A 57,671-nucleotide genomic window follows, 5' to 3' on the forward strand; every position below is an offset into this window, starting at 1 on the left:
CCACGGGGCAATCGGGCGGGCGGGCGGGAAAGGCCTGTTCGGTACAGGCAAGGCCACGGGGCAATCGGGCGGGCGGGCGGGAAAGGCCTGTTCGGTACAGGCAAGGCCACGGGGCAATCGGGCGGGCGGGCGGGAAAGGCCTGTTCGGCACAGGCAAGGCCGCCGGGCAATCGGGCGGGTGGGTGGGGAGGGCCCTTCGGAACGGGCAAAGCCGCGGGGATCAGGAAAGGCACAGCGCCAGCGCCCAGCGGCGGCAAGAAACAAGGACCGCCCAGCCCGCCGCAGGCGCCCCTCAGCTGTCTCCCCCCTCATCGATCAACCGCCGCACCTCCCGATCGACAAGCCCCAGCCGCGCCTCCGCCACAAGAGGAACCGCACGCCGCTGCCGGCGGGCCTCATGGACGTCGATGTCGATCGTCACCAGGCCCGGCTCCCACTTCGGCGCCTGCGCCACCACCGTCCCCCGCGGGTCCACCACCCGCGAACCGCCCCAGAACGAAGCCCCGTTCTCGTTCCCGACCCGGTTCACGAAGACCACCCAGCACTGGAGCATGCGGGCCGTGTAGGACAGCAGCGTGTCCCAGTACAGGCCCGTGTCCATCGCCTCGGGATCCAGGCTCGCCGCGCTGTTCGTGGGGATGACGATGACCTCGGCACCGTCCTGCACCGCAAGCCACGGCAGCACCGGCTGCCACGCGTCGTTGCAGACGAGGGTCGCCGCCCTCCCGTGCCCGCCCGGCAGGTCGTACGCACGCAGGTGCTGACCGGGGCTAACGTGCTTGCGCTCCTCCCAGGCCAGGTAGTTGGGGAGGTACAACTTCCGGTGTCCGTGCAGGAGTTGGCCGTTCGCGTAGTACGCGGACGTGTTGTACGCGCGCAAGCTCGTGTGTTCGTGCAGGCCGACGATCACGTCGGGGCCGAACGTCGAGAGCTCAAGGAGGCGGATGTCCGTCACGTCAAGCGACGTGTCCCGCTTCAGGCCGCCCAGGTGGTAGCCGTGCAGACTCAGCTCGGGGAAGACGACGAGGTCGGCGCCCTGCGCCGCCGCCTGGCCGATCTGGTCGCGCGCCACGGCGAGGTTCTCGTCCACCTCGCCGAGGACACAGTCGGTCTGCGCAAGGGCCACTCTCATGGCTCCGAGCCTCGCAGCGCCCGGCATCCCCCGCATGTCGGGGAATCCACCTGGCCCCGGGCCGTGGCAAGGTCACCCCCCTGGAGCCCTCCGCGAAGGCGCTCCGCAAAAGCCCTCCGCGGGATTGTCAGTGGCTGGTGACAGACTCGGCCGTATGACCGAAAGGTGGGCCGTCGCCGCCACCGAGGCCGGTGGCGCCACCCTCGCCCCCCTCGGGGATGACGGCCTGCCCTCGGGGCCCGTCCTGCACGAGCCGCACCTCGCGAAAGCCGTGCGCGACAGACCCGACGCGAGCCGCTGGGTCTGGCGGTCCACCGCCGAGATCTATCCCGCGCTGCTCGCGGCGGGCGTCCGGGTCGACAGGTGTTACGACGTCGAGGACGCCGAGCTCCTCCTCCTAGGTCACGAGGGCCGCCTCGGCGAGCCCCGCTCGGCAGCCGCCGCCTGGGCCCGGCTGCACAATGCCCCGGTGCCGAACGACCCGCCCCCCAGAGCCGCGTCCCCCGGCGCCCAGGACTCCCTCTTCGAGCCCTCCCCCGTCACCTCCCTCCCCTTCGAGGCCCTCCTGGAGGTGTATGCCGACCAGCAGCGAAGACATGGGGCCGCCGAGCACCCCGGCAGGATGCGGCTGCTCACGGCGGCCGAGTCGGCGGGGATGCTGGTGGCCGCCGAGATGAACGTCGCGGGCCTCCCCTGGCGCGCCGACGTCCACCACGCCCTGCTCACCGAGCTGCTCGGCGAGCGCTATGCGGGAGGCGGCAGGAACGCGGGAGCGGCCGAGCCCCGCCGTCTCGCCGAGCTCGCCGACGAGATCTCCGCCGCCTTCGGCCGCCGCGTCCGCCCCGACCTGCCGAACGACGTCATCAAGGCCTTCGCGCAGGCAGGGATCAGGGTCAAGTCCACCCGGCGCTGGGAGCTGGAGGAGATCGACCACCCTGCCGTACGGCCCCTCGTCGAGTACAAAAAGCTGTACCGGATCTGGACGGCGCACGGCTGGAGCTGGCTCCAGGACTGGGTGCGCGACGGCCGCTTCCGGGCCGAGTACACGCCGGGCGGCACCGTCAGCGGACGCTGGACGACGAACGGCGGCGGTGCGCTGCAGATCCCGAAGATCATCCGGCGGGCGGTCGTCGCCGACCCCGGCTGGCGGCTCGTCGTCGCCGACGCCGACCAGATGGAGCCGCGGGTCCTCGCCGCGATCTCCCGCGACCGGGGCCTGATGGAGGTGGCCGGCAGCCACGAGGATCTCTACACGCGCCTCTCGGACCGCGCGTTCTCCGGCGACCGCGACCACGCCAAGATCGCGCTCCTCGGGGCCGTCTACGGCCAGACGTCGGGCGACGGCCTGAAGAACCTGGCGGCGCTGCGCCGCAGATTCCCCGCCGCGGTCGCGTACGTGGACGACGCGGCGAAGGCGGGCGAGGAGGGCCGCCTCGTACGTACCTGGCTGGGCCGCACGAGCCCGCCCGCGGCCGGCGCGGAGGACTTCGACGAGGCGGGCATCCCCCAGGAGGCCCCGGCCGAACTCCCCTCCCAGGACGGCGAGTTCACCCCCGGCTACGCCTCGTCCAACACCCGGGCCCGTGGCCGCTTCACCCGTAACTTCGTCGTCCAGGGCAGCGCTGCCGACTGGGCCCTGCTGATGCTGGCCGCCCTTCGCCAGTCCATAGCCGCGGCCGGTCTCCGCGCCGAGCTCGTCTTCTTCCAGCACGACGAGGTCATCGTGCACTGCCCGCAGGAGGAGGCCGAGGCGATCACGGAAGCGATCCGCGCGGCCGGGGATCTCGCGGGACGCATCGCGTTCGGCGAGACGCCGGTGCGCTTCCCGTTCTCCGTGGCCGTGGTGGAGTGCTACGCGGACGCGAAGTAGACCGCGGAAGCCGAAAGGCGCAGAGGCCGTACAGGCCATACGGACCATACAAGCCATACAGACCGTGGACCTGACCCGGACGCCTTCAGCCCGCCAGCAAGTTCTTCAGCTCGCCGACGACCTCGCTGCTGTCCGTGCCGTCCAGCGCCGCCAGCGCCGACCGCCACTGCGCGTACGCCTCTTCGGCGCACCCCTGCGCGTACAGCAGGAGTCCGTGCTGGTGGCGGGCCAGCCCCGCCATGTGCGCGTCGGCCCGCTGCTCCGCACGCTCCAGGAGATCGGCGCACTCGCGCGTCGCGTCCTGGGTCCGGCACAGCTCGCGCAGGGCGCGGACGACGCCGAGGCGCACCTTGGACTCGTTGTGCCAGTCCTCGGCCTCGCCGTGGATGCGCAGGCTCTCCTCGAAGTGCGTGAGCGCGACGGCCGGTTCGCCGAGGAGGAGGTGGGCGTGGCCGATGTCGCAGTGGGCTTCCTGGCGGACGCCCGCGTGGGCGAGCGTCTCGCCGATCGCCAGGCTCCGCTCGTGGTAGTCGAGCGCGGTGCGCACGTCGCTGTGTTCGTAGATGTTGCCGAGGTGGCTGAGGGCGAAGGCCTCGCTCAAGGGGTCGTCCAGGTCCTTGGCCAGTTCCAGGCTCTGGTGCAGCGCCTGGGCCGATTCCTCGAAGCGGCCCAGCGCTTCGAGGAGGAGGCTGCGGTTGAGGACGGCGCGGTGCACGAACGAGACGAGGTCGAGCTCGCGCCAGAGTGTCAGGGCCTCGTCGATCAGGGCGAGCGCCGTGTCGCTGTGCCCCGACACGTAGTTGAGGCCCGCGAGGTCGGTGAGGGCCTGCGCCTCGCTCGCGGTGTCGCTCCAGCGTCGGGCGGCGGTGACGGCCAGGCGGTTCAGGAGGTCCGCCTCGGCCAGCCGGCCACGGCGCTTGAGGTAGGAGAAGAAGCAGCGGACCAGCACGGGCAGGAGGACGGATTCGCGGCCGTGGCGGTCGGCGAGGGCGATGACGTTGGTGAGTTCCGTGTCGCCCCAGGCGAAGGCGTCATCGGTGGACATGGCGGGTACGGCGGGCACGGCGGGTACGGCAGAGGCGAGAGAGCCATCTGCCGCCCTGTCTGCACGCCGCCGGGGCGGCAGCCGCTCGTCGACTCCCCGCAGCCGGTCGTCACGGTCGAGGCCCTCCGGCATGATCGCCAGCACGGTTTGGCGCGCCGCCTCCGCGTACCACTGGAGCGCGGATTCCACGACGTCCACCGCCGCCGCCCCCGGCCCGCCCTGGTGGGCCGCCTCCCTCGCGAAGTCGCGTACGAGATCGTGCGGGGCGTAGCGGCCGTAGGCCGTCTCGTCGAGAAGCGCGACGTCGACGAGCCGGTCGAGTGCGGCGCCCGCGCGCCACTCCTCCACCTCCAACAGGCTTGCTAAGAGAGGGACTCCGTACGCCGGAAGGTCGAGCGCGCCGATCGCGGCGAGGGCGGCGGCCGCGTCCCGGTCGGACTCGCGCTCCGAGGTACGCAGCGCGTCCAGGGCCACGGCGAGCGAGCGCCGCACGCTCAAGTCGTCGTGCTCCAGGTGATGCAGGCGCCCGCCGCTGACGGTGAGGAGTTCGGCGAGGGCGTCCGGGGTGAGCGCGCGGCGGGCGGCGAGGCGGGCGGCGATGATGCGCAGGGCCAGCGGGAGGCGCCCCGCGAGCTCGACCAACGGGTGCCCCGCGTCGAGCCCCGCGCGTCCGGAGGCGGCGCGCAGCAGGGCGACGCTGTCCCCTTCGGAGAGCGGTTCGAGCGGGAAACGCCCCGCGCCGTCGAGCGCGGTGAGCGGAGAACGGCTGGTGACGATGACCGCGCAGCCGGAGCCCGCGGGCAGCAGCGGCCGTAGCTGGGCGGCGGTGGCCGCGTCGTCCAGGACCAGCAGGGTACGGGTGGGCGCGAGCAGCGAACGGAGCAACGCGGCTGCGGCGTCCGGGTGTTCGGGACTGTTGCTCGACTCGACCCCGAGGTCGCGGAGCAGGGCGGCGAGGGCCTGATCGGAGGTGAGGGGCGTCATCCCCGGGGTGGCCCCGCGCAGATTGACGTAGAGCTGCCCATCGGGAAAGTGCTCCCGCAGCCGATGCGCCACATGCAGGGCAAGCGCACTCTTCCCCACGCCTGCCATGCCGGACAGGACGGCTACGGGAGGCGCGGATCCGGCCACCTTCCCGAGCACGCCACCGCTGCCGCCCGCCCCCGTGGGGAGCGGCCCTGCGAGGAGCTGTGCGAGGGAGCGGACTACTTCCTCGCGCCCGGTGAAGTGGGGCGGGGAGGGCGGGAGTTGAGCGGGGCGGATGGGGGTGGGGGTGAGGGTGGCTGTGGGTGGAGGAGGGGACGCGGGCGGGGCGTGGGCCGCGGGGGTCGCTGCGTCGGGCCCTGGCGCGGGGGGTTCTTCGGGGGCCGGGGCGGCGGGCGTTGCGGGGACGGGGCTGGCGGGTGCCGCGACCCCTGGTCCGGCGGAGGCTGCGGGCGACGGGCCGACGGGAGTTGCGGGCCCCTGGCCGACGGGAGCTGCGGGCGACGAACTGACAGGAGCTGCGCCTCCCGGGCCTGCGTGCACCGCGGGCGACGGACTGGCGGCTGCTGCGGACACCGCGAGCCCGGGAGTTGCGGGCCCCTGGCCGACGGGAGCTGCGGGCGACGAACTGACAGGAGCTGCAACTCCCGAGCCTGCGTGCACCGCGGGCGACGGGCTAGCTGCTGCTGCGGACACCGCGAGCCCCGGCCCAGCTCCTGCTTCGGGCCCAGGGCCAGAACCCGCGGTAGACCCCAAACCGGAACCCAAACCGGAACCCGGACCGGGCCCCGCAACTGCGGCCAGATCACGCCCCGCCGACCCCGCAAGGCCCGCAAGGCCCGACTCACGCCCCGCCGACCCCGCAGGGCTCGCAGGGCCCAACTCACGCCCCGCCGACCCCACACCAACCGAACCCACCACCGGAGCCACCGCACCCGCAGAAGCCGCGGGAGCGACAGGAGCCGCAGGAGCCACCCCACCCACAGCAGCGACAGCTACAACAGGAGCCGCAGCACCCACCCCACCCACAGCAGCAACAGGAGCCGCAGCACCCACAGCACCCCCACCAACAGCACCCGCCAACCCCACCCCCGCAGGCTCCCGCAGTACCTCGCGATGCGCGGCCCGTACCGAGGCGCCCGGCTCCACGCCCAGTTCCTCCACCAGTCTGCGCCGCAGCTCGCGGTGGACGGCGAGTGCCTCTGCCTGGCGGCCCGTGCGGTGCAGCACCAGCATCAGTTGCCGGTGGAAGGTCTCCCGCAAGGGATACTCGGCGACCAGTTCCGCCAGCTCCGGAACGAGCCCACCCCCGCCCCCGGCCCCGATCGCCAGCTCCGCGTCGTAACGCAGTTCGAGGGCGAGGAGCCGCGCCTCCTCCAGGCGCGGCACCAGCGCGTGCCCCGTAGCGTCCGCGGGCAGCCCGCCCAGCGGAGTACCGCGCCACAGGGAGAGCGCGCCGGCCGCGGCAGCCGCACAGCCGTCCCAGTCCCGTTCCGCGTAAGCGGCCCGTGCCTGCGCGACCAACTGCTCGAAGACCCGCACGTCCAGCTCGCCGTCGGCCACCCGCAGCCGGTACCCCGGAGGCACCGCCCGCAGCCGTTCCGGATCGTCGAGGAGGCGGCGCAGCCGCGTCACGTGGTTCTGCAGCGAGGCATGCGCGGACGCGGGCGGCGCGCCGCCCCACAGTGCGTCCTTGAGGGCGTCGACGGAGACCGCCCGCCCCGGTTCGAGCAGCAGCGCGGCCAGCAGGGCCCGGCCCTTGGCGCTCTGCACGGGCTGGGGCTCGCCCTCGGCGTCGTACACGGCAGGCGCGCCCAGGAGTCCGAACCGCAACCCGTCGCACCGCACGTCCACGCCATCTCCCGCCAACCGTTGGCCACATGTTAGCGATCGGTTGGCGGAACCTGATGGAATCAACACATCGGGCCCGGCCCCGCCGGTACTCGCGCCAAGCGGCGTAACTCGGGGGAGTGTCACCGTTGCGGCCGGGCCCGCTCAGTTTCTGCGAGGCATTCTCAACTTCCGTACGGGGAGGAGAAGTTGAGGTGCCCGCGGAATCGAGGCAGCGGTGCACGAGTTACCGCACGCGCGTACAAGTCACCAAACGAGCGCACAAGTCACCGTACGTACGCACGTGCGCGCACGTCACCGTACCCACGCGCACGCGAGAGCCACGCCCCACGGCCCCCGGCCACACGCACCAACCACCGGATTCCGGCACCAGGTGCTCACCGATCGACCACCCTTCGCCCACCCTTCGCCCACCCTTCGCCCACGTCGACCATCTCCCATCCCCACCCGCACGCCCACCGGCGATAGCCCCCTCACTCCGCCGGCACCCGCACCGTGAACACCGCTCCCTCCCCCGGCGTACTCCGTGCCGTCACCGTCCCCCCATGCCCCTCCACGAGCTGGCGGACGATCGCGAGGCCGAGCCCGCTGCCGCCGGTCGACCGCGTACGTGACTTGTCCGCGCGCCAGAAGCGGTCGAAGACGTGGGGCAGATCGTCGGGGTCGATGCCGGTACCCGTATCGGCGACCTCCACCACCACCGCGTCGAGCGTGGCGCGGCAGCCGATCGTGACGCTGCCGCCCTCCGGGGTGTGCCGGATCGCGTTGGAGACCAGGTTGCCGATGGCCTGCCGGAGCCGGAGCGGGTCGGCCGTGAAGCAGGGATCGCCGTGCGTCGTCGCGCTCAGCCGTACGCCCGCCGCCTCGGCCCCCGCCTGGTGCGCCGCCGCGACCTGGTCCACGACGTCGGAGGCGTGCACGGGCTCGCGGTGCAGCCGGAGCGTACCGGCGTCGGCGGCGGCCAGATCTTGGAGGTCGTTGACGATGTGCTGGAGCAGCAGGGCCTCTTCGAGGAGCGATCCGACGAGCTCCGGGTCGGTGGCGACCACCCCGTCCTCGGCCGCCTCCAGCCAGCCGCGGATGTTCGAAAGCGGCGTACGCAACTCGTGCGCGACGTCGCTCACCATCGCCTGGCGCTGGTCCTCAAGGGCCTTGCGGTGCGCGGCCATGTCGTTGAAGGCGTCGGCGAGCTGGCGGATCTCCCCCGCCGATCCCGCCGAACGCGCCGTGACGGGTTCGGCCGCCTCGCCCGTCTTCATGCGCTGGGTCGCGGCGGTCAGCGCGCGCAGCGGCCGGGTCAGCCGGGTCGCGGCGAACGCGGTCACGGCGACCGTCACCGCGAGGATGCCCGCCGAGAGGCCCGCGAGCCGGAAGGTGTTGGCCCCGGAGAGGCTGAACCGCGAGCTCTCGACCGCGCGGGCCGCCGCCGTGCGCGAACCGTCGGAGCTGGTGACGAAGAGGAGCGCGGGCTCGGAGACGTACAACCCGAGCTGCTCGCGCCGGGCGCTGCCCACGCAGGCGGCGGTCTTGGTGTCGTACTCATTGCCGACGCTGCTGACACCGCCCGCCGGTTCGGGCGGGTACGGCGATTCCGACGGGGTGCTGGTGGGCGTCCTGCTCGCAGGCGCCCTGCCCGGCTCCTTCGAAGGCGCACCCGGCCCCGGCGCGGCATCCGCCCCGCCCGACGCACCCGCACCCCCGGCCACCGGCTTCTCCGTATCCGTCTCCGTCTCCGTCTCCGTGGGGATGTAACGCCCGGAGTCACGGTCGAACACGCCCACCGACTGCCACCACGTCAGATCGAGCCCGACCTTCACGGGCGGGGCGTCCCCGCGCCGCAGACAGGCGTTGGTGAGCTCGTTGAGCCGGTCCAGCGCCTTGCTCTCGGCACGGGTGGGCATGTCGAGCCGGTAGTCGTGGCAGCTGGAGTCGAGGATCTGGGACGGATCGTTGGGTGCCTCGACGCGTGGACGCCCGCTCGGCCCTTGGACGACACGGGCGGAAACCCCGAGGCCGTGCATGCAGCCCACGACGCCCGCGGCCACCTTCGCCAGCTCTTTCCGCTCCGCGGCCGGCAGCCGGAAGGGCCCGACCGCCCGCGGATCGATGCGGTCCTGCCCCCCGGCCTCCGCGTCCGCGCTGCCCGCCCCCGCGGTCAGCGCCCCGTCGACGGCGAGCGGATCGACGACGGCCGAGGCCTTGGACGGCAGCCCGACCCCGGCGGCCCCCTTGCCGCCTCCCCCGCCACCCTTGCCTCGCGAGTCGGCGATGACGACACGGTCCTGCGTGGTCAGGGTGATACGCCGCCCGGTCTTGCGGGCCAGCTCCCGCACGGTCTTCTCGGCGCCCTGCCACCCGGGCGCACCGGCCGCCAGGGCCAGCAGTTCGTCGTAGACACGGGCATCGTCGGCAAGCACCTGCCCCTGTTCCTGCCGGATCGCGCCGGACGTGGTCTGCGCGGCGAGCCAGGCGGTGGCGGCGATCGAGACCACGGAGACGAGCACGGACACGGCGAGCAGCCGGGGCAGCAGACTCTTGCGGAACGGTATGTCACGCACCACGACGGGCCGCCGCCCCGAGGGCCGCGCCCGTGAGCTTGTACCCGACGCCGAAGACGGTCACGAGATGACGCGGCCTGCGCGGATCGACCTCGATCTTCTTGCGCAGATTGAGAATATGTACGTCGACGGTGCGCACCGATATATACCCCGACGACCCGTGGATACGATCAAGCAGCTGGGGCCGCGTGAACGCCCGCTCAGGCTCCGCCGCCAGCGTCGCAAGGAGCTCGAACTCCCCCGGAGTGCACTCCACGAGCCGCCCGTCGACGGTCACCTCGTGCCGCACGGGATCAACGGAGAGCCCACCCACCCGCAGCACCCGCGAACCGGCCTCGGCCCCCTCGACGACCGGATGGTGCGTGCCCTGGGAGCGCCGCAGCAGCGTACGGACACGGGCCATCAGCTCGCGCGGGCTGTACGGCTTCGTCAGATAGTCGTCGGCCCCGAGATCGAGCCCGAGCAGCAGATCGTCCTCGGTCGTCCGGGCGGTCAGCATCAGAATCGGAATCCCGGCCACGGGCCCGTTCCCACCCCGCAGGACGCGCGTGACACCGAGCCCGTCGACCCGCGGCATCATCACGTCGAGCACGAGCAGATCCGGCGTCCTGCTCCGCACCTCGTCGATCGCGGCGCGCCCGTCGTGGACGACGGCGACCGTGTGGCCCTCACGCTCCAGATAGCGGCGGACCAGCTCGGCCTGTTTCTCGTCGTCCTCCGCGACCAGGACAAATGCGCACATGGTCTGGAGCATAAGCGGGGCGGACCGGGCCTGACGGAATCCGGACAGCGGCCTGACAGGATCCACATAACTCCCCGCCCCGCCCCTTGGGCCCCGCCCTACCCCTCGTCGTACGGCACGACCACGACCTGAAACTCGTCCTCGTACACGACCCGCCCAGGATCCGACGACCGCACCACCCGGCACTCGATGCCGTGCGCGTCGAGGATCTCCAGATAGCCGGGTACGCGCTCGATGAGATGAGTGGCGGTGACCTTGAACCAGGCGACGGCGCGGGGGTTCACGTCGTGGTCGTAGATGGTGGGATCAACGGTCGAGGGGTCTGGATAAGCGTTGTCGTACCAATCGTTGTTGGTACGCCGGAACCGCTCCTGCTCAGCCGTCAACCGCCCGTTCCTGGCAAGGCCGTTGACCAGACCGAACACCCCGGTGAAATGCCCGCGCTGGTGGCGCGAGGGGGACTGAAACCGAACGTACGACTCAGCATCTCCACTCATCGCGGCATCCTCGCATCCCCTTGCACGGACACGGCACCGGCCCTCCCCGCCCCTCCGATCACCCCGCCAGCAACCAGCGATCGGCCGCAGTCGGCATCGAGACGCGAGGGGACGTGCCGGTATGTCTGCCCGGAGCACGGTTCGCTGGACTCCCCCGCCGAAGAACCCCCGCGGCCACCGGACGATAGCGAGGACGGACATACCGGCGCGGCCCCGCCCCCAAGACACACCCGCACCGCAGCACACCCCGCGCCCCCGCAGACGGGACGACCCAGAGCCCATACGGCCGCCCCACCTCGCACCCAAGCCCCACCACCCCGAAGGTGGTCCGCATGACCCACACCCGAGCCACCCGCCTCGCCACCACCGCCACCACCGCCACCACCGCCACGGCCATCGCGGCCATCGCCGCCCTCCTCGCCCTCACCACCACCGCCTGCTCCGACAGCGACGTGGACAAGGCCAAGGACAGAGCCGCCTCCGCGACGGCAAAGGCGGGCGAAGCCGTCTCCTCCGCCACAGAAGCCGCCGCCTCCAAGATGGCCGAGGTGAAGGACGGCGTGGACGCGAAGGCCGACGTGAAGGTCGACGGCCCCACCACGTCCGACGACGACCGGGCAACGGCAAAGATCACGGCCACCAACAGCACGGACAAGAAGGCGGACTACACCGTCTCCGTCAACTTCCGCGACAGCGACGGCAACCTCCTGGACACGGCCGTCCTCAACATCACCGACGTGGACGCCGCCCGGTCGAAGTCCGCGACGGCCCGCAGCAACCGCTCCCTGTCAGGCACCCCGAAGGCAGAGATCAGCAAGGCCCTACGCCACTGACCACCCCCCCTCACTCCCCCCACCCCTCCCCGGGACCAGAGCCTCAGGGACTGATCGACCGCATAATCCGCTCGGGCAAAAGCCGCGCGGCCTGATCAAGGTCGACGTCATCGAACCCGGCGAGCCACCGCCGCGCCGTCGCGACGACGGGCCCCAGGACGAGCCCCTCGATCATGGACATGGGCAGCGGAGCGACCTCACCCGAGTCGACGTGCTGCTGCATCCACGCGGTCAACGGGGACAGCCTGGCTTCCTGGGCGTCACGGAGCTGCCGGGCCTGAGCCATCCCGAGCCGGTCGGCGTACGAGGAGTGCAGGAGCCGGGCGCCGTCCGGGTTCTCCTTGATGAACTTCAGATAGGCCCGTACGAGGGCGCGAACCCCGGTCCGCGCCGTACGGGACCGCTCCACGGAAGTCCCGAGATCGGCGAGGAGAAGTCCGAGCCAGCGCAGCAGCAGCGCGTTCATGAGACCGTCCACGCTGCCGAAGTGGTGGTAGAGACTGCCGAGGCTGACACCGCTGGCCTTGGTGAGCGCACCGACGGTGACGCCCTGCTCTCCGGCCTCGGCGTAGACCTGGAGCGCAGCATCCAGGAGTCGGTCGGCGGTCTCTTCACCGCGTTGTTGCTTGGGGCTCATGGTGCCACCAGCGTAGAGCACACCACTTCCACCGAACTGCGGCAGAATTTCTAAAGTGTCTTTCTAGAAAAGCACTCCACTAAAACGCCCGGCTGAATCATACTGACCCCGTGTCTGAACCCATATCGCCAGCGCCGCGGCCTGGCTCCGCACCCGGCTCCACCGCCCGCGGCTGCCTGGCGGCACTCGGCGCCATCGGCGCCGTACTCGTCGTCATCCTGCTGCTGAACCAGGGGGAGGACGACAGCGACACCGCCGCTCCGGGCTCCTCGACGAGCCAGGGATCGTACGACCCGTCCACCGGCACCCCGTACACCAGCGACCCCTTCACGGACACCCCGTCCACCGGCGATCCGTACGAGACCGCGACCGGCACCGCCACCGACGCCGCCCCCGCCCCCGCGGCCACCCCCACGAGCGAGGCCCCCACCCCCTTCGAGTCGGGCACCTGCCTCAACGGCACCCTGCCGGACTCGACGACCGCGCAGGAGGTCAACGACGTGGAGGAGGTCTCCTGCTCGGCGTCCGACGCGCACTACGAGGTGATCCAGACGATCCCCCTGACGTCGGAGATGAGCCGCTGCGACGACAACCCCAAGACGCAGTACGCCTTCTCGTACCGCTACACCCTCAACGGCTCGACCATCAACGAGTACGTCTACTGCCTGGTTGGCCTGGGCTCATACGCACGCTGAAAAAAGCGCGGCGCCCCAGCATCCACACGTACCGCACCCGCGCCCTCGTGCATTACAACTTTCTAGAAACATCTTCCAATCTGGGCACCCAGAGGTCCAGACTGAACCCCTGGCCGGACCCGCGTCCGCCCGTGCGGACGAGGGGGTCGCACGGCCGAACCCGGACCCGGCCACACTCTCGAGGACCACCTAGCGCTACATGGCACCACCTGGCACCGCTTGGCACCGCTTGGCGTCACCTCGCGCTCCACAAGACACAAGAACGCATCCGGCGCCAACATGACTCACACCCGGCACCCGACGTCTCCGCAGGTCAAGGGCTTGGCGCGCGCACCCACCCCCCACCCGACGCCACCACCCCTTGCACATGGCGCCAAACTGGTGCCATGATGGCGTCATGGACCTCACGCCGTATGTCGACACCCTCCGCCGCGAACTCGCGGTGGCCGCCGAAGCAGGCGGCCAGGACGCCCGCGAACTGGCCGAGCGCCTCACCGCCCCGCTGGAGTCGGCGACCCGTCTGACCATGCTCAACGTGCTCTCCGCCGCGATGGACGAGATCACCCGCGAGCTCGCCCCCGGCTCGGTCGACGTACGACTGCGCGGCCTCGACCCCGACTTCGTGGTGGTGCTCCCGCAGCACGAGGACCGCACCGAGCAGCTCGACGCACCGGCACCGCCTCCGGCCCCGGCGCCCACCCCGGCCGACGCCGACGAGGGCGGCACCGCCCGCGTCAATCTCCGCCTGCCGGCCCACCTCAAGGCCCGCGCCGAGGAGGCAGCGACCCGCGAGGGCCTCTCGGTCAACGCGTGGCTGACCCGAGCCGTATCGGCCGCGGTCGACACGGGCGGCGCCGCTCCCCGTCCCCCTGCGAAGACAAGGGCCATCGGTCAGAGCTTCACGGGCTGGGTGAGCTGACCAGCAGCCGCGAACCAGCCGGCCAACACCACGCCACCACAACACCACGCCACCACGTTCCCTCCCCTCCCAGCGGGGACGCCACGAACATTCAAGAGGGCCCAAGAGGACCCAAGAGGACGGGACAGCCATGCCTTCTTTCGACACTCCCCAGCCGATCTCGGTCAACGCCCAGGTGGACGCGGGCTCGATCCAGTTCGCCGCGGCCGACCGCGCCGACACCGTCGTGGAAGTAGCCCCCCGCGACCCGAAGAAGCGCCAGGACGTCCGGGCCGCCGAGCAGACCGAAGTCACGTACTCGAACGGCAAGCTGCACATCAAGACGCCCAAGCAGCGCTACCTCGTCGGCCCCACCGGAACGGTGGACGTGACGGTCGAACTGCCCACGGACTCCGGCGTCGAACTGAACGGTGCCTGGACCCAGGTGCTCGGCGAGGGCCGGCTCGGCGAGGTCCGCGTGAAGACGTCGTCCGGCGACGTCCGCCTCGACACGACGGGCCCCCTGAAGCTGACCGCCGCCCACGGCTCGATCACCGTCGACCGGGTCGAGGGCTCCGCCGAGATCACCACCAGCTCCGGCAGCCTGCGCGTCGGCATCCTGGACGGAGCCGCGGTCCTGAAGAACTCGCACGGTTCCACGACCGTCGGCACGGCGCTCGGTGACCTGCGCGTGAGCGGCGCGAACGGCGACATCAGCATTGAGCGCGCCGAGGGCTCGGTCACCGCCACCACCGCACACGGCACCCTGCGGGTCGCCGAAGTGGCCCGCGGGACGGTCCAGTTGGAGACGAGCTACGGCGCCATCGACGTCGGCATCCGCGAGGGCACCGCGGCCTGGCTGGACGTCAGCTCGGGCCGCGGACAGGTGCGCAACACCCTCACCGCGTCCGAGACCCCGGAGAAGACCGAGGACACCATCGAGGTCCGCGCCCGTACCCGCTGGGGAAACATCGACATCCGCCGCGCCCGAGCCTGACCACGACACCAGCGTCTCCCCCTCCCCTCCTCTCCACACCCCCCACCCCACCCCATCCCCACTCCACTCCCCCATCCCCACCTCCACCCTTCGATCGGGAGGACCCCATGCCTTCATCTGTCATGCCCACGTCTAATCAAACAGCCGCCGTAGCCGACCCTCCACGCCCCGCCGCCATCTCCACCGTCGACCTGCGCAAGACCTACGGCGACAAGGTCGTGCTGGACGGCATCGACCTGCACATCCCGGCCGGCTCCGTATTCGCACTGCTGGGCCCGAACGGCGCGGGCAAGACCACGGCAGTGAAGATCCTCTCCACGCTCATCACGGCAGACGGCGGTCAGGCCCAGGTCGCGGGCCACGACCTGGCCGCCGACCCGCAGGCGGTACGCGCGGCGATCGGAGTCACCGGACAGTTCTCCGCCGTGGACGGGCTGATCACCGGCGAGGAGAACATGCTGCTCATGGCGGACCTGCACCACCTGCCCAAGCGCGAAGGCCGCAAGGTCACCGCGGAGTTGCTGGAGCGCTTCGACCTCACCGAGGCCGCGAAGAAGCCCGCATCCACCTACTCCGGCGGCATGAAACGCCGCCTGGACATCGCCATGACCCTGGTCGGCAACCCCCGCATCATCTTCCTGGACGAACCGACCACCGGCCTCGACCCCCGCAGCCGCCACAACATGTGGGCCATCATCCGCGAGCTGGTGGCGGACGGCGTAACGGTCTTCCTCACCACTCAATATCTCGAAGAAGCCGACGAACTCGCCGACCGCATCGCCGTGTTGAACGACGGCAAGATCGCCGCCGAAGGCACGGCGGAAGAGCTGAAGCGACTGATCCCCGGCGGACACGTACGACTGCGCTTCACGGACCCCACCACGTACAAGTCCGCCGCCTCCACGTTGCGCGAAGCCACCCGCGACGACGAGGCGCTGTCGCTCCAGATCCCCAGCGACGGCACCCAGCGCGAGCTCCGTTCGATCCTCGACTGGCTCGACTCGGAGGGCATCGAAGCGGACGAACTGACGGTCCACACCCCCGACCTCGACGACGTGTTCTTCGCCCTGACCAGCAGCAGCACAACCCCCACCACCGCCCCCAACCCCAACCTCAACCCCCCAAAGGAGACAGCCCGATGAGCACGTACTCCCTCGCCCTGCGCGACTCGTCCACGATGCTGCGCCGCAACCTCCTGCACGCCCGCCGCTACCCCTCCCTCACCCTCAATCTCCTCCTCACCCCGATCATGCTGCTCCTGCTCTTCGTCTACCTCTTCGGCGACGTGATGAGCGCGGGCATCGGCGACGGCGGCGCCAACCGCTCCGAATACATCGCCTACATCGTCCCCGGCATCCTGCTCATGACGATCGGCGGCACCACGGTCGGCACCGCCGTCTCCGTCTCGACCGACATGGCCGAAGGCATCATCGCCCGCTTCCGTACGATGGCCATCCACCGCGGCTCAGTGATCATCGGCCACGTCATCGGCAGCGTCCTGCAAGCCGTCATCAGCGTCACCCTGGTCGGCGCCGTAGGGGTGGCCATCGGCTTCCGCTCCACCGACGCCACACTCCTGGAATGGCTCGCCGCCTACGGCCTGCTCATCCTCTTCGCCACCGCACTGACCTGGGTCGCCGTAGGCATGGGCCTCATCAGCCCCAACGCCGAAGCCGCCAGCAACAACGCCATGCCCATGATCCTGCTGCCCCTCTTCTCCAGCGCCTTCGTCCCCATCGACGCCATGCCCGGCTGGTTCCAGCCCATCGCCGAATACCAGCCGTTCACACCGGCCATCGAAACCCTCCGAGGCCTGCTCCTGGGCACCGAGATCGGCCACAACGGCTGGCTCACCCTCACCTGGACCCTCGCCCTGACCCTGCTCGGCTACTACTGGTCCAAGGCAAAATTCAACAACGACCCGAAGTAAGCAACCGCCATCGCCACCACCCCGCAAGAAGAGCAAGCCGCTATCGGGATTCGAACCCCAGACTTACGCAATAGAGTTGTCGGGTTCAGGTTCGGGAACGTCCACATTCATTCGGAAGCTACGGACCTCTCACGCTGCCCCGGAAAAGCGATGTGTAGCTTTTTGAGACCGCACGTCGCAGCGTGGAACGCAGCCCCGATCTCGCGTGCCCTCTTCTCCGTCTCGATCGGCCACATGGAGATGTAGTCAGCCCCAATGTTGGCCTACACCACCGTGCCATCCAGTACCAACGCTCCAACCGCGGACTGCAGGACAGTCAACGACTGGACCGGGACATAGGGCTTGCTGCTGTTCATAGCATCAAGCTCCACCTTCAAACGGCGCACATGCCGAGCGATGCACACAAAGATCGCGTAATTGGCGTTGGCGTCTCTATAGGCCGCATGGTGGTCTTCCGGCTTGGTGCAGTCGGGGATGAGTGCAGCTTGAAGGGAATTTCAAGGCACCGACATGCCCACATCGCCGCTGGCAGTCACGCAATGAATCACGTGAACACCCATCATCGCAGCCGCCCCCGCATCATCCGACAGCTCCCCCCCTACGTCACTGGTGAGTCCGGCTCGTCCCTTTTGGACACGGGACTATTTTGACTCTGGATCATCCTGCCGATCCTCGTCGGATACGTCCACGCGCGAGAAATCAAGCTCCACCGGCGCTGCAGGCGGGGCTGCGGTCAAGGAATTCAGGCCGACCGTGAGGCGCATTCGTGGGCTCAGATCGACAGCTACCGAACCCTTTGTAGCACCCGCAACACTTCGCAGCATCTCCAACGCCGGACTGGGTACAACCAAGCGCTCGGGGTGATTTGGCAATGAGAACGCCTCAACCCCGTGGTGAGACCGCGCCTTTGGGTTTGCGGATCGCCGAAGGCCGCGAAGCGGCCTACGCACTCCCGGATACAGCTCTGCATACAAACCGGAAAAGCTGGCAACGTGGGCCACGCCGTTCATGGTCAACCTGCAGATGGGGACAGTTTCGAGGCTCCGATGTTCAACCAAGTGAGCTGGCAGAAGAGCGTAGTCGTCTGAGAGAAGTCTCGCTACAGCCCAGAAGCTGGGTTCACCTCGTTGAGACGCGGCCGCATCCGCGTCGTGAAGGTCAACAAGTAACTGCCAGATATTCGACGGCTGCGCATTGCGGTGAAACTTCTCAAGGCGGAGCGGTATCTGACTCAGCTTCCGCTCGTACATCTCGCCCCACCGATGGAGTGCGAGCCGTGCGTTAGCTTGGCGGTCGCGGTCCGTATCGTAGTCAGCGATCACCCGCTCGCGCTCGGCCCGGACTTGCCTCTGCCGCAGCTCTCCCAGCTCATAGGTAAGTACCCGCCGGGTGCGCTGCACAGGTCGGCCATAGGCTGCCGCCAGCTCTATCAGCTCTCGGTCATCGGATGCTGGTCCCTTCCACTCACCCGGCATGGACACATATCGTCCGGCCAGCACCGTGACCAGTTCAGCGGCCCGCTCCTGGCGCTTCTGAACTGCCGGAGTCCTGTTGATAGCCCGCTCCAGGTTGACCCGTGTCACATGGAAGAGAGCCGCGACCTCGTCCAGGAAGCGTGGGCGACGACTGGGCACGATGCCCTCGTTCTCGAACCTGCGGTAGTTCTTCGGCGATACGCCCAGAGCATCCACTACGTCTTGAGCCCGCAGACCGCAAGCGCGCCGAACGTCGGCAACATCCCAGGAGGTGCCAGCCTGACGCTCCATCAACTCCGAGGGGTGGATACCCAACGCCTGCCCTAGAGCCTTCAGTCTTGGAGGATCTGGCACTCGATGCCCATTCTCGTAAGCCAGGATCTGCGCCTTGGTCGCACCAACCGCCTGCGCCAATTCCTCTGCGGTCATCGACATGACACCAGGACGCGCGTAGATGTTCGTTCGGTACGCCCGCAGCGCCGACGGGCTGAAGTTGGCCAGGCCCCGTGCCATCAGCGACCCCTTTCCCTCCGCTAGGACCATTTTAGGGGTACCATCTGTTTGCCACGACCGGGTGTCGCCACGAGATCGACTGCCAACTTGACCTGGGACTCTTGGTTTTTAAGTGGCAGAACTGGTGGATGTACGCGGGGAAATGCGCGACGTTGGATCCCGTCGGCCGCACCGTTTGAGGACTGCGGTCCACGTGTAGCAGTTACGTAAGTGGCCCTGACCCCCACGGTTCATGAGGCCGTAGGCGGGGGTGCAGGGCCGGCGTGTGGGAGTGTCACTCCCGGAGGGCCCTCTGTTCACAGCAGGGGGCCTTACGCCGTTAGAAGAGGTTTTCGATCTGGTGACGCAACCAGGCACCAAGTGCCTGGAGTGTCAGCCAACCGAAGACCTTCCGTGCGACTTTCCGGTTGTTTCGCTCCCCGCCATCCGGCGGGCTTTCCACGCGCTACACCTCCTCTCGGCCGCGGGGTCGATCGGCCCCGATCGGGTCAACCGATCGCGAATACGCCACGAGAGAAGATGTTGGGACGAGCTTACCGGGTCCCACCTACGACATAGGCCCGCTCAAGGCCACACTCGCGACCAACTCCGTTCATAAATGGTCGTTTGACAGGTAGTTGAGTTGCACACCACCTGCCCATCGGAGGGGTGACCTGCGAAGTCCTGGCCGAGCAGGCGCTGTTGAGGCTCCTCGTGCGAGTGTCCACCTGCGACCGGCGCGGCAGAGTGGGGCCCGAGGGTGAGGAGAACAACTACGACGCCTGAGGCAGTCGAGGCGACACCCTGCCCCACTGAATCCGAGCATGTGGCGTCCGTCACTCTCACCCCATCGGGTCGTCAGGCTGGCTCCGCCTGGTCCAGCAGCTCGAAATCGGCCTTTCGCAACGCTCTCCGACCCGACCCCGGCACGCAGCGCTCCCGTTTGCCCCTATTCGGTAGCCATGGCGTCCACCGTGCCCGCGCCGTGACCGATGGATAGGCGAACTAGCCCAAATCTGCCTTGAGATAGAGCCCTCGGGGTGAACCTCTCGGAGGAACTCAGCAGCGGTGAACCGGACGCCCTCCCACCCCGCGCGCCGACCTCAAGGAACCAGGGATCGACGACCGCCGCCTGCACGACGGGAGCCGCCACACTGCCGGCACCATCCTGAACGAGCTGGGCGTCGACATGCCCACCATCATGGAGATCCTGCGGCACACCCAGATCAGCCAGACGAGGCGCTATGTGATGGGCAGATCACACCTCTCGAAGGACGCGATGCGGCGCATGGGAGAGTTCTTCGCTCCCCCGTCTGCGGGCCCCACTGAGACCAGAACTGAGACCGCCGACCGCCGCGCCGCCCGTGCTCGGCTACGTCGCCGCATCCGTTAAAAGCAAAAGCCCCAGGTCACGGCGAGTGAGTCCTGGGGCTTCTACAGAGCCGCCTTCGGGATTCGAACCCGAGACCTACGCATTACGAGTGCGTTGCTCTGGCCATCTGAGCTAAGGCGGCACGCGTCCCGCACCTATGGTGCGATCAGCAGCGACGCCAAGTCTACACAGTTTCCAGGAGTGCTTCGTACACCCCCGGTGTGTGCGGCACCGGGCCCCGCATCACCCCTGTGAGCAGCGCTTTCCGTCCTCGGGGGCCTTGCCCTTCAGCAAGTACTCGTTGATCGCCGAGTCCACGCACTTGCTGCCGCGGCCGTACGCCGTGTGGCCGTCGCCCTCGTAGGTGAGCAGCTTGCCGGAGGAGAGCTGGTCGGCCAGGGACTCGGCCCAGCGGTAGGGGGTCGCCGGGTCGCGGGTGGTGCCGACCACGACGATCGGGGCCGCGCCTTCCGCCTCGATGCGGTGCGACTCCCCCGTCGCCTTCACCGGCCAGTACGCGCAGTTCAGCGAGGCCCAGGCCAGGCCCTCGCCGAAGACCGGGGACGCCTTCTCGAAGTCCGGGAGCGACTTCTTCACCTCGGCCGCCGTGTTGAAGGCCGGGGGCAGGTCGAGGCAGTTCACGGCGGCGTTGGCGAACATGAGGTTGGCGTACGTTCCGTCGCCGTCGCGCTCGTAGTAGCTGTCGGAGAGGGCGAGGAGGCCCGCGCCGTCCTTTTCCTTGATCGCGGCGGTCAGCGCCGTGCGCAGCTGGGGCCAGGCCGCCTCGTCGTACATCGCGGCGATCACGCCCGTCGTCGCGAGCGCCTCGCCGAGCTTGCGGCCGTCGGAGTCGCCGGCGGGGATCGGCGTGCGGTCCAGGTCGCCGAAGAGGGACTTGAGCCGCTTGCCCGCGTCCTCCTCGCTCTCCGTGCCCAGGGGGCAGTCCGACCGGCCCACGCAGTCCTTCGCGAACGACTGGAACGCCGTCTCGAAGCCCTCCGTCTGGTCGCGGTTCATCCGGCGGGCGGGCAGCGAGGGGTCCATCGCGCCGTCCAGGACCAGGCGTCCGACGCGGTCCGGGTAGAGCCCGGCGTACGTCGCGCCGAGGAACGTGCCGTACGAAGCGCCCACGTAGCTCAGCTTCTCGTCGCCGAGCGCGGCGCGCAGGATGTCCATGTCGCGGGCCGTCTCGACCGTGGAGACGTGCGGCAGCATCTCGGCGGAGTGCTTCTCGCAGCCCTTCGCGAAGTTCTTGAAGGAGTCGGACAGTTCGGCGGTCTCGGCCTGGTCGTCCGGTGTGATGTCCGTCTGCGTGTACGCGTCCATCTGCTTGCCGTTGAGGCAGGTGACGGGCTCGCTGCGGGCCACGCCGCGCGGGTCGACGGCGGCCATGTCGTACTGGGCGCGGATCTCTTCGGGGTAACCGAGGGCCGCGTACGACTGGAGGTAGCCGATCGCCGAGCCGCCGGGGCCGCCCGGGTTGACCAGGAGCGAGCCCAGGCGCTTGCCGGGACCCGTGGCCTTCTTCCGGGAGACGGCGAGCTTGATGTCCGGGCCGTCGGGCTTCGCGTAGTCCAGCGGCGCCTTCATCGTGGAGCACTCGAAGCCGGGGACGCCGCACTCGCGCCAGTTCAGCTTCTGTCCGTAGTAGGGGGACAGCTTCTCCGGGGTGGCGCGGGGCAGCGCGGCCATGGACGCGTCCGCCGTCGAGCTCCCGGCCGAGCAGCCGGAAATGAGCAGTCCGGCGGCCAAGAACACGGTCGCGGGGGTGCGGAGTCCTCTGATGCGCATCACGTGAGCGTAACGCTACGCGTTGGGATGGTGACGCAAGGTGCCCGTATGGGTGACTCCGTCAACCCCGGGGGGCGGGGCACGTCCATCGGGGCACGTCCATCCCGCGGGCCGGCCGCCCCCGAGCTCTCCCCGCGCCGGACGGCGCCTAGCCCGCCCGCAGCGCCACCGCCATCGCCTCGACCGCGAGCAGCGGCGCCACATTGCGGTCCAGCGCGGTGCGGCAGGCGCCGATCGCCTCGATGCGGCGCAGGGTGGACTCGGGTGAGGTGCCGCGCGCCAGGCGCTCCAGCATGTCGATCACCTCGGTGTTGGCCAGGGCCACGCGGGAGCCCAGTTGCAGGGTGAGCACGTCTCGGTAGACACCGGTCAGCTCGATGAGCGCGAGGTCGAGGCTGTCGCGCTGGGTGCGGGTCTTGCGGCGCTTCTGCCGGTCCTCGAGCTCCTTCATGATGCCCGCCGTGCCGCGCGGCATCCGGCCGCCCTTCTCCGCGCCGAGCGCCGCCTTCAGGTCGTCCGTCTCCTTGACGTCGACCTCCTCGGCGACCTGCTTCGCGTCGTCGCCCGCGGTGTCGATCAGCTCCTGCGCGGCCTTGAGGCAGCCGCCGATGTCCTCCACCCGCAGGGGCAGCTTGAGCACGGCGGCGCGGCGCTCGCGTGCCCGCGGGTCGGTCGCGAGGCGGCGGGCGCGGCCGATGTGCCCCTGCGTGGCGCGCGCGGCGGCCGCGGCCACGTCCGGCTCGATGCCGTCACGCCGGATGAGTACGTCCGCGACGGCGTCCACCGGAGGCGTACGCAGCGTCAGATGGCGGCAGCGGGAGCGGATGGTGGGCAGCACGTCCTCCAGGGAGGGCGCGCAGAGCAGCCATACGGTGCGGGGGGCGGGCTCTTCCACGGCCTTCAACAGGACGTTGCCCGCGCCCTCGGTGAGGCGGTCGGCGTCCTCCAGGACGATGGCCTGCCAGCGGCCGCCCGCGGGGGACATCTGGGCCCGCCTGACCAGCTCGCGGGTCTCCTTGACGCCGATGGACAGCAGGTCCGTACGCACGACTTCGACGTCGGCGTGGGTGCCGACCAGGCTCGTGTGGCACCCGTCGCAGAAGCCGCAGCCGGGGGCGCCGCCGAGCGCGCGGTCCGGGCTGGTGCACTGGAGCGCGGCGGCGAAGGCGCGGGCGGCGGTGGACCGTCCGGAGCCGGGCGGTCCCGTGAAGAGCCAGGCGTGCGTCATCTTCGACGCCTCGGGCCGCGGAGCGCCCGTGGCCACGGCGGTGACCAGCGTGTCGGCGTCCCGTGCGGCGGCGCCGAGCTGCTCACTCACCCGCTCCTGGCCCACCAGGTCGTCCCATACGGTCATAGGTCACCGCCTCCGCCCTGCACCTGCGTCGCACTGCGCGCCGTCACGTCGCTCCATCACGCCGCGCCGTCACTTCGCGCCGCCATTTCGCCCTGTCGAATTCATTGTGGAGCACGCCACTGACAACGCGGGCCGGCTCGGCTGCCGCTCCCGCCCGCCTCGCGGCCCCGCTCCCGCCAAGGGCAGCAGAAACGCCCGCCCACTGCGGGCGGGCGTTCCTGCCACCTTGGGCTCAGCGTCCGTCGCGCCCTCGGCCACGGCCACGGCCTCGGCCCCGGCCGTCCTGTTCGTCCTCCGGCTCCCCCAGCAACTCGTCGGCCAGCGAAGGCAGATCGTCCAGCGGAGTCTCCTCCGCCCAGTCCGAGCGCGGCCGCTGCCGAGGAGCTCCCTGCTCATCGACCTGGGGCAGCTCACGGGTCCGGTCGTTGCCGCCCCCGTCCGGCGAGGGCTCCGGGCGCTCGTCGCGGAAGTACCCCGGGGGCACCTTGTCCTCCTGTACGGCGGGAATCACCGCGGTCTCGTCGGCCGCACCGGGGACCTCCGGCTGCCGCAGCACCTCGGCGGTCTCCTCCGAGCCGGTCGTGTCCCGCACCGGCGGGAGCACCGCGGTCTCGTCGGCCGCACCAGGAGCGGGGGCACCAGGCGCGGGCGTACTCGGCGCGGGCGTACTCGGCGCGGGCGCACCCGGCTTCACCATGGGAGTGGGAACCGTCGTCTCGTTGTCCGGCACGGCATCCGAAGGGGACGCTGCCGGAGCCGGAGCCGGAGTCTGCTTCGGAGCCGGTGCCGGAGTCTTCGCCGGAGCCGGAGCCGAAGCCGCCCGGGTCGCGGCAACCGCCGTGGAAGCCGTCGAAGCAGCAGCCGCGGCAGCCGCCGAAGCCGCGGCCAGCCGCCGCGCCTCCTCGGCCCGCAGCAGCGCCTCCTCGGCCTTGCGCTGCTTCTCGACGCGCCGCGCCTCGGCCTCGGCCCGAAGCCGGGCCTCTTCTTCCTCCTCGCGGCGGCGCCGCGCCTCCTCGGCCGCGCGCACCTTCTCCTCGGCGAGCAGTCGCGCCTGCTCCTCCTCGGCCCTGCGCTTGGCTTCCTCGGCGCGCTGCCTGGCCTCCTCGGCCTGGCGCTCGGCCTCGCGGCGCTGCGCCTCCTCCAGCTCGCGGCGCTTGCGCTCCTCCTCCTCGGCGCGGAGCTTGGCGAGCTGCTCCTGGCGCTCGCGCTCGACCCGCTCCTCCTCGGCCTTGCGCGCGGCTTCTTCCTCGGCCTTGCGGCGCGCTTCTTCCTCGGCGGCCTTGCGGGCCTCCTCCTGCGCCTTCACCTCGGCCTCGGAGAGCGGCAGCATCAGGTCGAGCCGGTGCCGGGCCACGGTCGTGACCGCCTCCGGCTCCTGAGCGGCGTCGATCACCAGGTAGCGGCCCGGGTCGGCCGCGGCGAGGGTGAGGAAACCGGACCGCACGCGCGTGTGGAACTCGGCGGGCTCCGACTCGAGGCGGTCGGGAGCCTCCGTGAAGCGCTCGCGGGCCGCCTCCGGAGACACGTCGAGCAGCACCGTCAGATGCGGCACGAGCCCATCCGTCGCCCAGCGCGAAATGCGGGCGATCTCGGTCGGGGACAGATCGCGCCCCGCGCCCTGATACGCCACGGACGAGTCGATGTACCGGTCGGAGATGACGACCGCGCCCCGCTCAAGGGCCGGGCGTACGACCGTGTCGACGTGCTCCGCGCGGTCGGCGGCGTACAGAAGTGCCTCGGCGCGGTGCGAGAGACCGGCCGACGACACGTCCAGCAGGATCGACCGCAGCCGCTTGCCGACCGGCGTGGCTCCCGGCTCGCGCGTCACGACGACCTCGTGGCCCTTGGCCCGGATCCACTCGGCGAGCGCCTCGGCCTGCGTCGACTTGCCCGCGCCGTCGCCGCCCTCCAGGGCGATGAAGAAGCCCGTGGCCGCGATCCCCTGCGCCGGGTCGTCGCCGCCGCGCAGCGCGTCCCGCAGGTCGTGCCGGAGCGGAACGCCCTGCCGGTCGTCGATCTTGGCGAGCACCAGCGCGGCCACCGGCAGGAGCAGCGCGCCCACCAGCATCAGCGTGAAGGCGGCGCCTCCGTGGTCGAACACGAACTTGCCGTTGACGAAGCGGTGCGGCCCGATGGCCGCCGCGACCACGGGGGCCACCAGCGCGCCGAGCGCGACGAAGAGGCGGACGACCGCCTGGAGGTGTTCCGTCGTGCGCGCCCTGCGGTACTCCTCGACCTCCTGGTCGAGCAGCGCGTGCCCGGTGTGCGCGGCGACGCCCGCGGCGACGCCGGTGAGCACCAGGAGCAGCAGCACGGTCGTCACGTCGGGCACGAGGCCCGCGGCGAGCAGTGCGACACCGGTGAGGGCGATCGCGAGCGCGAGCAGCCGGCGGCGCGGGAGCGTGGGCAGCAGGGACGGCGAGGTCCGGATGCCGACGGCGGTGCCGCCGGTCAGCGCGAGGACGATCAGGCCGTACGTGACGGGCCCGCCGTCCAGGTCCTTGGCGTGCAGCACGGCGACCGCCACGGAGGCCGCGACGGCCCCCGCGATCGCGGCGCAGGCGGCGACGAGCAGCGGGATCGCGCCGGTGCGGCCCTTGTCGGTGCCGCTGCCGGTGCGCGGCCTGCGCAGTCCTTCGAGCGGGCTACGCGCGCGTGGCGTCTGCGTGGCGGGAAGTTCGAGGAAGTAGACGATCGAAAGCGAGGCCGCGAAGAGGCCCGCGGCCACGAACGAGCCCAGTCCGGCCTGGTGCACCTCGAACCAGTCGAGTCCGGCGCCGAGCAGGTTCCCGACCAGGGTGACGGCGACGAGCGCGGCGGCCGCGAGGGGCAGCGCCACGAATCCCGTACGCAGCGACAGGCGCCGCAGTGCGTCCATGTGGTCCGGCAGCGGCCGCACCGTCGCGCCCTCCAGGGGCGGCGCGGGCAGCAGCGCGGGCGCCGCGCTCTCCCGGCAGACCGTCCAGAAGCGCTCGGCGACTCCGATCACGAAGGCGGTGACGAGGAGCATCGCGAGGGCGTTGTCCGGCGTCCAGTCGATCCACAGCGGCGCGACGATGAGCAGCCCGACCCGCAGGCCGTCCGCCACGAGCATCGTCCAGCGCCGGTCCAGCGGCCCGTCCGGTGAGGTGATCGAGCTCAGCGGCCCCAGAAGCACCGCCCCGAAGAGGAGCGTCGCGAGAACGCGTGCCCCGAAGACAGCGGTGACCGCGAACGCGACCCCTCGATAGCCGCCCCCGAACGCGCCCTCCGCGATGGCCGCTTGCAGCGCGAGGACCACGAGGACAAGGAGGGCGAGTGCATCGCCGACACCTCCGACGAGCTGGGCGCTCCAGAGGCGCTTCAACTGCGGTACGCGCAGCAAGGCGCGGACAGCACGCTCTCGGGAATCTGCGACCAGGGCGTCGTCGGGGGCCGGGTTTCCGACCGTTGGCTGCTCGGCACGCGTCATCCGTCCAGCCTATCCGCACGGTGTGACACTCCGAAGGGGCGCCCGAACAAACGGGCGCCCCTTCGGTTCACACATTCACAGCGCGGCACGAGGCCACGTACGCGGCTGCCTACTCGGAGTCGGACGCCTGCGCGGCCGAAGCAGCCGTCTTCTTGGCGGCCGCTGTCTTCGTAGTGGTCTTCTTCGCGGCCGTCGTCTTCTTTGCGGCCGTTTTCTTGGTGGCCGTCTTCTTGGCCGCGGTCTTCTTGGCCGGGGCCTTCTTCGCCGCCTTCTTGGCGGTCTTCTTGGCCGGACCCTTCGCCCGCTTCTCCTCGAGCAGTTCGTAGCCCCGCTCGGGAGTGATGTCCTCCACGCTGTCGGAGGCCCGCAGCGTCGCGTTCGTCTCGCCGTCCGTGACGTACGCACCGAAGCGGCCGTCCTTGACGACGACCGGCTTCTTGCTGACCGGGTCCTCGCCGAGCTCCTTCAGCGGCGGCTTGGCGGCGGCCCGCCCGCGCTGCTTGGGCTGGGCGTAGATCGCGAGGGCTTCTTCCAACGTGATGTTGAAGAGCTGGTCCTCGGTCTCGATGGACCGCGAGTCCGTGCCCTTCTTCAGGTACGGGCCGTAGCGGCCGTTCTGCGCGGTGATCTCCACGCCTTCGGCGTCCGCCCCGACCACGCGCGGCAGGGACATCAGCTTCAGGGCGTCCGCGAGCGTCACCGTGTCGAGTGACATGGACTTGAAGAGCGACGCCGTCCGCGGCTTGACCGCGTTCTTGCCGGTCTTCGGGGTGCCCTCGGGGAGCACCTCGGTGACGTACGGGCCGTAGCGGCCGTCCTTGGCGATGATCTCGTGGCCCGACGTGGGGTCGGTGCCGAGCGCGAAGTCACCGCTCGGCTTGGCGAGCAGTTCCTCGGCGTACTCGACGGTCAGCTCGTCCGGCGGCATGTCGTCGGGCACGTCGGCGCGCTGATGGCCCTCCGCGTCCTTCTCGCCGCGCTCGATGTACGGGCCGTAGCGGCCGACGCGCAGCACGATGCCGTCGCCGACGGGGAAGGAGGAGATCTCCCGGGCGTCGATCGCGCCCAGGTCGGTCACCAGCTCCTTGAGCCCGCCGAGGTGGTCGCCGTCTCCGTTGCCCGCGCTGGAGGCGGCGCCCGCGTCGTCGCCCTCGCCGAAGTAGAACCGCTTCAGCCACGGCACGGCCTGGGCCTCGCCCCGCGCGATGCGGTCGAGGTCGTCCTCCATGCGTGCGGTGAAGTCGTAGTCGACGAGCCGCCCGAAGTGCGTCTCCAGGAGGTTGACGACGGCGAACGACAAGAAGGAGGGCACCAGGGCCGTGCCCTTCTTGAAGACGTAGCCGCGGTCGAGGATCGTGCCGAGGATCGACGCGTACGTCGACGGGCGGCCGATCTCGCGCTCTTCGAGCTCCTTGACCAGCGAGGCTTCGGTGTAGCGGGCCGGCGGCTTGGTCGCGTGGCCGTCGACCGAGATCTCGTCGGCGGACAGCGCGTCGCCCTCGCTGACCTGCGGGAGCCTGCGCTCGCGGTCGTCGAGCTCGGCGTTCGGGTCGTCCGCGCCCTCTACGTAGGCCTTCATGAAGCCGTGGAAGGTGATGGTCTTGCCGGACGCGTTGAACTCGGCGTCGCGGCCGTCGGCGGCCGTGCCACCGATCTTGACCGTGACGGAGTTGCCGACCGCGTCCTTCATCTGGGAGGCGACGGTCCGCTTCCAGATCAGCTCGTAGAGCCGGAACTGGTCGCCGGTCAGACCGGTCTCGGCGGGCGTGCGGAAACGATCACCCGAAGGGCGGATCGCCTCGTGCGCCTCCTGCGCGTTCTTGACCTTGCCGGCGTACGTGCGGGGCTTGTCCGGCAGGTAGTCGCTGCCGTACAGCTGCGTGACCTGGGCGCGTGCGGCGGTGATCGCCGTGTCGGACAGCGTCGTGGAGTCCGTACGCATGTAGGTGATGAAGCCGTTCTCGTACAGCTTCTGGGCCACCTGCATCGTGGCCTTCGCGCCGAAGCCGAGCTTGCGACTGGCCTCCTGCTGGAGCGTCGTCGTACGGAACGGCGCGTACGGAGAGCGGCGGTAGGGCTTGGACTCGACGGAGCGGACCGCGAACCGGGTGTTCTCCAGCGCCGCGGCGAGCGAACGGGCGTTCGTCTCGTCCAGGTGCAGCGTGTCGGACTTGAGCTGTCCGACCGAGTTGAAGTCGCGGCCCTGCGCGATGCGCTTGCCGTCGACCGTGGTGAGGCGCGCGATCAGCTGCGAGGGGTCGGACGCGTCACCGGTGCGGCCGGTGCCGAAGGTGCCCGTCAGGTCCCAGTACTCGGCGGAGCGGAAGGCGATGCGCTCGCGCTCACGCTCGACGACGAGGCGGGTCGCCACGGACTGGACGCGGCCCGCCGACAGGCGCGGCATGACCTTCTTCCACAGGACCGGCGAGACCTCGTAGCCGTAGAGACGGTCGAGGATGCGGCGGGTCTCCTGGGCGTCGACCATGCGCTTGTTGAGGTCGCGGGGGCTGGCGACGGCCTCCTGGATCGCGGCCTTGGTGATCTCGTGGAACACCATGCGCTTGACCGGGACCTTGGGCTTCAGGACCTCGAGGAGGTGCCACGCGATGGCTTCGCCCTCGCGGTCCTCATCGGTGGCGAGGAAGAGTTCGTCGGAGTCCTTCAGCAGGTCCTTGAGCTTCTTGACCTGTGCCTTCTTGTCGGAGTTGACGACATAGATGGGCTCGAAGTCGTTGTCGACGTCCACGCCGAGCCGGCGCACCTCGCCGGTGTACTTGTCGGGGACCTCCGCCGCGCCGTTGGGGAGGTCGCGGATGTGCCCGACGCTCGCCTCGACTACGTAGCCGGGGCCGAGGTAACCCTTGATCGTCTTCGCCTTGGCAGGCGACTCGACGATGACGAGTCGGCGGCCGCCCTTTGCGGTCTCGCTGGTCGGGGACAACTTCGCTCTTCTCTCCGGTCGGTACTCGGTGGCCGTGCTGCGTGGCCTCGCTCGGTGCGCTTGCGTTGCGCTGACGCTGCGGAGTGTGACGGTACATCCCGCCCCCGTGTCAAACGGGAAAAGCCCGCAACGGCCACTCGAACGGTAACCCGACTACCGCCATTCCTGCCGCCCGGAGTGGCGACCCGCCCTTTCACCACCGGGTTCACCACCGCCTCGGCGCCGACGCCGGGCCTTCGGCCCGTACGCGCCCCGCGGCCACCGGCCGCTTCCGGTCAGAGCCGAGTGAAACACCACACTCCGAGCACCAGTGCGCCCGATCCGGCGATCGCCGCCAGTGTCGCCGATGCGACGGGGCTCACACCGTCGGCGACGGGCGCGCGGTGTGCCACGCGCGCCCCGGTCCACAGCAGCAGCCCCGCTCCGAACAGCGCGAATACCGTGCCCGCGAAGATCGCTGGTCCGCTCTCCATGGCATTGCCTCCCCGAGTTGAGTTCCCGGCTCGGAAACCTGGCACGCCCGGGAAGCCGGGGCGCGAACCCCGGGTTAACGGCGGGCGCCCGGCCCGAATCACCGGCCGGTGCCGCCCCAACTCGACTGGATCTGGTCGCCCCGGAGCCGGTTCGCACAGTTCGCACAGTCCAGCTTCTCGATGTACGTCCAGCGGGCGCCGACGCCCATCCATCCCACCCACAACGAGGGACCGATGTCCCCGAAACGTACGAGACACGCCGTACGCGTACCGCCAACGGCCCGGTGGCCGCCGCTCGGCGTCCCTACGAAGCGACCGGCACCAGGAATCCCTGTTCGACGAGGAGCCGGATCTGCGCGGGCGTGCGGTCCCGCAGCAATACGGGGTCCTCCCCGACCAGTTGGGCGATCGCGTCGAGGATCCGCCCCGCGCTCAGCGTCCCGTCGCACACACCGGCGAATCCGGCGCCCACGGTGTCCACCTTGGTGGCCCGCCGCATCCCGCGGTGCTGGCGCAGCACGACATGCTCCGGGTCCTCGGCTCCGGGCAGCCCGACCTGCTCCTGCACGACCTCGTCCGCGAGCTTGAAGTGCCCCGCGAGCAGCGCGGCGTCGTCGTGCGTGCGCAGGAAGTCCTGGCGCGCGAAGAACTCCCGCACCGTCTCGCCCAGCGGCTGCTCGACGGGGTGCGGCCACTCCTCCACGGTCACGGACGGCTCGACGGCACCGGCTCCGGCGCCCGCTCCTGTCTTGCGCAGCGTGATCCACCCGAATCCGACCGCGTGCGTCTTGCGGGCCTCGAACTCGTCGAGCCACGCGTCGTACCGCGCCGCGTACTCCTGCGGATCCGTCCGGTGGTCCCCGGCGTCCCGCAGCCACAGCTCGGCGTACTGCGTGATGTCCTGCACCTCGCGCTGCACGATCCACGCGTCGCACCCGCGCGGCACCCAGGACCGGAGCCGCTCGGTCCACTCCTCGCCGTCCACGTGCTGCCAGTTGGCGAGGAAGTGCGCGTACCCCCCTTCGTTCAACCGCTCCCCCGCCTGCTGAACGAGCGACCGGCACAGATCGTCCCCGCCCATCCCGCCGTCGCGGTAGGTGAGCCGCGCCCCGGGCGAGATCACGAAGGGCGGATTGGACACGATCAGGTCGTACGTCTCCTCGCCCACGGGTTCGAAGAGGGAGCCCTCCCGCAGGTCCGCGTCGGGGGCACCCGACAGGGCGAGGGTGAGCCGTGTGATGTGCAGGGCCCGGGGGTTGAGGTCGGTCGCGGTCACCCGGGTCGCGTGGTGCGCGGCGTGCAACGCCTGGATCCCGGAGCCGGTGCCGAGGTCCAGAGCGGCGGCCACCGGTGTGCGCACGGTGAGCCCGGCGAGCGTCATGGACGCGCCGCCGACGCCGAGTACGACCCCTTCGTCATGGCTGCCGATGCCGCCGGCGCCACCGACCGCGCACCCCAGGTCCGAGACGATGAACCAGTCCTCGCCGCTCGGTCCGCCGTAGGGCCGCACGTCCACCGTCGCCTTCAGCGCACCCTCGCCGTCCGCCGCGGAGAGCCAACCGCTCTCCTGTAGGGGGCCGACCGGCAAAACGGCCGCCACGCGCGCGTGCGGCACGGAGCGCTGCAACAGGAAGAGCCGTACGAGCGTCTCCAGCGGCCCTTCGCCACGGGTGGCCCGCAGCGCGGGAACGGTCTCGCTGCGCGCGAGCGCCGTGTAGGCGGGCGCCCCGAGCAGCTCCAGCAGCCCGTCGGCGGTGAAGTCGGCCGCCAGGAGGGCTTCGCGCAACTGGGCCAGGACGTCGGCACGATCGGACGAGGGCAGGGGGGTGCTAGCAGTACTCACCCCCTCATTGTGACCCGATACGCCGGTACTAGCCGTCCCCTGCTGTGGGCAGGCGTTCCGCACGGCGGAACGGGTGGGCACAGTCCCCCAAAGCCGCCGGGCACAGCTGGACACACCGCTGCCCCGGCGCCGGGGGTCTTCCCCAAGGCTCCAGGGCAGCGGGCAAAGCGGAGGGGCAACCCCTAGGCGGCGGAAGGCGTGGCGCTGGCCGACTTGCAGCTGTCCTGCTTGCTCATCGCCTTGCCCACCTCGCCCTCCTGGAGCTTCTCGAGGGCTTCGTTGCCGCTCTTGCTGAGCTTGTCCAGCTCCCCGGCGACCGTCTTCAGGCCGTCCGCGAAGTCCGCCTGGTTCTTGGTGTCCAGGCCGTCGACCTTCTTCTTCAGGTCGCCGTACGACTTGGAGATGGCGTTCAGTTCCTTGACCGCGTCGTCGGTCTTCTTCTGACCGCCGTCGACCGGCGGGGCGCCCGCGTCCTTCACCGCGGCGCCCATCGCCTTGTAGGCGTCGGACATGTCCTGGAACGCCTTGGAGTCGGTCTTCTGGACGTCCTCCGGCGAGCTGTTGTCCGAGGTCTCCTTCTGGATCGCGGCATTGGCCGACGCGATCTTCTTCGACTGCGGCTGGACCGAGTCACAGACGTCCTTGGCCCAGGAGTCCAGCTTCTCGTTGCCGTCGTCGCTGCAGCCCGACAGCGCCAGTACCAGTACCGCACCGCCGGACAGTGCGGCTGCAAGCTTCTTGTTCACCGGATTGGTCCCTTCCATGGCTCTCGGCCCCGGAACTTACACGCCAACTGGGTTACAACCGCATGCCGGGGGCCCGGTACCACCCCTATTGAAGCCATTTGCACCAAGCAGAGAGCGCGAGAGAAGGCTCACGAGAGATTCACCGGGCGCACAAAGGGCGGACGCCGCGTCAAAACGCGCCGCCCGCCCGTGTGTTGGGCAGAGTCTGACCCGGTGTTACGAAACCACGGCCGGGTCAGCCGAGTTACCTACTCGCTCCGCACCACCTTCCTCCTGGTCTCCCACGGCGATGCCTCGCCTCTTGGACACGTACACCGCGCCGATGATCACCAGGATCGAGAGCACCGCGATCACCGCCCGGACCCCTGCGCTCGCGTCATCCCCGTAACTGAACTGGACGACCGCGGGCGCGATCAGCAGTGCCACCAGGTTCATCACCTTCAGGAGCGGGTTGATCGCCGGGCCCGCGGTGTCCTTGAACGGGTCACCGACGGTGTCGCCGATGACCACCGCGGCATGGGCCTCACTGCCCTTGCCGCCGTGGTGGCCGTCCTCGACGAGCTTCTTCGCGTTGTCCCAGGCACCGCCCGAGTTGGCGAGGAAGACCGCCATCAGCGTGCCCGTGCCGATCGCGCCCGCCAGGAACGAGCCGAGCGCGCCGACGCCGAGCGAGAAGCCGACCGCGATCGGCGTGAGCACGGCGAGCAGACCTGGCGTGGCCAGCTCGCGCAGCGCGTCCTTCGTGCAGATGTCGACGACGCGCCCGTACTCCGGTTCCTCGGAGTAGTCCATGATCCCGGGGTGCTCGCGGAACTGCCGCCGCACCTCGTAGACCACCGCTCCGGCCGACCTCGACACCGCGTTGATCGCAAGCCCCGAGAAGAGGAAGACGACCGCGGCGCCCAGGATCAGACCGACCAGGTTGTTGGGCTGCGAGATGTCCATCACCAGGTTCATGGGAGCGCCGTCGCCCATTTTCTCGCCGACGTCCTTGGCCGCGGTCGCGATGGCGTCGCGATACGAGCCGAAGAGCGCGGCGGCCGCGAGAACGGCCGTGGCGATGGCGATGCCCTTGGTGATGGCCTTGGTGGTATTGCCGACGGCGTCCAGGTCGGTGAGGACCTGCGCGCCGGCGCCCTCGACGTCACCGGACATCTCGGCGATGCCCTGCGCGTTGTCGGAGACCGGACCGAAGGTGTCCATGGCGACGATCACGCCGACCGTGGTGAGCAGGCCGGTACCGGCGAGCGCCACCGCGAACAGGGCGAGCATGATCGACGTACCGCCGAGCAGGAACGCCCCGTACACGCCGAGCCCGATCAGGAGCGCGGTGTAGACGGCCGATTCGAGCCCGATCGAGATTCCGGCGAGGACGACGGTGGCCGGGCCGGTGAGGGACGTCTTGCCGATGTCCTGCACCGGGCGCCGGGTCGTCTCCGTGAAGTAGCCGGTGAGCTGCTGGATCAGCGCGGCCATGACGATGCCGATCGCGACCGCGACGACGGCGAGAACGCGCGGATCGCCGGCGTGACCCGCGATCGTCGCGTCCGTGACGCCGTCCAGGTCGGCGTAGGACGACGGCAGGTAGACGAAGACCGCCACGGCCACGAGCACCAGCGAGATGATCGCCGAGATGAAGAACCCGCGGTTGATGGCGGTCATCCCGCTGCGGTCGGAGCGCCGTGGCGCCACCGCGAAGATCCCGATCATCGCCGTCACGACGCCGATCGCCGGAACGATCAGCGGGAAGGCGAGTCCGGCGTCGCCGAACGCGACCTTGCCGAGGATCAGCGCGGCGACCAGGGTCACCGCGTAGGACTCGAAGAGGTCGGCGGCCATGCCCGCGCAGTCGCCGACGTTGTCGCCCACGTTGTCGGCGATGGTCGCGGCATTCCTCGGGTCGTCCTCCGGAATGCCCTTCTCGACCTTGCCGACCAGGTCGGCGCCGACGTCGGCGGCCTTGGTGAAGATGCCGCCGCCCACACGCATGAACATCGCGATCAGCGCCGCCCCGAGGCCGAAGCCCTCGAGGACCTTCGGCGCGTCGGCCGCGTAGACCAGCACGACAGCGGAGGCGCCCAGAAGTCCGAGCCCCACCGTGAACATGCCGACGACGCCGCCGGTGCGGAAAGCGATCTTCATGGCCTTGTGCGAAACAGCGGTGAGATCCTTTTCGGGTTCACCTTCCGCGGGCGTGGCTTCTCGTGCGGCTGCCGCCACACGAACATTGCTGCGTACGGCGAGCCACATGCCGATATAGCCGGTGGTCGCCGAGAACACCGCACCGATCAAGAAGAAGATCGATCGGCCGGCGCGCTGATTCCAGTCGTCTGCCGGCAGCAGCAGGAGCAGGAAGAACACCACGACGGCGAAAACACCGAGAGTGCGCAGCTGCCTGCCGAGGTAGGCATTGGCGCCCTCCTGGATCGCCTTCGCGATCTTCTTCATGCTGTCGGTGCCCTCGGTGGCCGCCAGAACCTGGCGTACCAGCACCCAGGCGACCGCGAGGGCCGCGACCGCGACGGCCGCGATGACCATCACGATGAGGCGGTTGTCGTCGGTCAGTACTGCTGCTGCGAAGGTTGAGGTGTGGTCAAACTGATGAGGGGTAGAAAGCCCCGCCATTCGTCCTCCTTGACGCCTGGGGTGAGCTCAAGATGTGGACGGATTGTAGGGAGCGGAACCTGATCAAAACAGAGCGCCGCAAACGGAATTGGCTCGAGATTGCTCCCCAGCAAATGATCGCGACCGCAGACTGACCCCGAAAGCGGTAATGCCCCAAAACCGTTGACGACGGCCGGAAGTCCCAAGGCAATTGACCGAGGCAATGATCCACAAAGGAAAAAGGCCCTGCTCCCGGGTCGGGAGCAAGACCTTGGTACCGCTGTCGCGTCGCCCAAAGGGCGCTCTACGGGTCAGAGAAGGGGCACTGGAGGCGTCGGCCACGTCATCCGGATGAGACCGCCGCCCTCGCCCGACGTGACCTCCACGTCGTCCACGAGGCCGCTGATGACGGCGAGACCCATCTCGTCCTCGCCCTCGGCGTCCAGATCCTCGCCCGTGCCGGGCCCCGATCCGGGCTGCCGGTCGCCGGACGTCGCGTGGGGAGCCTCGTCGCCGACCTCGATGGAGAACTGCTTCTCGTCCTCGATCAGGGCGACACGCACCGGCGCCGATACGCCGTTGCTCTGGTGCAGCCCGACGGCGCGGGTGCAGGCCTCGCCGACGGCGAGTCTGACCTCGTCGAGAACGGCCTCGTCCACTCCGGCCCTGCGCGCGACCGCCGCCGCCACGAGCCGGGCGGTCCTGACGTGCTCGGGCAGCGCGCTGAAGCGGAGTTCAACGGTGGCCATGCATCCCCCTCGGACATACGCGCGTGCTGTCAGGGGGCCGGGCCGAGGGCCCGGTCCCCTGCTGTTCTGCCACCCCCGGGCCGAACAAGCAGCCGGCCCGGAGCATCCGGCTCTCAGTCGGTGGCCGCGACCGCTTCCTCGACCGAGGTGTGAATGGGGAACACCTTGGTCAGGCCGGTGATGCGGAAGATCTTCAAAATGCGTTCCTGGTTGCAGACCAGGCGCAGCGAGCCCTCATGGGCACGCACCCGCTTCAGTCCGCCAACCAGCACGCCGAGTCCGGTGGAGTCGAGGAAGTCCACGCCCTCCATGTCGACGACCAGGTGGAAACTGCCGTCGTTCACCAACTCGACCAACTGTTCGCGCAACTTGGGCGCGGTATATACATCGATTTCGCCACCGACCTCGACGACCGTACGATCGCCGACGGTACGGGTCGACAGGGACAGGTCCACGGATCCTCCAGCACCTTGCTATCGAGCGGTCATCCCTCGGGACACCTCGGCAGAGCCCCCAGGACGGATCGCCAGCCGCAATGGCATTCAATCACTTACCGGTAGGCGTGCACGACGCCTTGGGACCATTGTCCATCCCGCCAGTGACACACTCGGTGCCGATGGCCAACATTTCTCCGCCTGGAGGACCCTCCACGGGCGCCCCGATACGCACGTCTCCACGGACGGTCCTGGACCGGCTGACCGCGGGGCCGAGCCGTGCTTCGCGCGTCACTCATACGGAGCACTTGCCCCCGCGCGAGGCACGATATGCAGTCTGGCCTGATCGCATCCGTTCGGAAGTCGTCGCCGCGGTCCAGTCGGCCGGAATCGAGCACCCCTGGGCCCACCAGGCACTCGCCGCCGAGCACGCCCTGGACGGCGAATCGGTCATCGTCGCCACCGGCACCGCCTCGGGAAAGTCGCTGGCCTACCTCACCCCCGTCCTCTCGGCCCTCCTGGACGGCTCCGAGGCCCCCAACGGCCGCGGCGCCACCGCGCTGTACCTGGCCCCGACGAAAGCCCTGGCGGCCGACCAGCGCCGCGCCGTGCGCGAGCTCGCGGCGCCCCTCGGCAACGCGATCCGCCCCGCCGTGTACGACGGCGACACCCCCGTCGAAGAACGCGAATGGGTACGTCAGTACGCCAACTACGTGCTGACCAATCCCGACATGCTGCACCGCGGGATACTCCCCTCCCACCCTCGCTGGTCCTCCTTCCTGCGCGCCCTGCGCTATGTCGTGATCGACGAGTGCCACACCTACCGGGGCGTCTTCGGCTCGCACGTCGCCCAGGTGCTGCGCCGCCTGCGCCGCCTCTGCGCCCGCTACGGCTCCGATCCCGTCTTCCTCCTCGCCTCCGCCACCTCCGCCGAGCCCGCCGCCTCAGCGGAACGCCTCATCGGACTTCCCGTGAAGGAGGTCGCCGACGACGCCTCGCCCCACGGCGAGCTCGTCTTCGCCCTCTGGGAACCCCCGCTCACCGAACTCCACGGCGAAAAGGGCGCCCCCGTCCGCCGCACCGCCACCGCCGAGACCGCGGACCTGCTGACCGACCTGACCGTCCAGGGCGTGCGCTCGGTCGCCTTCGTACGCTCCCGGCGCGGCGCCGAGCTGATCTCGGTGATCGCCCAGGAGCGCCTCTCCGAGGTCGACCGCTCCCTCGCCCGCCGCGTGGCCGCCTACCGGGGCGGATACCTCCCCGAGGAACGCCGAGCCCTTGAGCGCGCCCTGCACTCCGGCGAACTCCTCGGCCTCGCGGCCACCACCGCCCTCGAACTCGGCGTGGACGTCTCCGGCTTGGACGCCGTGATCATCTCCGGCTATCCGGGGACCCGCGCCTCGCTCTGGCAGCAGGCGGGCCGGGCCGGGCGCTCCGGGCAGGGCGCGCTGGCCGTCCTGGTCGCCCGCGACGACCCGCTGGACACGTATCTGGTCCACCACCCCGAAGCGCTGTTCGAGCAGCCGGTGGAGTCGACGGTCCTCGACCCCGACAATCCGTACGTCCTCGCGCCCCACCTCTGCGCGGCGGCCTCCGAACTTCCGCTCACGGACGACGACTTGGCCCTCTTCGGCCCGGCCACCGAAGAACTGCTCCCGCAGCTGGAGGCCGCGAAGCTGCTGCGTCGGCGCACGAAGGCCTGGCACTGGACCCGCAGGGAGCGGGCCGCCGATCTCGCCGACATCCGCGGCGAGGGCGGGAAGCCCATCCAGATCGTCGAGGAGGGCACGGGCAGGCTGCTCGGCACCGTCGACGCGTCCGCCGCGCACAGCGCCGTCCACGAGGGCGCGGTCCACCTCCACCAGGGCCGTACGTATCTCGTGCGGCGCCTTGACCTGGAGGACTCGGTGGCCCTGGTCGAGGAAGCCGGACCGCCGTACTCCACGACCGCCCGCGACACCACGGCCATCTCCGTCCTGGAGACGGACACCGAGATCCCCTGGGGTTCCGGCCGCCTCTGCTACGGCTCCGTCGAAGTCACCAATCAGGTCGTCTCCTTCCTGCGCCGCAGGCTGATCACCGGCGAGGTCCTCGGCGAGACCAAGCTGGACCTGCCGCCCCGCACCCTGCGCACCCGTGCGGTCTGGTGGACGGTCACCGAGGACCAACTCGACGCCGCCCGCGTCAATCCGGAGATCCTCGGTGGCGCCCTGCACGCCGCCGAGCACGCGTCCATCGGCATGCTGCCGCTCTTCGCGACCTGCGACCGCTGGGACATCGGCGGCGTCTCCGTGCCGCTGCATCCGGACACGCTCCTGCCGACCGTCTTCGTGTACGACGGCCACCCGGGCGGCGCGGGCTTCGCCGAGCGGGCCTTCCACACGGCCCGCGAATGGCTGACCGCGACCCGCCAGGCCATCGCCTCCTGCGAGTGCGAGGCCGGCTGCCCCTCCTGCATCCAGTCCCCGAAGTGCGGCAACGGCAACGACCCCCTGCACAAACGCGGCGCCGTCCGCCTCCTCTCCACCCTGCTCAAGGACGCACCCGCCCCCTGAGGCGCAGCCGCCGACCGCAGGGGGGCCTGCGCCCCTCCGTCCGGCGGCAGAGCGCCCCGCCCTCACCTCGGGCTTCGTACGACGCCCGGCAGCCGCTTCAGCGGGGCCTCGCAGCCCTCCGGCGGCTCGCACCGACCCCCCGGCCGCCCGCCACCCGACGCGCGCCTCAGCCGCCGCTACCGGCTTCGGCTCCGGCTCTGGCTCCGGCTCCGGCTCCGGAGCGACCGGTCCCGCCGGGCCCGCCCGGGATCTGACCTCCGTCACGAACGGGCCGAGGCCGGCCGTGGCGGTGACATCCGAGACCTCGCCGCGCACCGCGCACCGCACGATGCGCGCCCCCTGCGCCTCGGCCACCCGGCCGGCCCTGGCACACGCCCCGGCACGGCCCTCCATCCAGTGGTCCGCCGCCGCGAGGGCCGCCAAGTCGGCCGCACCGCCCGCGCGATGGCGGGCGACGATCACCTGCCCCATCGCGAGGACCGCGCCGCAGACCACGCACAGCACGGCCATCACGACGACGACCCACACCGTGGCCGCTCCCCGGTCCGACGCGGCCCCGGCGGTCCGCGACCCGGTCCGCCGCCTCACGCGCCCACCCCCGCCGTCTCCTCCGCCGACGCCACCGCCTCCGACCGCAGCCGCAGCCCGAGCCCCAGTGCGCCAGGCCCCGGCGAGTCCGCCACGACCTCCACCCGCACCAGGTCGCCGTCCCGCCGCACGGCCACCGACGCGCCACGCGGCGCCGCCTGCCGAGCCGCCTCCACGGCCGCGCTCTCGGGGTCCTGCCGGGCCATCGCCCGCGCCCCGGCCCGTGCCGCGTCCACGCACTGGATCTGCGCGGACGCGGCCAGCAGAGCCCAGACCAGGGCCATCGTGAACAGCACCAGCGTGGGCAGCACCACGGCCGCCTCAGCCGTCACGAACCCCTGGTCCCCGCGGCGGCGTCGACCGCCCCGCGCCCGCTCAGAACTGGACATCGAGCGCCTTCTCCACGACCGCCTGCAGCGCCGCCCTGACCTGCCCGCTCGTCACCACCTTGTAGAGCAGTCCGGCGAACCCCACCGCTGCGATGAGACCCATCGCGTACTCCGAAGTGACCATCCCCGCGTCCCCTCGCACCGCTCGCGCCCTGCACCGCGACGCCCGCGCACACAGCTGTCCCCACTGTCCCCACATCTCAACCCCCGTGTAATTTCAGTTCGTTCAGGTCGCGGCGGCCACGCCTCGCGCGGACGCCGTCCAGCTACTCGCCCGTCCAGCCGGTCAGCCGTCGGGCCACTCGGACACCGAGCCGTTCAGATGCCGCTCAGATGCCGCTGACCAAGCCACCAGCCAGGCCGATCAACACCGGCAGCACGCCCACCGCGATGAACGCGGGCAGGAAGAACAGCCCCACCGGCGCCGTCATCAGGACGCCGGCCCTGCGCGCGGCCGCCGTCGCCGTACGGCCCCGTTCCGCGCGGCAGTCCGCGGCAAGACGCGCCACCGCTTCCGCCGCCGGAGCCCCCGACTCCCCCGCCCGCTCCAGCAGGCGAGCCAGCGCTCCCGCGCCCGGTATCGCGCCCAACCCCCGCCACGCGTCGACCGGTTCACCACCGAGCCGCACCTCCGCGGCTCCCTGGGCGAGCCGCTCCCCGACCGGCCCCTTCAGCGCGTCGCCGACGGCTTGGGCGGCCACGACTGGCCCCGCACCCGCAGCCACACAGGCCGCCAACAGATCGGCGGCCAAGGGCAGTTGCCGAGCCGCCTCCGCGGTGTCGAACTCCGCGGCACGGACGCCCCGCCCACGCCGCCATCGCCACACCCCGTACCCGGCACCCACCCCCACCAGGCACCCCGGAACACCGCCCACCAGCACCCACCCGGCGCTCACCGCCCCGGTAACCGCAAGCCACCCCGGCCCCGCGTCCCGCCACCGGAACCGCCACATCGGCACACCCCTCGGCGACCGCACGACCGCCCCCAGTACGACCCCCGACCGCCCCCGCACCGCCCGATCACGCCGCGCCGCGAGAGCCGCCGACACCAGCCACAGCACGGCCGCCGCACCCCACACGGCCACCCCCAGCTCGTGGACAACGACACTCATCGCTCCTCCGCCCCCCGCACGATCCGCAGCGCCCACCACACGCCGACGCCCTCCAACACCCCGCCCACCGCCAGACATCCGAGCCCCGCCCCCGTGTGCAGCAACACCCGCAACGGCGCCGCACCGAGCGCGCTCCCCATGAGCAGCCCGAGGACCGGAAGTCCCGCGAGCATCACCGCCGTCGACCTGGCCCCCGCCAACTGGGCCCGCAGATCCGCGCGTTGATCCCGCTCCGCCCGCAGCGCTCCCTCCAGCCGCTCAAGCCCCGCCGCGAACCCGGCGCCGCGGTCCACCGCCACCCGCCAGCACGCCGCGAGCCCCAGCAGCCCCTGCGCCCCCGGACCCCGCGCCGCCTCCTCGAGCGCCCCCGGCACATCCCCGCCGAACCGCGCCGCCGCCAGCACCCCGGCCCGCGCCCCACCAAGCCCGGCCCCGGCCTTGGCCCCGGCATCGACCACCCCGAGGCCACCGTCGGCCGCGGACCTCAACGCCTCCCCCGGCTGCCGTCCTGCCCGCACCTCCCCCGCGAGCACCCCGCACAGCGCGATCACCGCGGCGGCCCTGCGCTCCCCTTCGAGCCGCGCGTCCCTGGCCCGCAGCACACGCCGTATCAGCGGCACCCCAGCCGCCCCCAGGACCAGCGGCACCACCGACTCCCCGAGCAGCCCGATCACCGCGCCTGCGGCCAGCGCCCACCACTCGTGCCCCACCCGGCCAGTGACGCGGGCCGTCGCCCGCCGCCACGCCGCATCCCCCGGTGAGGCCCCGCCGCCACTCGCGAGCGCCGCCCGCGCCCGCCGCAGCCCGCGGTCACGCCCGACCGTCAGCCAGGCCGCACCTCCCGCACACACGACCGCCGCCACCCCCGTCACGCTCATCGCCCCTCACTCCAACCGCCGCCTGCCAGAAGCGAGTCCAGCCGCTCCCAACCCCGCTCCCGGACGAACTCCCTCTCGCCCCACCGCAGCGCCGGCACCGTCACCACCAGGCCTGACGCATCGCGTTCCAGGACATGCACCTCGGCGATCCGCCGCCGTCCCGCCCGGTCCCGCGCGAGATGGAGCACCACCGACAGCGCGGCCGCCAACTGGCTGTGCAGCGCGATCCGGTCGAGCCCGGCCGCCGTGCCCAAGGCCTCCAGACGGGCCGGTACGTCGCTCGCGGTGTTGGCGTGGACCGTGCCGCAGCCGCCCTCATGCCCCGTGTTCAGCGCGGCCAGGAGGTGGACCACCTCGGGACCGCGCACCTCGCCCACGACCAGCCGGTCGGGGCGCATCCGCAGCGCTTGTCGCACCAGGTCGTCCAGGCCGACCCGGCCCGCCCCTTCCTGGTTCGCGGGCCTGGCTTCGAGGCGCACCACGTGGGGGTGGTCGGGGCGCAGCTCCGCCGAGTCCTCGGCGAGCACGATCCGCTCGCCCGGCCCGACGAGGCCGAGGAGCGCGCTCAGCAGCGTCGTCTTGCCCGAGCCCGTCCCGCCACTGATCACGTACGAGAGCCTGGCGTCGAGCAGTGCCCGCAGTACCCGGTCCCCGCCCGGCGGCACCGTCCCCGCCGCGGTCAGTTCCGCGAGGGTGAAGGCCCGTGGCCGTACGACACGCAAGGAGAGGCAGGTCGAACCGACGGCGACCGGGGGCAGCACCGCATGGAGGCGGGTCCCGTCCGGGAGCCGTGCGTCCACCCAGGGCCTCGCGTCGTCCAGTCTGCGTCCGGCCACGGCCGCGAGTCGCTGGGCGAGCCGCCGCACCGCCGCCGCGTCCCTGAAGGAAACCCCGGTCAGCTCCAGGCCGCCGCCCCGGTCCACCCACACCCGGTCGGGCGCGGAGACCAGCACATCGGTCACCGAGTCGTCCGCGAGCAGCGCCTCCAGGGGGCCCGCGCCCACCAGCTCCGAGCGCAGCTGCGCGGCAGCTCCCAGGACTTCCGTGTCGCCGAGCACCCTGCCCTGGGCCCGCAGCGCCTCGGCGACGCGGGCCGGGGTCGGCTCCGTGCCGTTCTCCGCGAGCCACTGGCGCACCCCGTCCAGCATCCTGGCCCCGACGACGGCGCTCATGAGCCGCCTCCGGTGGCATCGACCGGAACGCGCTCCCAGAAGGCCGTGCAGAACCGCGCCAGCGGCCCGCGCGCGACACCACCCGGCGGCATCCCTCCGGCCTGCGCGGCCAGCAGCCCCGGCTCCCGTGGCAGCTCCCCGACGAGCGGCAGCCCGAGCAGCCGCGCGACCTCCTCCGCGTCGAAGCAGCCGGGCCCGTCGAGTCCGCCGCTCCCGGGGCGAGCGGCGCCGCCCCTGCCGACCACGACCCGCAGGTCCCTCAGCACCATCCCCGCCGCCGAAGCGACCCGCCGGGCCCCGGCCACCGCGCGCAGCTCCGCAGGCACCACCAGGAGCCCCAGATCCACCTGGGCCAGGGCTTCGGCCACTCCTTCGTCCACGCGGCGCGGCAGATCCACGACCACCACGCCGCCCCGCCTGCGGGCCGCGGCGATCACCGCCCGCATGGCTTCGGGCGGGATGACCACCGCATCGCCCCGGTCCCAGCTCAGGACCCGCAAGGCATGCAGCTCGGGCAGCGACTCCTCCAGCGCGCCCCCGCCGACCCGGCCCCTGGACTGCGCGAAGGCGGGCCAGCGGAGCCCGTCGGCGGCCTCGCCGCCGAGCAGCACGTCGAGCCCACCGCCCAGCGGATCCGCGTCCACCAGCATCGTGCGCCGCCCCGCACGGGCGGCAGTGACGGCCAGCGCGCAGGCGAGCGTCGAGGCGCCGGCTCCGCCGCTGCCGCCGAGCACCCCCACCGTGAGCGCGGGCCTGCCCACGCCCTCGGCGACATCGGCGATGCGGTCCACCAGCCATCGTTCGCCGTCGGGCAGGACCAGCACATGGTCGGCGCCGATCTCCACCGCGCGCTGCCAGACCCCGGAATCATCCTGATCCCGGCCGACGAGCACGACCCCGCGCCTGCGCCCGGCTCCTCGCACCCGGTCCACCGCGTCGTCCCCGACGAGGACGAGCGGCGCCGCGTCCCAGCCGCCCCTGCGCTCCGGAACCCCGTGCTGCACCTCGGGCCGCGCGCCCGCCGCGGCGCACAGCCGCAACAGGTCGTCCAGCAGGTCCACATCTTCCGTGACGATCAGCGGTCCGCCATGCCGTCCATCGGACGACGGCGGCCCATCACGCGTAATCACTCCAGCCACGATCCTCAGCCCCCTCTCACTGCAAGCCCGTTGAATGCCGCGCTCCACATCAGCGATGAGTCGGCCAAAGCAATCCGGCCATGAACTTCGCGTGCAGAACCAGCGGAATCAGCGTGCAGCGGTCGCGGATAACGTGTGGATCTTGGTCAATAACTGTGGACAACGCGGGGGCTGTGAATATCCCCATCACCCATACCGGTGACATCTCGGAGACTTCCACAGCGCAGCCTGACGACTACACACAGTGACGAATCTTGGCCATAGGAAAAGATCGCCAAAATGGCCGCCGGGAGGCGGCAGGCGATCGAATCAGGGTCTGAAGAGGTCCGGAAAACCCATCCGGACATGCGACGACCCCCGCCGGGGGGGAGAGCGGGGGTCGTCCCCACGGTCCGACTCGGGGGGGGAGGAGCCAGACCGGGTTAGCACGGTCGCGAACGATCCGTGACTTCCATGGTGTACCCGAGAGCCTTCTCAGGCAAACCCACGCGCCTCACCTTACGCCGAATGGTGGGCGCCTATGCTCGGGCTCGTGGAAAACCACTCCTTGCCCCGCACAGCTGCCTTCTTTGACCTGGACAAGACGGTCATTGCGAAGTCGAGCACTCTCACCTTCAGCAAGTCGTTCTACCAAGGCGGCCTGATCAACCGCAGGGCGGTACTGCGAACTGCATATGCACAGTTCGTGTTCCTCGCGGGCGGCGCCGATCACGACCAGATGGAGCGGATGCGCGAGTACCTGTCCGCGCTCTGCCGCGGATGGAACGTGCAGCAGGTCAAGGAGATCGTCGCCGAGACGCTGCACGACCTGATCGACCCGATCATCTACGACGAGGCCGCTTCCCTCATCGAGGAGCACCACACCGCGGGGCGGGACGTCGTCATCGTCTCCACGTCGGGCGCCGAGGTCGTCGAGCCGATCGGCGAACTACTCGGCGCGGACCGCGTGGTGGCGACCCGGATGGTCGTCGGCGACGACGGCTGCTTCACCGGCGAGGTCGAGTACTACGCCTACGGCCCCACCAAGGCGGCCGCGATCAAGGAGCTCGCGCAGTCCGAGGGGTACGACCTCGACCGCTGCCACGCCTACAGCGACTCGGCGACCGACCTCCCCATGCTCGAGTCCGTGGGGCATCCGCACGCGGTCAACCCCGATCGAGCGCTGCGTCGCGAGGCCCTCGCGCGCGGGTGGCCGATTCTCGACTTCCACCGCCCGGTCCCGCTCAAGGAGCGGCGCCAGAAGCCGTCCCGGCCCGCGCTGGTCGCGGTGGCGGCCGTGAGCGCCGCAGCGGCCACGGCGGGGCTCGTGTGGTTCGTGAGCCGTCGCCGCACCACACGCGCCCGATTCACCCTTGTTTGAACCTAAAAGTAAAGAAGTAGTGCCAGCACTTCCGCTTACTCCAGGACAGGAGTACAAAGGAGTCAACGGCCCGCGAGACCAAGGACATCCGAGAGGATTACCTTTAAACGCAACCAAGGCCCCACGGACCGAAGCATGAACACCGAGCACCCACGCGACGTCGACCCGTCGATTACGGGCCAGCCGCACCAGGTAACGGGCTAAGTTCCTGACCTGATGGGCAAACTACGAGGACGCTTGGTAACCCGGTGAACATGCCAGCGGCGGTACGAGTTCTCGTACCGCCGCATCCCTGTGTCGAAGCGGAAGCGCCTCAGGCCGCGCCGCGCTGCATGGCCTCGCAGACCGCCGTCGACTCCCTGACACCCAGTTCGACCGCACGCCCGCAGTGGGCGATCCAGGCGGCCATGCCCTCCGGTGTCCCGGACGCGTAGCCGTCGAGCGCCCCCACGTACGCCGCCCGCCCCTGTTCCGCGTGCCCCGCCTCCGCCGGGCAGACCGACTTCGGGTCGAGCCCGCTGCCCACCAGGACGATCCGCTCGGCCGCCCGCGCCACCAGGCCGTTGTGCGAGCCGAAGGGGCGCAGGCTGAGCAGCTCGCCGTGCACCACGGCCGCCGTCACGAGGGCCGGCGCGGAGCCGCCCGCGATGATCAGCTGCGAGAGCCCCTCCAGACGGCCGGCCACCTCGTCGGAGTCCGGCACGGCCAGCTCGACCAGTGGCTCGTCGACCGGATCGCCCGCAAGGCGCGGCCGTCCCGCCGCCTCGTCGTTCTCCGCGGCGGCGACCAGGTGGAGGCGCGCGAGGACGCGCAGCGGCGACTGCCGCCAGATGGACAGGAGTTGGCCGGCCTCCGCGGTGAGCCGCAGGGCAGCGCCGACCGTGCGAGCCTCGCCGTCGCCGCTGAAGTCGCTGCGCCGGCGTACCTCTTCCAGTGCCCAATCGGCACCGGAGAGCGCCGCCGAGCCGCGAGCGCCGCGCAGCGCCGCCTCGGAGGTGATCTCGTTGCTGCGGCGCCTCATGATCCGGTGCCCGTAGACCCGGTCCACGGCCTTGCGCACGGAGTCCACGGAGTCGGCCACGCCGGGCAGTGCGCCCAGGGCCGCGAGCGGATCGGCTGTCGTACTCATGAGTACGACCCTACGCACCCCTGGCGCTCCCCCCACGAAGGAGTGGTCTTCTTCACGCCGCATCGATACGACACGTGATCGTACGACTACCCTTGGTGAACATGAAGATCGCTTTCGTAGGGAAGGGCGGCAGCGGCAAGACCACGCTGTCCTCGCTCTTCATCCGCCACCTCGCCGCCACCGGAGCACCGGTCCTCGCGGTGGACGCCGACATCAACCAGCACCTGGGCCCCGCGCTCGGTCTCGACGAGGCGGACGCCGCCGAGCTGCCCGCCATGGGCGCACGCCTCCCTCTCATCAAGGACTACCTGCGGGGGTCCAATCCGCGGATCGCCTCGGGCGACACGATGATCAAGACGACGCCGCCCGGTGAGGGTTCGCGGATCCTGCGGGTGCGCGAGGACAATCCCGTGTACGACGCGTGCGCCCGGCCGGTGGAACTCGACGACGCAGCCGTGCGTTTGATGGTCACAGGGCCGTTCACCGAAGCCGACCTCGGTGTCGCCTGCTACCACTCCAAGACGGGGGCGGTGGAGCTGTTCCTGAACCACCTGGTCGACGGGCGCGACGAGTACGCGGTCGTCGACATGACCGCGGGTTCGGACTCCTTCGCCTCCGGCATGTTCACCCGCTTCGACATGACGTTCCTGGTGGCCGAGCCGACCCGGAAGGGGGTCTCCGTCTATCGCCAGTACAAGGAATACGCACGGGACTTCGGCATCGACCTCAAGGTCGTCGGCAACAAGGTGCAGGGCCAGGACGACATCGACTTCCTGCGCGAGCAGGTGGGCGACGACCTCCTGGTGACGGTCGGGCACTCGGACTGGGTGCGCTCCATGGAGAAGGGCCGCCCGCCCCGGTTCGAACTCCTGGAGGACGCCAACCGCCGCTCCCTGCGCGCGCTGCAGAGCGCCGTCGACACCGCGTACGAGCGCAGGGACTGGGACCGCTACACCCGTCAGATGGTCCACTTCCACCTGAAGAACGCGCAGAGCTGGGGCAACGAACGGACGGGTGCCGACCTGGCTGCCCAGGTCGACCCCGACTTCGTGCTCAGCGAGCGAGCCGTCGCTACGGCTTGACCGCCGGGGCGCCCGGGACGCCCTTGGGGGCCGGTGCGGGCTGGGCGGAGAGGAAGGACGCCCAGCCCTCCTTCGGGGTCTTGCCCTGCGGCAGCTTGGTGAGGCGCTCGACGGTCTTCGGGTCCTGGGCGTCGAGCCAGTCGGCGAGTTGCCGGAAGGAGACGCACCGCACCTCGCGCTTGGTGCAGACCGACTCGATCGTCTCCTCGATGGCGCGCATGTACGTGCCGCCGTTCCAGGACTCGAAGTGGTTGCCGATGATCAGCGGGGCGCGGTTGCCCTTGTAGGCGCGGTCGAAGCCCTGGAGCAGGCCGTCACGCATCTGGTCGCCCCAGTACTCGTGCTTGTCCGGGTCGCCCTGCGACGTCGTGCCCGACTGGTTCACCATGAAGTTGTAGTCCATGGTGAGCGTCTCGAACTTGCGGCCCGGAACGGGGACGAGCTGCATCGACAGGTCCCAGAGGCCTTCCTTCTTCTTGGGCCAGACCTGGTTGTTGACGCCGCTGGTGTCGTAGCGGAAGCCCAGGTCCCGGGCCGCCCGCATGAAGTTCTTCTGGCCTTCGAGGCAGGGCGTGCGGGCGCCGACGAGTTCCTTGTCGTAGTCGAAGGGCAGTGGCTGCGCCTTCTTCATGCCCGTGTTCGTCTTCCAGGCCTTCACGAAGGACTTGGCCTGGTTGATCTCGCTCTTCCAGTCGGCGACCGACCACTGGCCCACGCCGCCGCTGGTGCCGCAGAAGTGGCCGTTGAAGTGGGTGCCGACCTCGTTGCCCTCGAGCCAGGCGCCGCGGAGCTGCTCGACGGTGTCCTTGATTCCCTTGCGGTCGTTGAAGCCGATGTCCGAGCTGCCGGCCAGGTGCTGCGGCGGTTCGTAGAGCTTCCGCTTCGCCTCGGGGAGCATGTACACGCCGCTGAGGAAGTACGTCATCGTGGCGTTGTTCCGCTTGGCCACCTTGCGGAAGTGCGAGAACAGCTTCTGGCTGTCCTCGCCCGCACCGTCCCAGGAGAAGACCACGAACTGGGGCGGCTTCTGGCCGGGTCTCAGACGCGCGGGCTCGGGCAGGTGCGGCTGTCGGCCGGTGAAGGCGGTCGAGCCGTCACCGATCATGCGAACCGCGCTCTTGGGGGCCGGTGCGGGGGACGCCTTCTTGGCGCCGTGCGTGCCTTCCTTGGCGCCGGTGTCGCCGTTCGAGCAACCGGCCAGTGACGCGACACATGCCACGAGGGCGGTGATGCCCGCGGCGATCCGCTGGATCCTCTGGGTGGCGGCCATCTTCCGCCCACCTTCTTCCTTCAGTCGGCTTCGAACCGGGGCACGGGCTGCAGGAGCACTGCAGGGAGCCCACGGGGGGCGCTTCAGGGGCCACGACCGGACTGTTTAGGACCTAATTGCCCGGAAATGACCCATAGCGCCGCCAACGTCGCACGGGGGCATGAGTACGACGGTCCGACAAGCCGATGAATAGCTTTAATCACCCTTCAGGGTGATCTACTGACCTATTTGCACCATTTGTCTATCCAATACCTTTACTCTCCATTACGATCCGTTTACCGAGAGTTGAGATATCCCGCCGCTGCAACGCCGTGACCCACGGCCGCGACCCGACCTCCGGGCACCACCGGAGGACCCCCTGTTCCGCGACCGCGCTGCCCCGGAGGAGACGGGAAACCATGTCTGCCTGCGTCCCCACCCATGCCACCGACTCGGCCCACGCCTCACGCGACCACGAGCCCCACGGCCCGCCGCCCGGAAAGTTCGGCAAGTTCCGTAACTTCCGCATCGCGGGCGCCGACGTCTCCGCGTCGATCGCCGTCTTCCTGATCGCCCTGCCGCTGTCCCTCGGCATCGCGCTCGCCACCGGAGCACCGCTCCAGGCGGGCCTCGTCGCCGCCGCCGTCGGCGGCCTGGTCGCCGGATGGCTCGGCGGATCGCCACTACAGGTCAGTGGCCCCGCCGCAGGACTCACCGTCGTCACCGCCGACGTCATCCACCAGTACGGCTGGCGGACCACCTGCGCCATCACCGTCCTCGCCGGAATCGCCCAACTAGGCCTCGGCTGCCTGCGCGTGGCCCGCTCGGCGCTCGCCGTCAGCCCCGCCGTCGTGCACGGCATGCTGGCCGGCATCGGCGTCGCCATCGCCGTCGCCCAGCTGCACATCGTGCTCGGCGGCACCCCTCAGAGCTCCGTGCTCGCCAACCTCCGTGCGCTGCCCGCCCAGTTGGCCGACGCGCAGTCGGCCGCGCTGGCGATCAGCGCGCTGACCCTGGCGCTGCTGCTGCTCTGGCCGCGGATTCCCGGCCGGGTGGGCAGAGCCCTCCGTGTCGTGCCGGCCCCCCTCGTCTCCGTGGCCGCGGCGACCGCCGTCGCCGCGCTCGCCGGGCTGAGCGTGGCCAAGGTCGATCTGCCGTCCTGGCGCAGTCACGCCCTCGCGGGCCTGCCCGAAGGGCCCGTGCTCGGGCTCATCGCCGCCGTCCTCACGGTCACGCTCGTCTGCAGCGTCCAGTCACTGCTCGGCGCCGTCGCCGTGGACAAGCTCTCCTCCGGCCGCCCCGGGCCGCGCGCCGGCGGCCGCTCCGACCTCAACCGTGAGCTGCTCGGCCAGGGCGCCGCGAACGCCGTCTCCGGAGTGCTCGGCGGGCTGCCCGTCGCCGGGGTCGCCGTACGCAGTGTGGCCAATGTGCGGGCCGGCGCCGTCAGCCGGAACTCCACGATGCTGCACGGCGTTTGGGTAGTAGTAGCCGCCCTGCTGATGGTCCCCCTGCTCGAGCTGATCCCCCTCGCCGCGCTCGGCGCGCTCGTGATGGCGGTCGGCATCCAGATGGTGAGCCTGAACCACATCCGCACCATCACCCGCCACCGCGAGATCCTCGCGTACACGACCACGACCCTCGGCGTCGTCTTCCTCGGAGTGCTCGAAGGCGTGGCCCTCGGCGTCGCCGTCGCCGTGGCCGTCGCGCTGCACCGCCTGGCCCGCACCCGGATCACCCACACCGAGGAGGACGGGGTCCACCACGTGCGCGTGCGCGGCCAGTTGACCTTCCTCGCCGTGCCGCGCCTCAGCAGGGCGCTGCACCTCGCCCCCCAAGGGGCAGCCATCATCGTCGAGCTGGACGGTTCCTTCATGGATCACGCGGCGTACGAAGCACTGCACTGCTGGCAGGACGCACACACCGCGCAGGGCGGCACCGTCGAGGTGACCGGACGCGCGGGGACGCGGATCGCCGAGCCCGCAAGTGCCTCACACTCCTGCTGCCGGCCCTGGACGGCCTGGCGCAACCACCACTGCGACCGCCCCCAGGAGGCCCCGCAGGGCGCGGGCCGGCCCAGCGGGCATCAACTGGCCAGCGGCATCAGCGCGTTCCAGCGGAACACCGCCCCGCATGTGCGCGGCGAGCTGGCCCGCCTCGCACGCGAGGGACAGCAGCCCTCGCAGCTCTTCCTGACCTGCGCGGACTCCCGGCTCGTCACCTCGATGATCACGTCGAGCGGCCCCGGCGACCTCTTCGTCGTACGCAATGTCGGCAATCTGGTGCCGCTGCCGGGCGCCGAGAGCGGGGACGACTCGGTGGCCGCGGCGATCGAGTACGCGGTGGACGTACTGCAGGTGCGGTCCATCACCGTGTGCGGACACTCCGGGTGCGGCGCGATGCAGGCGCTGCTCAACACCCCGCCCGGGGGCGCCCAGACTCCCCTGAAGCGCTGGCTGCGGCACGGAATGCCGAGCCTGGACCGGATGGCGGCGCACCAGAAGGAGGGCTGGGCGCGGCTGGCCGGGCGGGCGCCCGCCGACGCGGTCGAGCAGCTCTGCCTGACCAACGTGGTGCAGCAACTGGAGCACCTGCGCGGCCACGGTTCGGTGGCTCGGCGGATGGCCGAGGGTTCCCTCGAACTGCATGGCATGTACTTCCATGTCGGCGAGGCTCAGGCGTATCTGCTGACCGAGAGTCAGGACGCCGTATTCGACCAGGTGACACCGTCACCGCACGAAGGAACACCGCGCGAGGAGCCACCTGCCCGAGTAAAGGTCTAAACCAATTTTCGGCAGGCTCTTGTCACCAGGGGTATACGTCTGATGAGCTGTGGCTTTGGACACAACGGACACCCTGGGAATGGGAGATGTCGTGAGCAACGAAAGCCTGGCCAACCTTCTTAAAGAAGAGCGAAGGTTCGCGCCGCCGGCCGACCTGGCGGCCAACGCCAACGTCACCGCGGAGGCGTATGAACAGGCCAAGGCTGACCGGCTCGGCTTCTGGGCCGAGCAGGCCCGCCGCCTGACCTGGTCCACCGAACCGACCGAGACGCTCGACTGGTCGAACCCGCCCTTCGCGAAGTGGTTCGCGGACGGCAAGCTCAACGTCGCGTACAACTGCGTGGACCGCCATGTGGAGGCCGGGAACGGCGACCGCGTGGCGATCCACTTCGAGGGTGAGCCCGGTGACAGCCGGGCCATCACCTATGCCGAGCTCAAGGACGAGGTCAGCCGGGCGGCCAACGCGCTGACCGAGCTGGGCGTCCGGCAGGGCGACCGCGTCGCCGTCTATCTGCCGATGATCCCCGAGGCCGTCGTGTCGATGCTGGCCTGTGCCCGCATCGGCGCCGCGCACTCCGTGGTCTTCGGCGGCTTCTCCGCCGACGCCATCGCCAAGCGCGTGAAGGACGCCGACGCCAAGGTCGTCATCACCTCCGACGGCGGCTATCGCAGGGGCAAGCCCGCTGCCCTGAAGCCCGCGGTGGACGACGCCGTCGCGCGCGAGGACAGCTCCGTCGAGCACGTCCTCGTCGTGCGCCGCACCGGCCAGGACGTGGCGTGGACCGAGGGCCGCGACGTGTGGTGGCACGAGCTCACCGAGCGCCAGTCCGCCGAGCACGCGCCCGAGGCCTTCGACGCGGAGAACCCGCTCTTCATCCTCTACACCTCCGGCACGACGGGGAAGCCCAAGGGCATCCTGCACACGTCCGGCGGTTACCTCACGCAGGCCGCGTACACCCACCACGCCGTCTTCGACCTCAAGCCGGAGACCGACGTCTACTGGTGTACGGCCGACATCGGCTGGGTCACCGGGCACTCGTACATCACGTACGGCCCGCTGGCGAACGGCGCGACGCAGGTCATGTACGAGGGCACGCCCGACACCCCGCACCAGGGGCGCTTCTGGGAGATCGTCCAGAAGTACGGCGTGACGATCCTCTACACGGCGCCGACGGCGATTCGTACGTTCATGAAGTGGGGCGACGACATCCCCGCGAAGTTCGATCTGAGCAGCCTGCGGGTCCTCGGGTCGGTCGGTGAGCCGATCAACCCCGAGGCGTGGATGTGGTACCGCAAGAACATCGGCGCCGACAAGTGCCCCATCGTGGACACCTGGTGGCAGACCGAGACCGGCGCGATGATGATCTCGCCGCTGCCCGGCGTGACCGCGACCAAGCCGGGAAGCGCCCAGCGCGCCCTGCCGGGCATCTCCGCGACCGTCGTCGACGACGAGGCGCGCGAAGTGCCGGACGGCGGTGGCGGCTACCTCGTCCTGACCGAGCCGTGGCCCTCGATGCTGCGGACCATCTGGGGCGACGACCAGCGCTTCCTCGACACGTACTGGTCGCGCTTCGAGGGCAAGTACTTCGCCGGTGACGGCGCCAAGAAGGACGACGACGGCGACATCTGGCTCCTCGGCCGCGTGGACGACGTCATGCTCGTCTCCGGGCACAACATCTCCACCACCGAGGTCGAGTCGGCGCTCGTCTCGCACCCCTCGGTCGCCGAGGCGGCCGTCGTGGGCGCGGCGGACGAGACCACCGGTCAGGCCATCGTCGCGTTCGTGATCCTGCGGGGCACGGCCAACGCCGACGACGAGGGTCTCGTGGCGGACCTGCGCAACCACGTGGGCACGACGCTCGGACCGATCGCCAAGCCGAAGCGGATCCTGCCGGTCGCCGAGCTGCCCAAGACCCGGTCCGGGAAGATCATGCGGCGCCTGCTCAGGGACGTCGCCGAGAACCGCGAGCTGGGTGACGTCACCACGCTCACGGACTCCTCCGTGATGGACCTGATCCAGACCAAGCTGCCTGCCGCGCCGAGCGAGGACTAGTCAGAGCTGAGTCAGACCCGAGTCTGATCCGCGTCTGATCCGCGTCACAGAGGGGCATCCGGCACCGCGCCGGGTGCCCCTCTTGCGCATAAAGTGACGATCACCGGATAGGTCCGGTCGCATGTTAGGTACGCTAAGGATCGCGTCAACGTCGCGCCAAGAACGGCGTGGGACGACGCGAGACAACGCGAGAAGAAGTACCTAGGTGCGCCGGGAAGTCTGGTCGGCATGTGATTCGTCCTGCCTACCCGACCGGAGGTCGACCCCCGTGGCCGCGCCCGCACCCAGCAACAACAACCGCAAGGTTCTCGGACGGCTCTCGCTGCCCGAGCGGAATTTCGTCGCGAACGCGCTGCGCACCGAGACCGTCGGCGGTGTCCTCCTCCTCGCCGCCGCCGTCACCGCCCTGATCTGGGCCAACACCGCCGGCGGCTCGTACGCGTCCGTGAGCGGCTTCCACCTGGGGCCCGGCGCCCTCGGCCTCGACCTCTCCATCCAGCACTGGGCGGCCGACGGACTGCTCGCCGTCTTCTTCTTCGTCGCCGGCATCGAGCTCAAGCGTGAGCTCGTCGCGGGCGATCTGCGCGACCCCAAGGCCGCCGCGCTCCCCGTCGTCGCCGCGCTCTGCGGCATGGCCGTACCCGCCCTCGTGTACGTCCTGGTCAACACCGTCGGCGGCGGTTCCATGGACGGCTGGGCGGTGCCCACCGCCACGGACATCGCCTTCGCGCTCGCCGTCCTCGCGGTCATCGGCACCTCGCTGCCGTCCGCCCTGCGCGCCTTCCTGCTCACCCTCGCCGTCGTCGACGACCTCTTCGCCATCCTGATCATCGCGGTCTTCTTCACCAGCGACCTCGACTTCGCGGCCCTCGGCGGCGCGGTCCTGGGCCTCGCGGTCTTCTGGCTGCTGCTCCGCAAGGGCGTACGCGGCTGGTACGTCTACGTTCCGCTCGCCCTGGTCATCTGGGGCCTGATGTACAACAGCGGCATCCACGCCACGATCGCCGGTGTCGCGATGGGTCTGATGCTGCGCTGCAGCCGCCGCGAGGACGAGGAGCACTCGCCGGGCGAGCACATCGAGCACCTGGTGCGGCCCCTCTCCGCGGGACTCGCCGTACCGCTGTTCGCGCTGTTCAGCGCCGGTGTCGTGGTGTCGGGCGGCGCGATCGGGGACGTATTCAGCCGGCCGGAGACGCTCGGTGTGGTGCTCGGCCTCGTGGTCGGCAAGGCGGTCGGCATCTTCGGCGGCACCTGGCTCGCCGCGCGGTTCACCAAGGCCGAGCTCAACGACCAACTGGCCTGGCCCGACGTCTTCGCGGTCGCCTCCCTGGCCGGCATCGGCTTCACCGTCTCGCTCCTGATCGGCGAACTCGCCTTCACCGACGACCCGCTGCTCACCGACGAGATCAAGGCAGCCGTCCTGATGGGCTCTCTCATCGCGGCCGTGCTCTCCGGGATCCTGCTCAAGATGCGCAACGCCCGCTACCGCACGCTGTACGACGACGAGGAGCGCGACGACGACCTGGACGGCATCCCGGACGTGTACGAACAGGACAAGCCGGAGTACCACCTGCGGATGGCCGCGATCCATGAAAAGAAGGCGGCCGAACACCGCAGGCTTGCCGAAGTGTCGGCCGGGGCACGCACCGATGACGACGGTCCGGCATGATCTGAGCAGACTTGACTGCGCAGACTGAGCTGGGCGGTCGTATCTGAACAGACGTATGTGAGCACGCTTACGCAGACCTACGCAGATTCACGGAGAAGGGGAGAAGCGATGAGCACACCCGACGGGCCCGTCGGCACCGAACGCAGCCTCGGGCAGCTGGTCTCCACGGCGACCAGCGACTTGTCCGCGCTGGTGCACGACGAGATCGCGCTGGCCAAGGCCCAGCTGCGGCAGGACGTCAAGCGGGGTGCGGTCGGCGGTGGTGCGTTCGCCGCCGCTGGGGCGGTGCTGCTCTTCTCGCTGCCGATGCTGAGCTTCGCCCTGGCGTACGGCATCCGCACGTGGAGCGGCTGGAACATGGCGATCTGCTTCGTGCTGTCCTTCGCGGCGAACGTGCTGGTCGCAGGCGTGCTCGCGCTGATCGGCGTCGTTTTCGCGAAGAAGGCCAAGAAGGGCAAGGGCCCGCAGAAGGCCGCCGCTTCGGCCAAGCAGACGGCTGCCGTACTCCAGAACGTCAAGCCGCACCCGCGTTCGGTCAGCCCCGCGCACTCCACAGGTGCCACCCTCGACCGTGTCGGTGACAAGGCTTCGGCTGTGGCACGCTCGTCTTCATGACGGACCCTGCCACGCCCGCCCCCCATCCGGCCCAACCGACGTCACTCGTACGCATCGAAGGACCGTGGACCCACCGGGACGTCGCCGCCAACGGCGCCCGCTTCCACATCGCCGAGATGGGCGACGGGCCGCTGGTGCTGCTGCTGCACGGATTTCCGCAGTTCTGGTGGACCTGGCGGCATCAGATGGTGGCGCTCGCCGACGCGGGGTTCCGTGCGGTCGCGATGGACCTGCGGGGCGTGGGTGGCAGCGACCGTACGCCGCGCGGTTACGACCCGGCGAACCTCGCGCTCGACATCACGGGCGTCGTCCGGTCGCTCGGCGAGCCGGACGCCGCGCTCGTCGGGCACGACCTGGGCGGGTACCTCGCGTGGACGGCGGCCGTGATGCGGCCCAAGCTGGTGCGCCGCCTCGCCGTGTCCTCGATGCCGCATCCGCGGCGCTGGCGCTCGGCGATGCTGTCGGACCGCAAGCAGAGCGCCGCGAGTTCGTACGTGTGGGGCTTCCAGCGGCCGTGGCTGCCGGAGCGTCAACTCGTCGCGGACGACTCGGCTCTGGTGGGGCGTCTGGTGCGGGACTGGTCGGGGCCGCGCCTTCCCGACGACGAGGCGGTGGAGACGTACCGCCGCGCCATGACGATCCCCTCGACGGCGCACTGCTCGATCGAGCCGTACCGCTGGATGGTGCGGTCGATGGCCCGCCCCGACGGCATCCAGTTCAACCGGCGCATGAAGCGCCCCGTGCGGGTGCCCACGCTGCATCTGCACGGCTCCCTGGACCCGGTGATGCGCACGCGCAGCGCGGCTGGCTCCGGCGAGTACGTCGAAGCGCCTTACCGGTGGCGGCTGTTCGACGGTCTCGGGCACTTCCCGCAGGAGGAGGACCCCGTCGCCTTCTCGACCGAGCTGGTCAACTGGCTGAAGGATCCCGAGCCGGACCGGTAGACCGGGAGGCCCTCCCCCGAGATCAGGCGAACACCTGTCCGTCGAACGGCCAATTGCCTCCCGCATAGGCCAATTGGGGCCCGTGGGCGCGATTACCGACCTTGGGGCACGGGCACACGTCGGGGTATGGGCTGGACGCACGACTACAGTGACGTAGCACGCAATCGCCGCTCGGCCACAGCGCTGAACAGCCGTGAGAGGGGCGCTCCGCACGATCCGGGCCATCAAGGCCCTGCTCAAGACATCGGCATTCCCCACATCCTGCGCCGCAGGGCCCGTTGGGTCTCGGCGCGGCTGAGGCATACGCGCGACTGATCCGCCTGCTCTCCGCTTGCCTGGCTCTCCGCTTGCCTGGCTTTCCGCTCTCCCGACCGCGCCCGGCTACAGCGCGCACCCCTGGCTGTCGACCTCCTGGTTGGCGCTGCGGCCTGCCTCGATGTCCTTGCGGACCTCGTCGCCGGTGAGTGCGTAGCCGGTGTCGGGGTCGTCCAGTGACTTCGCGAAGACCACGCCGTAGACCTTGCCGTCGGGCGTGAGCAGCGGGCCGCCGGAGTTGCCCTGGC

General features: G+C 70.5%; 42 protein-coding genes, 1 tRNA gene and 2 pseudogenes (1 of these 45 running past the window's edge). 17 read left to right on the plus strand and 28 right to left on the minus strand.

Features of this window, described 5'->3' with window-relative positions; all coding sequences use genetic code 11:
- Window positions 1-292: 292 nt before the first annotated feature.
- Window positions 293-1,132 (minus strand): nitrilase-related carbon-nitrogen hydrolase, encoded by an 840-nt coding sequence (locus ACFUPX_RS27700; protein ID WP_383328239.1) that lies wholly within the window; start codon window positions 1,130-1,132, stop codon window positions 293-295.
- Between the two features lie 154 nt (window positions 1,133-1,286).
- Between ACFUPX_RS27700 and ACFUPX_RS27705 the strand changes: the two genes are divergently transcribed.
- On the plus strand, window positions 1,287-3,002 hold the full coding sequence (locus ACFUPX_RS27705) for a bifunctional 3'-5' exonuclease/DNA polymerase (RefSeq protein ID WP_383328242.1): 1,716 nt from the start codon (window positions 1,287-1,289) through the stop codon (window positions 3,000-3,002).
- 85 nt (window positions 3,003-3,087) lie between these two features.
- Here the strand turns inward: ACFUPX_RS27705 and ACFUPX_RS27710 are convergent, their stop codons facing one another.
- The 4 genes from ACFUPX_RS27710 to ACFUPX_RS27725 all read right to left on the minus strand — a co-directional run bounded on the left by ACFUPX_RS27710 (window position 3,088) and on the right by ACFUPX_RS27725 (window position 10,679).
- The gene (locus tag ACFUPX_RS27710) at window positions 3,088-6,885 is read right to left on the minus strand and encodes a BTAD domain-containing putative transcriptional regulator (protein WP_383328245.1); all 3,798 of its coding nucleotides are present in this window, start codon (window positions 6,883-6,885) and stop codon (window positions 3,088-3,090) included.
- 470 nt (window positions 6,886-7,355) lie between these two features.
- Window positions 7,356-9,443, minus strand: a complete 2,088-nt coding sequence (locus ACFUPX_RS27715) for a sensor histidine kinase (protein ID WP_383328248.1) — start codon at window positions 9,441-9,443, stop codon at window positions 7,356-7,358.
- Entirely contained in the window at window positions 9,433-10,182 is a 750-nt protein-coding gene (locus ACFUPX_RS27720) for a response regulator transcription factor (RefSeq protein WP_383328251.1), read from the minus strand. The genes ACFUPX_RS27715 and ACFUPX_RS27720 overlap by 11 nt, the downstream gene beginning before the upstream one ends.
- 98 nt (window positions 10,183-10,280) lie before the next feature.
- Window positions 10,281-10,679, minus strand: coding sequence for a hypothetical protein (locus ACFUPX_RS27725; RefSeq protein ID WP_383328254.1), 399 nt, complete (start codon window positions 10,677-10,679; stop codon window positions 10,281-10,283).
- Between the two features lie 332 nt (window positions 10,680-11,011).
- Here ACFUPX_RS27725 and ACFUPX_RS27730 point away from each other — a divergent pair, with 332 nt between their 5' ends.
- The gene (locus ACFUPX_RS27730; protein ID WP_383328257.1) at window positions 11,012-11,512 is read left to right on the plus strand and encodes an FxLYD domain-containing protein; all 501 of its coding nucleotides are present in this window, start codon (window positions 11,012-11,014) and stop codon (window positions 11,510-11,512) included.
- 43 nt (window positions 11,513-11,555) lie between these two features.
- Here ACFUPX_RS27730 and ACFUPX_RS27735 read toward each other — a convergent pair whose 3' ends face one another.
- On the minus strand, window positions 11,556-12,149 hold the full coding sequence (locus tag ACFUPX_RS27735; RefSeq protein ID WP_383328260.1) for a TetR/AcrR family transcriptional regulator: 594 nt from the start codon (window positions 12,147-12,149) through the stop codon (window positions 11,556-11,558).
- 110 nt (window positions 12,150-12,259) lie between these two features.
- Here ACFUPX_RS27735 and ACFUPX_RS27740 point away from each other — a divergent pair, with 110 nt between their 5' ends.
- The 5 genes from ACFUPX_RS27740 to ACFUPX_RS27760 all read left to right on the plus strand — a co-directional run bounded on the left by ACFUPX_RS27740 (window position 12,260) and on the right by ACFUPX_RS27760 (window position 16,669).
- Window positions 12,260-12,844 carry a hypothetical protein gene (locus ACFUPX_RS27740; RefSeq protein WP_383328263.1) on the plus strand — a complete coding sequence of 195 codons (585 nt, stop codon included), beginning with the start codon at window positions 12,260-12,262 and terminating at the stop codon, window positions 12,842-12,844.
- A 397-nt stretch (window positions 12,845-13,241) separates the two neighbouring features.
- The gene (locus tag ACFUPX_RS27745; protein ID WP_383328266.1) at window positions 13,242-13,763 is read left to right on the plus strand and encodes a toxin-antitoxin system HicB family antitoxin; all 522 of its coding nucleotides are present in this window, start codon (window positions 13,242-13,244) and stop codon (window positions 13,761-13,763) included.
- A 130-nt stretch (window positions 13,764-13,893) separates the two neighbouring features.
- On the plus strand, window positions 13,894-14,739 hold the full coding sequence (locus ACFUPX_RS27750) for a DUF4097 domain-containing protein (RefSeq protein WP_383328268.1): 846 nt from the start codon (window positions 13,894-13,896) through the stop codon (window positions 14,737-14,739).
- 107 nt (window positions 14,740-14,846) lie between these two features.
- Entirely contained in the window at window positions 14,847-15,881 is a 1,035-nt protein-coding gene (locus ACFUPX_RS27755) for an ATP-binding cassette domain-containing protein (RefSeq protein WP_383328271.1), read from the plus strand.
- On the plus strand, window positions 15,878-16,669 hold the full coding sequence (locus ACFUPX_RS27760) for an ABC transporter permease (protein ID WP_383328274.1): 792 nt from the start codon (window positions 15,878-15,880) through the stop codon (window positions 16,667-16,669). Before ACFUPX_RS27755 ends, ACFUPX_RS27760 begins: the two co-directional genes overlap by 4 nt.
- A gap of 641 nt (window positions 16,670-17,310) precedes the next feature.
- On the opposite strand, the gene ACFUPX_RS27765 is transcribed toward ACFUPX_RS27760, so the two are convergent.
- Window positions 17,311-18,657 (minus strand): helix-turn-helix transcriptional regulator, encoded by a 1,347-nt coding sequence (locus tag ACFUPX_RS27765; protein WP_383328277.1) that lies wholly within the window; start codon window positions 18,655-18,657, stop codon window positions 17,311-17,313.
- 1,054 nt (window positions 18,658-19,711) lie between these two features.
- Between ACFUPX_RS27765 and ACFUPX_RS27770 the strand changes: the two are divergent.
- A pseudogene (locus tag ACFUPX_RS27770) lies at window positions 19,712-20,029 on the plus strand (tyrosine-type recombinase/integrase); the annotation flags it as partial.
- A 47-nt stretch (window positions 20,030-20,076) separates the two neighbouring features.
- Here ACFUPX_RS27770 and ACFUPX_RS27775 read toward each other — a convergent pair.
- From ACFUPX_RS27775 to bldG, 11 genes are all read right to left on the minus strand, one after another.
- Window positions 20,077-20,150 (minus strand) — tRNA-Thr (locus tag ACFUPX_RS27775).
- Window positions 20,151-20,251: 101 nt separating this feature from the next.
- Window positions 20,252-21,799: an alpha/beta hydrolase gene (locus tag ACFUPX_RS27780; RefSeq protein ID WP_383328280.1), complete on the minus strand. Its 1,548-nt coding sequence runs from the start codon at window positions 21,797-21,799 to the stop codon at window positions 20,252-20,254.
- Between the two features lie 148 nt (window positions 21,800-21,947).
- Window positions 21,948-23,153, minus strand: a complete 1,206-nt coding sequence (locus ACFUPX_RS27785) for a DNA polymerase III subunit delta' (RefSeq protein ID WP_383328283.1) — start codon at window positions 23,151-23,153, stop codon at window positions 21,948-21,950.
- 232 nt (window positions 23,154-23,385) lie between these two features.
- Complete coding sequence (tmk, locus tag ACFUPX_RS27790; protein WP_383328286.1) at window positions 23,386-26,604, minus strand: dTMP kinase; 3,219 nt, start codon at window positions 26,602-26,604, stop codon at window positions 23,386-23,388.
- Window positions 26,605-26,713: 109 nt separating this feature from the next.
- The gene (topA, locus tag ACFUPX_RS27795) at window positions 26,714-29,545 is read right to left on the minus strand and encodes a type I DNA topoisomerase (protein ID WP_383328289.1); all 2,832 of its coding nucleotides are present in this window, start codon (window positions 29,543-29,545) and stop codon (window positions 26,714-26,716) included.
- A 275-nt stretch (window positions 29,546-29,820) separates the two neighbouring features.
- The gene (locus tag ACFUPX_RS27800) at window positions 29,821-30,018 is read right to left on the minus strand and encodes a hypothetical protein (protein ID WP_383328292.1); all 198 of its coding nucleotides are present in this window, start codon (window positions 30,016-30,018) and stop codon (window positions 29,821-29,823) included.
- 304 nt (window positions 30,019-30,322) lie between these two features.
- Window positions 30,323-31,861 carry a methyltransferase gene (locus ACFUPX_RS27805; RefSeq protein WP_383328295.1) on the minus strand — a complete coding sequence of 513 codons (1,539 nt, stop codon included), beginning with the start codon at window positions 31,859-31,861 and terminating at the stop codon, window positions 30,323-30,325.
- A 182-nt stretch (window positions 31,862-32,043) separates the two neighbouring features.
- On the minus strand, window positions 32,044-32,625 hold the full coding sequence (locus ACFUPX_RS27810) for a small secreted protein (protein WP_383328298.1): 582 nt from the start codon (window positions 32,623-32,625) through the stop codon (window positions 32,044-32,046).
- A gap of 198 nt (window positions 32,626-32,823) precedes the next feature.
- The gene (locus ACFUPX_RS27815) at window positions 32,824-35,232 is read right to left on the minus strand and encodes a sodium-translocating pyrophosphatase (protein WP_383328301.1); all 2,409 of its coding nucleotides are present in this window, start codon (window positions 35,230-35,232) and stop codon (window positions 32,824-32,826) included.
- A 290-nt stretch (window positions 35,233-35,522) separates the two neighbouring features.
- Window positions 35,523-35,960 (minus strand): ATP-binding protein, encoded by a 438-nt coding sequence (locus tag ACFUPX_RS27820; protein ID WP_383328304.1) that lies wholly within the window; start codon window positions 35,958-35,960, stop codon window positions 35,523-35,525.
- A 113-nt stretch (window positions 35,961-36,073) separates the two neighbouring features.
- On the minus strand, window positions 36,074-36,415 hold the full coding sequence (bldG, locus tag ACFUPX_RS27825) for an anti-sigma factor antagonist BldG (protein WP_003975386.1): 342 nt from the start codon (window positions 36,413-36,415) through the stop codon (window positions 36,074-36,076).
- An 80-nt stretch (window positions 36,416-36,495) separates the two neighbouring features.
- On the opposite strand from bldG, the gene ACFUPX_RS27830 reads away from it, so the two are divergent.
- A complete protein-coding gene (locus tag ACFUPX_RS27830) occupies window positions 36,496-38,949 on the plus strand; it encodes a DEAD/DEAH box helicase (protein WP_383328307.1) in 2,454 nt (817 codons plus the stop codon).
- Between the two features lie 294 nt (window positions 38,950-39,243).
- Here ACFUPX_RS27830 and ACFUPX_RS27835 read toward each other — a convergent pair.
- From ACFUPX_RS27835 to ssd, 7 genes and pseudogenes are all read right to left on the minus strand, one after another.
- A pseudogene (locus tag ACFUPX_RS27835) lies at window positions 39,244-39,459 on the minus strand (Rv3654c family TadE-like protein); the annotation flags it as partial.
- 74 nt (window positions 39,460-39,533) lie between these two features.
- Window positions 39,534-39,926 carry a TadE family type IV pilus minor pilin gene (locus tag ACFUPX_RS27840; RefSeq protein ID WP_383328310.1) on the minus strand — a complete coding sequence of 131 codons (393 nt, stop codon included), beginning with the start codon at window positions 39,924-39,926 and terminating at the stop codon, window positions 39,534-39,536.
- Complete coding sequence (locus ACFUPX_RS27845; RefSeq protein ID WP_383328313.1) at window positions 39,913-40,125, minus strand: DUF4244 domain-containing protein; 213 nt, start codon at window positions 40,123-40,125, stop codon at window positions 39,913-39,915. Before ACFUPX_RS27845 ends, ACFUPX_RS27840 begins: the two co-directional genes overlap by 14 nt.
- Window positions 40,126-40,255: 130 nt before the next feature.
- The gene (locus ACFUPX_RS27850; RefSeq protein WP_383328316.1) at window positions 40,256-41,038 is read right to left on the minus strand and encodes a type II secretion system F family protein; all 783 of its coding nucleotides are present in this window, start codon (window positions 41,036-41,038) and stop codon (window positions 40,256-40,258) included.
- On the minus strand, window positions 41,035-41,916 hold the full coding sequence (locus ACFUPX_RS27855; RefSeq protein ID WP_383328319.1) for a type II secretion system F family protein: 882 nt from the start codon (window positions 41,914-41,916) through the stop codon (window positions 41,035-41,037). Before ACFUPX_RS27855 ends, ACFUPX_RS27850 begins: the two co-directional genes overlap by 4 nt.
- Entirely contained in the window at window positions 41,913-43,088 is a 1,176-nt protein-coding gene (locus tag ACFUPX_RS27860) for a TadA family conjugal transfer-associated ATPase (RefSeq protein ID WP_383328322.1), read from the minus strand. The genes ACFUPX_RS27855 and ACFUPX_RS27860 overlap by 4 nt, the downstream gene beginning before the upstream one ends.
- Complete coding sequence (ssd, locus tag ACFUPX_RS27865; protein WP_383328325.1) at window positions 43,085-44,227, minus strand: septum site-determining protein Ssd; 1,143 nt, start codon at window positions 44,225-44,227, stop codon at window positions 43,085-43,087. The genes ACFUPX_RS27860 and ssd overlap by 4 nt, the downstream gene beginning before the upstream one ends.
- Before the next feature lie 520 nt (window positions 44,228-44,747).
- Here ssd and ACFUPX_RS27870 point away from each other — a divergent pair.
- Complete coding sequence (locus ACFUPX_RS27870; protein WP_383328328.1) at window positions 44,748-45,587, plus strand: HAD family hydrolase; 840 nt, start codon at window positions 44,748-44,750, stop codon at window positions 45,585-45,587.
- Window positions 45,588-45,900: 313 nt separating this feature from the next.
- Here the strand turns inward: ACFUPX_RS27870 and ACFUPX_RS27875 are convergent, their stop codons facing one another.
- Window positions 45,901-46,716, minus strand: a complete 816-nt coding sequence (locus ACFUPX_RS27875) for an oxidoreductase (protein ID WP_383328331.1) — start codon at window positions 46,714-46,716, stop codon at window positions 45,901-45,903.
- 101 nt (window positions 46,717-46,817) lie between these two features.
- Between ACFUPX_RS27875 and ACFUPX_RS27880 the strand changes: the two genes are divergently transcribed.
- The gene (locus tag ACFUPX_RS27880; RefSeq protein WP_383328334.1) at window positions 46,818-47,798 is read left to right on the plus strand and encodes an ATP-binding protein; all 981 of its coding nucleotides are present in this window, start codon (window positions 46,818-46,820) and stop codon (window positions 47,796-47,798) included.
- Here the strand turns inward: ACFUPX_RS27880 and ACFUPX_RS27885 are convergent.
- A complete protein-coding gene (locus tag ACFUPX_RS27885; RefSeq protein ID WP_383328336.1) occupies window positions 47,788-49,068 on the minus strand; it encodes a hypothetical protein in 1,281 nt (426 codons plus the stop codon). The two genes, ACFUPX_RS27880 and ACFUPX_RS27885, sit on opposite strands and share 11 nt — an antisense overlap.
- 398 nt (window positions 49,069-49,466) lie before the next feature.
- Here ACFUPX_RS27885 and ACFUPX_RS27890 point away from each other — a divergent pair, with 398 nt between their 5' ends.
- The 6 genes from ACFUPX_RS27890 to ACFUPX_RS27915 all read left to right on the plus strand — a co-directional run bounded on the left by ACFUPX_RS27890 (window position 49,467) and on the right by ACFUPX_RS27915 (window position 57,423).
- Window positions 49,467-51,827 (plus strand): bifunctional SulP family inorganic anion transporter/carbonic anhydrase, encoded by a 2,361-nt coding sequence (locus tag ACFUPX_RS27890; protein WP_383328339.1) that lies wholly within the window; start codon window positions 49,467-49,469, stop codon window positions 51,825-51,827.
- Between the two features lie 49 nt (window positions 51,828-51,876).
- Window positions 51,877-53,880: an acetate--CoA ligase gene (gene acs / locus ACFUPX_RS27895; RefSeq protein ID WP_383328342.1), complete on the plus strand. Its 2,004-nt coding sequence runs from the start codon at window positions 51,877-51,879 to the stop codon at window positions 53,878-53,880.
- A gap of 268 nt (window positions 53,881-54,148) precedes the next feature.
- Complete coding sequence (gene nhaA, locus ACFUPX_RS27900) at window positions 54,149-55,549, plus strand: Na+/H+ antiporter NhaA (RefSeq protein WP_383328345.1); 1,401 nt, start codon at window positions 54,149-54,151, stop codon at window positions 55,547-55,549.
- Between the two features lie 108 nt (window positions 55,550-55,657).
- A complete protein-coding gene (locus tag ACFUPX_RS27905) occupies window positions 55,658-56,164 on the plus strand; it encodes a phage holin family protein (protein WP_383328348.1) in 507 nt (168 codons plus the stop codon).
- Window positions 56,161-57,108 (plus strand): alpha/beta fold hydrolase, encoded by a 948-nt coding sequence (locus ACFUPX_RS27910; RefSeq protein ID WP_383328350.1) that lies wholly within the window; start codon window positions 56,161-56,163, stop codon window positions 57,106-57,108. The genes ACFUPX_RS27905 and ACFUPX_RS27910 overlap by 4 nt, the downstream gene beginning before the upstream one ends.
- 126 nt (window positions 57,109-57,234) lie before the next feature.
- Window positions 57,235-57,423 carry a hypothetical protein gene (locus ACFUPX_RS27915; RefSeq protein ID WP_383328353.1) on the plus strand — a complete coding sequence of 63 codons (189 nt, stop codon included), beginning with the start codon at window positions 57,235-57,237 and terminating at the stop codon, window positions 57,421-57,423.
- Between the two features lie 66 nt (window positions 57,424-57,489).
- On the opposite strand, the gene ACFUPX_RS27920 is transcribed toward ACFUPX_RS27915, so the two are convergent.
- On the minus strand, window positions 57,490-57,671 hold the end of the coding sequence (locus ACFUPX_RS27920; protein WP_383328356.1) for a MarP family serine protease. It continues 1,021 nt past the right edge of the window; only the last 182 of its 1,203 coding nucleotides appear in the window; its start codon lies beyond the right edge, outside the window — the gene reads right to left on this strand; its stop codon occupies window positions 57,490-57,492.

The sequence above is a fragment of the Streptomyces sp. NPDC057302 genome (assembly GCF_042667685.1).
GTDB lineage: Bacteria > Actinomycetota > Actinomycetes > Streptomycetales > Streptomycetaceae > Streptomyces.

Excerpts from the sequence above, each read along its gene's own strand:
- ACFUPX_RS27745 (WP_383328266.1), top strand. The coding sequence starts at position 13,242 with ATGGACCTCACGCCGTATGTCGACACCCTCCGCCGCGAACTCGCGGTG.
- ACFUPX_RS27830 (WP_383328307.1), top strand. The coding sequence starts at position 36,496 with ATGGCATTCAATCACTTACCGGTAGGCGTGCACGACGCCTTGGGACCA.
- ACFUPX_RS27810 (WP_383328298.1), bottom strand. The coding sequence starts at position 32,625 with ATGGAAGGGACCAATCCGGTGAACAAGAAGCTTGCAGCCGCACTGTCC.
- ACFUPX_RS27815 (WP_383328301.1), bottom strand. The coding sequence starts at position 35,232 with ATGGCGGGGCTTTCTACCCCTCATCAGTTTGACCACACCTCAACCTTC.
- ACFUPX_RS27915 (WP_383328353.1), top strand. The coding sequence starts at position 57,235 with ATGGGCTGGACGCACGACTACAGTGACGTAGCACGCAATCGCCGCTCG.
- ACFUPX_RS27755 (WP_383328271.1), top strand. The coding sequence starts at position 14,847 with ATGCCTTCATCTGTCATGCCCACGTCTAATCAAACAGCCGCCGTAGCC.
- ACFUPX_RS27725 (WP_383328254.1), bottom strand. The coding sequence starts at position 10,679 with ATGAGTGGAGATGCTGAGTCGTACGTTCGGTTTCAGTCCCCCTCGCGC.
- ACFUPX_RS27905 (WP_383328348.1), top strand. The coding sequence starts at position 55,658 with ATGAGCACACCCGACGGGCCCGTCGGCACCGAACGCAGCCTCGGGCAG.
- ACFUPX_RS27820 (WP_383328304.1), bottom strand. The coding sequence starts at position 35,960 with ATGGCCACCGTTGAACTCCGCTTCAGCGCGCTGCCCGAGCACGTCAGG.
- ACFUPX_RS27875 (WP_383328331.1), bottom strand. The coding sequence starts at position 46,716 with ATGAGTACGACAGCCGATCCGCTCGCGGCCCTGGGCGCACTGCCCGGC.
- ACFUPX_RS27840 (WP_383328310.1), bottom strand. The coding sequence starts at position 39,926 with ATGTCCAGTTCTGAGCGGGCGCGGGGCGGTCGACGCCGCCGCGGGGAC.
- ACFUPX_RS27765 (WP_383328277.1), bottom strand. The coding sequence starts at position 18,657 with ATGGCACGGGGCCTGGCCAACTTCAGCCCGTCGGCGCTGCGGGCGTAC.
- ACFUPX_RS27785 (WP_383328283.1), bottom strand. The coding sequence starts at position 23,153 with ATGACCGTATGGGACGACCTGGTGGGCCAGGAGCGGGTGAGTGAGCAG.
- ACFUPX_RS27760 (WP_383328274.1), top strand. The coding sequence starts at position 15,878 with ATGAGCACGTACTCCCTCGCCCTGCGCGACTCGTCCACGATGCTGCGC.
- ACFUPX_RS27880 (WP_383328334.1), top strand. The coding sequence starts at position 46,818 with ATGAAGATCGCTTTCGTAGGGAAGGGCGGCAGCGGCAAGACCACGCTG.
- ACFUPX_RS27735 (WP_383328260.1), bottom strand. The coding sequence starts at position 12,149 with ATGAGCCCCAAGCAACAACGCGGTGAAGAGACCGCCGACCGACTCCTG.
- ACFUPX_RS27860 (WP_383328322.1), bottom strand. The coding sequence starts at position 43,088 with ATGAGCGCCGTCGTCGGGGCCAGGATGCTGGACGGGGTGCGCCAGTGG.
- ACFUPX_RS27705 (WP_383328242.1), top strand. The coding sequence starts at position 1,287 with ATGACCGAAAGGTGGGCCGTCGCCGCCACCGAGGCCGGTGGCGCCACC.
- ACFUPX_RS27730 (WP_383328257.1), top strand. The coding sequence starts at position 11,012 with ATGACCCACACCCGAGCCACCCGCCTCGCCACCACCGCCACCACCGCC.
- ACFUPX_RS27700 (WP_383328239.1), bottom strand. The coding sequence starts at position 1,132 with ATGAGAGTGGCCCTTGCGCAGACCGACTGTGTCCTCGGCGAGGTGGAC.
- ACFUPX_RS27885 (WP_383328336.1), bottom strand. The coding sequence starts at position 49,068 with ATGGCCGCCACCCAGAGGATCCAGCGGATCGCCGCGGGCATCACCGCC.
- ACFUPX_RS27870 (WP_383328328.1), top strand. The coding sequence starts at position 44,748 with ATGCTCGGGCTCGTGGAAAACCACTCCTTGCCCCGCACAGCTGCCTTC.
- ACFUPX_RS27800 (WP_383328292.1), bottom strand. The coding sequence starts at position 30,018 with ATGGAGAGCGGACCAGCGATCTTCGCGGGCACGGTATTCGCGCTGTTC.
- ACFUPX_RS27780 (WP_383328280.1), bottom strand. The coding sequence starts at position 21,799 with ATGCGCATCAGAGGACTCCGCACCCCCGCGACCGTGTTCTTGGCCGCC.
- ACFUPX_RS27750 (WP_383328268.1), top strand. The coding sequence starts at position 13,894 with ATGCCTTCTTTCGACACTCCCCAGCCGATCTCGGTCAACGCCCAGGTG.
- ACFUPX_RS27910 (WP_383328350.1), top strand. The coding sequence starts at position 56,161 with ATGACGGACCCTGCCACGCCCGCCCCCCATCCGGCCCAACCGACGTCA.
- ACFUPX_RS27845 (WP_383328313.1), bottom strand. The coding sequence starts at position 40,125 with ATGTGGGGACAGTGGGGACAGCTGTGTGCGCGGGCGTCGCGGTGCAGG.
- ACFUPX_RS27855 (WP_383328319.1), bottom strand. The coding sequence starts at position 41,916 with ATGAGCGTGACGGGGGTGGCGGCGGTCGTGTGTGCGGGAGGTGCGGCC.
- tmk (WP_383328286.1), bottom strand. The coding sequence starts at position 26,604 with ATGACGCGTGCCGAGCAGCCAACGGTCGGAAACCCGGCCCCCGACGAC.
- ACFUPX_RS27720 (WP_383328251.1), bottom strand. The coding sequence starts at position 10,182 with ATGTGCGCATTTGTCCTGGTCGCGGAGGACGACGAGAAACAGGCCGAG.
- ACFUPX_RS27850 (WP_383328316.1), bottom strand. The coding sequence starts at position 41,038 with ATGAGTGTCGTTGTCCACGAGCTGGGGGTGGCCGTGTGGGGTGCGGCG.
- ACFUPX_RS27890 (WP_383328339.1), top strand. The coding sequence starts at position 49,467 with ATGTCTGCCTGCGTCCCCACCCATGCCACCGACTCGGCCCACGCCTCA.